Here is a 55909-nt window from a genome sequence, read left to right as displayed (position 1 = left end):
CTCGACGGGCGGGACCTCATGATGATGTTCAAGCTCGAAGGAATGGCGTTCGAAACCGCCGACCCTGTCCATCTCAACGACTGGCATGAGAAGCTCAACGGTACGCTGCGCAATATTGCCGACGACCGCCTCGCGATCTGGACCCATATCGTTCGCCGGCCGATCACGGACTATCCCGAAGGCGAGTTCCGCTCGGCCTTTGCGGCCGATCTCGATGCAAAATATCGTGCACGGGTCACTGCCAAACGGATGTTCGTCAACGAACTGTACCTCACCCTGATCATGCGCCCGTCCGTGGGATCGGCCGACCGCACCGGCGTGCTGCTTCGCCGTCTGGCGTCGGCGCGCAAGGAAGGGACCGAAGTCGACGAAGACGAGCTCGCACGCTTCGAGGACAAGGCGCGCGATATCGAGAAGCTCCTCGCACGCTGCCGACCCCAACGTCTGCACCTCTACGAGCATAATGGCCTGATGTTTTCCCAACCGCTCGAGGTTCTCGAGTTGGTGATGATGGGCCGCGCCGGCAGGGTGCCGCTGGTCCGCGGCCATCTTGGTTCCGCCATCTATGGGGAACGCGTTATCTTCGGCCGCGAGACGGTCGAGGTGCGCGCGCATGATACGAGCCGCTTCGTCGGCCTGTTCGGTATCCGCGAATATCCGGCCATGACGCGACCCGGCCAGATGAACGCGCTCCTCAGCCAGGATTTCGCGTTCGTCGTCACGCAGTCCTTTGCGTTCATGGGCAAGGCGCGGGCCTCCGAGCGCTTGCGGCGGCGTCAGAACCAGATGGCATCGACCGAGGATGCCGCTGCAAGCCAGGCGCTTGAGCTGGCCGACGCGGCCGACGATCTGCAGAGCAATCGCTTTGTCCTGGGCGAGCATCATTTCTCGCTCGCGGTCTTCGGTGAAAATCAGAAACGCCTGGCCGAGAATCTTTCGACGGCACGGGCCGCGCTCGCCGATGCCGGTCTGGTCTCGGCGCGGGAAGGCCCGGCGCTGGAAGCCGCTTTCTGGTCGCAGCTGCCGGGCAACTTTGCGTGGCGTGCGCGGCCGGCGGCGATCACGTCACGCAATTTCGCCGCACTCTCCCCCTTTCACACCTTTCCTGCCGGCAAGGCGGAGGGCAACCATTGGGGTGCTGCCATCGCGTTGATGAAGACCGCGGCTCAGTCGCCCTTCTACTTCAATTTTCATGTGAACGATCTTGGCCACACGCTGATCATCGGTCCGTCGGGAGGCGGCAAGACTGTCGTCCAGAATTTTCTGATGGCGCAACTCGAGAAAACGGGCGCGCAGCAGATCTTCATCGACAAGGACCGAGGCGCCGAGATCTATGTGCGGTCATCCGGTGGTACGTATCTGGCGCTGCGCAACGGCGTGCCGACCGGCTTCGCGCCGCTCCGCGCGCTCGAGCAGAACCCGGGCAACATCGTCTTCCTCGGCAGGCTGATCCGGCATCTGGTGACCCCCTCGGGCACCCAGCTCGGCGTCACGCAGGAGCGGATGATTGACGAGGGCATCCTCTCGATCGGACGCCTTCCCCCGGAGGAGCGGTCCATCCTCGCGCTGCGACAGTTGCTCGGGCAGCGCGATCCGGAAGGTATCGGCGCGCGGCTTGAGAAATGGTCGCGCGGCGGAGCGCTTGGCTGGGTGTTCGATAATGACCGCGATGAGTTGACGCTCGAAGCCCGGTTCATCGGTTTCGACATGACGGATTTCCTCGACAATCCCGAGATCCGCACCCCGCTGATGATGTACATGTTCCACCGGGTCGATGCGCTGCTCGATGGCCGTCGCCTCGTAATCGACATCGACGAGTTCTGGAAGGCGCTGGGCGACGACGCGTTCCGCGCCTTCGCGCAGGATGGCCTCAAGACCTACCGGAAGCAAAATGCCTTTCTGGTCTTCGGCACGCAAAGCCCGGCCGACGCGCTGCGCTCGGACATCTCGCATAGCATCATGGAGCAGGTCGCCACCAAGATCCTCTTGCCCAACCCCCACGGCCGGGAGGTCGACTATATCGATGGGCTTGGCCTCACCCGCGCCGAGTTCAAACTCATCAGAAACGATCTGATCCCCGAAAGCCGGCGGTTTCTGGTCAAGCAGGGGCACGATTCCATAGTCGTGGAACTCGATCTCGGCGGCCTGTCCGACGAACTGGCCGTCCTCTCGGGCACCACCGAAACCGTTGGAATCCTCGATCAGGTTCGCCGCGAACATGGCGACGATCCCAGCGACTGGCTGCCCGTCTTTCACGAGCGCCGTCGGGTCACCACCAGAAGGAAAGGATAAGGTCATGATAGCAATTCGAGCGCTCGCGATTGTCGGCGGACTGGCAATGTCCATGCCGGCGTTCGCGCAAGGCATTCCGGTCTATGACTCCAGTACCTTCCTGCAGACGCTCTCGACGGTGAAGAACACGCTGTCGATGATCGAGCAGGGCAAACAGCAGATTTCGCAGGCAACCGAGCTCTACAACAGCGTCAACAAGCTGACGAACGTCAATCAGATTGCCTCGTCCCTGAACACCGATGCTGTTCGCCACCTCTTGCCGAGCGAAGCACGGGATATTCAGCGCCTCATGTCATCCGACACCACAGGCCTCGGTAGCCTTGGGACCGCCGCAGATCGGATCCGTAGAAGCAACCGTGTCGAGCTTCCCGAGCTGCGCCCGGATGCGACGGCTTTCGAGCGCTCGAACCGCGATTCCATCTCCCGAAATGGTGACATGGCGGCGCGCGACGCGGCCATTGCCGAGGCAGCGTATGGCGTCACCGCCCAGCGGACGGCGGGCCTGGAGGAACTGCGCTCGTCGCTCGACACCGCGTCAGACGCGAAGGACGTGATGGATATCCAAGCCCGTGTCGGCGTGGAAAATGCTCATATCCAGAACGACGCTGTCCAGCTTCAGGCGCTTCAGATGCGGCAGGCCGCCGAGGCGAGGCTGCGTTCGCAGCGAGATGACGAAACCGGACTCGCCAAGCTTCAGCAGAGCCTGAGTAGTCGGCCGTGAAGGGGATCGCAGCGATCATCGCCGTTCTGACAGCCATGCTCCTCAATGGTTGCGGGCAGCCAGTCGGCAAGGCGGACCTAAAGTCCGATCCCAAGCTGCGCGCTGAAATCCTCGCCGCGTGCGCCGACGGCACCCACACCAATGCTCAGGAGTGCAGCAACGCGAAAGACGTCGAGAACGCTGACAAGCTCGAGCGTTCGCTGGGTCATAAATAAGCGGGGAATTGGCCATGGCGTCCACACTCTTCGCGGATATCTACACCAACATTGACGGTAAGCTCGATCTTTTCCTGAACGAGCGTCTCACCAACGTCATTGATGTCGTGCGGGGACCGCTGGCGCTTGGCCTAGTCATCTACATTGCCCTGTTCGGCTACATGGTGATGCGCGGAATCGTCAGCGAGCCCTGGGGCGAGCTCGTCTACCGGATGGTGAAGCTGTGCCTGCTTTATGTTGCGGCTACCACGGTCGCTTATTCCGAGTGGATCACGGACCCCCTTTTCCACGGGATGCCGGATGCCATCTCCCAAGCGCTTGCGGGCAAGACCATCACCAGCGTCGGTGCGGTTTTCGACGATTATTTCGGCCAGGTCGATTCCATCGTTCTCATCATCAGGACCGAGGCCGCGACCTATCTGGACATCAACCCTTGGAAGCTCGTCCTGCTTACGCTGGCAGTAGCGATTTACGGATTGGCAGGACTCTCCGCGGCGATCGGATTTGCGATAACCGTGTTTGCGAAAGTGGCGCTTGCTGTCGTGATCGCGCTCGGGCCGATTTTCATCGCACTGTCGCTGTTTGAAAGCACGCGGCGCTTTTTCTACGGGTGGCTCGGACAGGTTTTCAACTACATCGTCCTGATGGCGGTGATCATCGCCATCACAGCGCTCATCACCGATCTCGGCGCCACCGCGCTTACGGCAGCCCAGGGAACGCCGGACGTTACGATCGGCGCCGTCTTGTTCGCAGTCTACATCTTCCTGGGCACAATCTTCTTTTTCCAGGCGCCCTCGATCGCAACCGGCATCGCCGGGGGCGCGTCTGCCGGCATCGGCGCCTTCGCCGGCTCTGCGTGGGGGTCCGTAGCGGCACCGTTCCAGCAACGCCGTATCGCTCGCAACAGTCGCAATCTCGAACGGGCCGCTCAGCGCGGCGGTTCGGTGAGCCGCGCATGAGGAAGGAACACCCAATGACGAGGCCATCCACGATAATCCGTGCGCTCCGACGATCGGCCGTCGTCATCGCCCTTCTCCCGGCGCTCGCCCAAGGGGCCTCCGGGCCGAAGAAGCTGCCCGTCTGCAATGGCAAGCACCTGCGCGACGTGAACATCTATGGGAGCGTTCTGCCGGGCTCGCCAATCCCTGCCGTGGTGGCGCCCCCTGCCCCACCACCCGTGCCGCAGATCAAGCAACCCGCTGATCGCGGCACACCGCCCCCGCCAGTTCCCCTGTCCGAGAAGACATCGGCGCGAACGGCTCCCAGCACCTATGGAAGTTGCTGATCATGCGGAATCAGACCGAAGGCGTGCCGTCCAAGGACGCCGAACTCTATTTCGGCCACGCTCGATCCTGGGATCAGGACCGTCAGCGCAAATCCTTACGGTCCGAACGCATCGCCTGGATTGTGGCCGGCCTGGGCCTGCTTGCCGCGACCGCAGAGGGCTTCGCACTTGCGGGCCTTGCACCGCTGAAGACGGTCATGCCGTACATCATTCGGGTCAACCAGACGACGGGCGCCGTCGACGTGCAGACCACCGTCACCCAGAAGCCGATGCGCTATGACGAGGCGGTCACGAAATTCTTCCTCGCGCAATATGTTCGGACCCGGGAGAGCTGGTTGCCGGCGGCGGCCGAGGAGAATTTCCGGGCCGTCACTATCCTGTCAGAACCAGGCGAGCAGCAACGCTGGGGCCGGTTTTTCAGCTCGAACAACGCCGCGAGTCCACAGGTCGTGTGGGGCAAGGGTGCGGTCGTCCAGGCCCGCGTGCGCAATATTGCCTTCATCAACGATCGTGTTGCCAACGTCCGCTTCACGCGGACAGTGCAGACCGACACCGATACGCAAAGCAGCGACTGGATCGCGACGGTCACCTTCCGGTACACGAATGCGCCGATGGCGGAGGGCGACCGCTATCGCAACCCATTGGGGTTCCAGGTCGTGAATTACCGCGCGGACCCCGAGGTGGTTCGATGAACCGCCTCCTTCCCATAGCGAGCCTGCTCGCCATCATCGCGACACCCGCGCTCGCGGAGGACACGCCGCGCGGTGGGCCGGCGGATTCGCGCGTGAAGTTCGTCGAGTATCAGGAGACACAGGTCTACCGGATCGTTGGCACATTCCGGACGGCGACCCAGGTCGTGCTGGGCGACGACGAGACGATCGAACATGTCGCGCTCGGCGACACCGTCTCTTGGGAAGTGGCGGTTGCCGGTCACATCCTGTTCCTGAAACCCCGTGAGCGGGCGGGGCCGACGAACCTTATAGTCACGACCAACCGCGGGGGTGAACTGCGCAACTACGCCTTCGAACTGACAGCACGCCGGGGACCGATCGGCAGCGGAAGCCGCGATACATTCTTCCAGGTTCGGTTTCGCTACCCGCGCGATGAAGCTGATCGTGCCGCTCGCATGCGCGCGACCCAAGAAGCACTGCGCGTCGCAGCATTGCAGGCGAGCGCCGTTCGGGGAGCCCTTGACCACGGCGTCATCGATGGACCGCGCAATCTGAACTACAAGGTCCAGGGTGCGAGCGATCTTCAGCCGTCGGAGATCTCCGACAACGGCCAGTTCACGGTCCTGCGTTTCCCCGGCAATCATGAAATCCCCGCGATTTATCTCGTGCGCCCGGACGGTTCGGAGACATTGGTCCCATTCGATGTCCGGGACGAGTTCGTCGTCGTCCACGCCGTGGCGGCTCAACTGCGCCTACGCCGGAACCGGGAGGTGCTGTGCATCTATAATCTCGCGCCGACACCCTACGGCGTCGATCACGGCACCAACACAGCGTCGCCGCATGTCGAGCGCACCATACAAGACCCGAAGGAGTGAGCGCGATGGACGAGTCTGCGGCCGAGGCCCCTCGTCGCCCGCAAGGCGATCCAACACCTGAACGCGACGAAATCATCCGCGAGCGCGGCATCGATCCGATAGGCGGGATAACACCGGCGAAGCGGAATACCGCGCTGATTTTCGCGGGGACGGCGATGGTTCTCGGCATCTTGTGGGTCAACTCGGGGCCAAGCGCCAACAATGCCGGCAGCCTGATGGGCAAACCGGAGTCGATGGCCAAACGCCCCGATCTGGCCGCGCGCGAGACCGTCGCGTATGATGCGGTCGCGGCGAAACCCAAGCCGCTTGGCGCGCTCGCCGCAGATCCCAACGCACCCGTCATCAATCCTCCGCCTGACGCGCAGGTGGTTGGCCCTGACGGACAGATCGTTCCTGCCATGCAACCGGGTGCAGCGCCGGCGGGCGCAACGCAGAATACGCGCCAAAACTTGGCCGATCAGGCACGGCGATCGACATTGATCGCCTATGGAGGCCGCGATGCGCTACAGCCGTCGCCGGGTGGAAGTGCTACAGCCAGTCCGGACGGTGGTGCCGACGGTTCGGCCGATCCGGCCCCCCGCGGCACACCTAACGCGCTCGACGCGCTTCGACAGAGTTCGGCGGTAGGCGAGGCACGGGCCTCGATGCTGCCCAACCGCAATTATCTCGTCACCGCCGGTACGCTGATTCCTTGCATCCTCCAGACAGCGATGAATTCGGCGCAGCCAGGCTACACGTCGTGCCTGATCCCGCGCGACGTCTATTCGGAGAATGGCCGTGTCGTGCTCATGGAGAAGGGCACCAAAGTCCTCGGCGAATATCATGGCGGCATCCAGCAAGGGCAGAACCGCCTGTTCGTCTTGTGGACGCGGGCCGTCACGCCGCAGGGCGTGCGCATTGACCTGGCTTCGCCGGGGTCGGACGCCCTTGGCCGCGCCGGCATCGCCGGGTCCGTGGACACCTTCTTCTGGGCGCGCTTCGGCAGCGCGTTGCTGCTCTCGCTGGTCGACGACGCCGCCTATATCGCCGGTCAGTCCGTTTCGGGTGGCAGCAACAACTTCAATAACACGACCCGGACCCCGAGCGAGGGGGCGAGCATCGCGCTCCAGAACAGCATCAATATCCGACCGGTGCTGAAGAAGAACCAGGGCGAGGAGGTCGGGATCTTCGTGGCCAAGGACTTCAACTTCGCCGACGTCTACAATCTCGAGCTTCGGCGCTGAGGATGAGCGATACCGCCGTCCTGCGCCATTATCTCGCGCCGATCCTGCCGCTGCTGGAGCCGGTCGAGGTCACCGAACTGGTGATCAACAAGCCCGGCGAAGTCGGTATCGAGGATCATCGCGGTTGGCACTGGCATAGCGTCGCCGAACTCGACAGCGACTGGCTGGCGACGCTGGCCGTCGCGGCCGCAAGTTTTACGCGGCAGGACGTCAATGCCGAGACCCCGATCTGCTCGACCATTTTGCCAGGCGGGGAGCGCTGCCAGATCGTCATTCCGTCGGTGACGCCGACTGGTGCTCCATCTTTCACGGTGCGCAAGCCCTCGCGCGTCAATCTCGCGATCGATCAACTCGCCCAGACAGGTTTGTTCACCGCCACACGCTCGGCCGCCCGCGGTCTCGGCGAAGTCGACGCGCAATTGGTCGCGCAGCGCGAGGCCGGCGACTGGCCGGCTTTCTTCAGGACCGCCGTCGCCGCCCGCAAGAACATCCTGGTGAGCGGCGCGACCGGCTCGGGCAAGACCACTTTCGCCAAGGCGCTGATCCAGTTGATCCCGCCCGACGAGCGGTTGCTCACGATCGAGGATACGCGCGAGCTCGTCGTCGAGCATCGCAATGTCGTGCATATGGTCTATTCGAGCGAGCGACAGGGCCTGGCGAAGGTCGGCCCCAAGCAGCTGCTCGAAAGTGCGCTGCGCATGCGGCCCGATCGCATCCTCCTGCAAGAGCTGCGCGACGGGACGGCCTTTTTCTATCTGCGCAACGTGAACTCGGGCCACCCTGGTTCGATCACGACCGTCCACGCCGGCTCGGCCATGGGCGCGTTCGAGCAGCTTACCCTGCTGGTGAAGGAGTCCGAGGGCGGACGCGATCTGGCCCGCGACGATATCCGTGGGCTGTTGCACATGCTCGTCGACGTCGTTGTCCAGACCCGCAAGCGCGCCGGAAAATTCGAAGTCGAGGAGGTGTATTTTGACCCGCCTGTCGGACGCGCGACCGCTCACTAAGGTCGCGATCGTCGCGGGGATGCTCGCGGCAACCTTTTTGGCATGTGCCTTGTGCGCGGTGCTGGTCGCGCTGGTCGGCCTCAACCAGATCGGCCCGCATATGCAGATCTCGGCGATACCCGCATGGCTCTGGTATTACCGCGGCGATCCGCTTCTGCATCTGTGGCTGGAGCGCGGTGCGTTGGTTGCCGGCGCCATCGCTTTCGTCATCCTGCTCATCATCCTGAAGCGGGGGCGCACGCTCCATGGCGAGGCGCGGTTCGCGCGTGAAAGCGAAATCCGGCGCGAACATCTGCGCAGCAACAGTGGGATCATCGTCGGGCAGAAAGGCGGGCGCTATCTGGTTTTCGGCGGCACCGAACATGTCTTGCTCGAGGCGCCGACGCGCGCCGGCAAGGGCGTCGGCGTCGTGATCCCCAATCTTCTGAGTTGGGCGGACTCGGTGGTGGTGCTCGATGTGAAGCGCGAGAACTGGGACATCACCGCTGGTTTTCGCGCACGGCATGGCCAAGCCGTCTATCTGTTCGATCCGCTAGATCCTGAAGGGCGAAGCGCCCGCTACAATCCCTTGAGCTTCATCGACCGGCTCGACGACACCGATGTGATCAATGAACTCCAGAAGATCGGCGGCATGCTCTTTCCGGCCCCTGAGAAGGCTGATCCGTTCTGGGCGGAAGCGGCGCGCGCCGCCTTTGTCGGCGTCGGCGCGCTTGTCGCGGCCAATCCCGCCCTCCCCTTCACGATCGGCGAAATCTATCGGCGACTGACGACGGGCGATCCAAAGGTCGAACTGCCGAAGGTCGTCGAAGAGGCCCAGCGCCGTGGCCAGCGGCTGAGCCAGGCGTGTGTGTCGGCGCTTTATGACTTCACCTCCGCGTCCGACAACACATTTTCGGGCATCAAGCAGACGATCACCTCGAAACTCAATCTCTGGCTCAATCCCTATGTCGATGCCGCGACGTCGGAGACCGATTTCGATCTGCGCCAGATCCGCCGCGAGCGGATATCGATCTATCTTGGCGTATCGCCCGATAACATCGACCGGATAGCGCCCGTCTATAACCTCTTCCTCCAGCAGCTGATCGATCTCAATACGCGAGAACTGCCTGAAAATGGTGGCCGCGTACCGGTGCTTATTTTGCTCGACGAATTCGCCCGCCTCGGCAAGGCGCCGGTCATCGCGTCGGCTTTTTCCTATGTTGCAGGCTACGGTCTTCGCCTGTTGCCAGTCATCCAGAGCCGGTCCCAGCCCCGCGGTATCTATGGCGTGGACGTCACCGACGAGATCATCGCCAACTGCGGTCTGGAGATCGTATTCACACCCAAAGAGTTGAAGGTCGCCAACGAACTCTCCGAGCGGCTCGGCTTTTTCACGATGAACGTCAAATCGAAAAGCCGGACGATCCATGGCCTGCTCGCCAACCGCAGCGTATCGGAATCGGACCAGCGGCGCGCGCTGATGATGCCCCAGGAACTGATGCAGATGCCCAAGGGCGACCTCCTGTTGATGCGCGGCGGCATTCCGCCCGTCAGGGGCCGCAAGATCGAGTATTTCCGGTCGAAGCGATTCACGAGCCGGATCAGTGACCCGCCCAAGGTCGCGCCCCGTCCGATCGCGATCAACGCCGTGTCGTATGCCGCAAAATTGGCGGGCGGGGCGAGCAGCAGTGATCCGTTAGCGCAGGCCCTTAGCGCGAAGCGGGCTGCTCTGTTGAACGACGGTCCAGAGACTGCGGCAACGGAGCAGGCGCAATCCAGCGCGCGCGCGTTGACCGATGACGAACTGTCGGGCTTTGCCGAAATCACCGATGACATGTTGGTTCTCGGCGACATGGTGGATTTACCCCCGCCCGGCGACGAACAGGCCGCTATCGCCTTTGTCACCGCGATGACAGCCCGGGCCGTTCTCGCGCCGGTGGATGCCGGCGCCCAATCTCGAGCATTTGTGACCGAGAGGCATGACCATGGCAGAGAATGATCGCAAGCAATCGGGCGCGGCGCGGACGATTGCCAACAGCGTTGGCATCGATGACGCCGAACGGCGCAAGGCGCAGGCGCCTGGGCCTGCTGCGCCGGAAAAGTCCAGGTCCGGAAGATCGAAAGACGGTCCGACTGAAGCGCCTGATCATGCCGGGGCTGTCGGTGCGCCGCGACGCGCGCCCAAGGTGCATTCCCTCGAGGCGGGCGATGTGCCGGACAGCGTGCGGAAGCGCTATTATGCCGACAAGGCGAAATGGTCGGGGGAACCCGCCTTTTTCACGACGGCGCAAGCAAAGGATCCCGCGTTTCGCGATCAGGGCCGGCGCCTGGTCACGGCGACCGAGAGCCAGGAGGTCGTCAAGGATCTGGTGGCGATTGCCCAACACCGCAATTGGGATCGGATTCACGTCACGGGATCGGAAGAATTTCGGCGATCGATCTGGATCGAGGCCAGTCAGAAGGGGCTGGAGGTACGTGGCTACAAGCCCAATGATCGCGATCTCCAGGAGCTCGACCGGCTCCGCGGAGAGACGAGCCGTAATACGATTGCGCCCATGGCAGCAGTCCGTGATCTCGATGCTGTCCGCGGGTCATCCGGAATGAGTCGGCGGAGCGATGGCAATGGTTTGGAACGGTCGGATGCCCGGCGCGGCGATCGTGGCACCACGCCGAATGATCGTGCGGCCGATAGTCAGATGCGCGTGATGGAAGCGGTGATCCGACGGACGTTGTTCGACAACCCCGAGGCGGTTGCGCGTGTGATGACCGTCGCCCGCACGCAGCTCGATGCGCATATCGCGGCGGGACGGAACATCCGCCCGGCAATGGTCAAGGACGCCTCCCCGATCGTCAGGCAGGATGTCGTCCGCGGCCGTGACCCAGCCACGCCCCCCATCCCTCGTCCAGGGCGCGAGCCCAAGCCCCAAGAACGCAGCCGGTCTCGGTGACCGAGAAGCGATCGGCTACTGCTCTAAGAACCGCCACGTTTGTTCGCGTGGGCCGAGAATTTATCATGATTGATAAACCGCGAGCGGCCTAACCCCAAGCCTGCCGGATGTATACTGTTTGCGCGCAGCGTCCTGCAAGGCACAACAATCTTGCCAGAGAATATAATTGTCGTTATATCGAATGCGCCATACATCGCACTTAGAGGCTCAAATTGCGCGAAGGATATAATCTCAAGACGCTTGGACCTCGTGCCGCCCAGCTGATCGTCGAATTGAACGAGCGCCGTCGGCCGATCTTTTCGCTCGCGGACGTCACCGAGATCACAGGTCTGAGCCCGTCATCGGCACGCAGCCTCGTCGCAAACACGGAAGCGCGCGGCATCGTCACGCGTCTCAAGCCTGGCCTCTACAATCTGGTGCCATTCGAGCGGGGCCGTGACACCGAGCATGTGAGCGATCCTTACCTCATTGCAAGAACACTGGTTGGCGATGCGGACTACTTCATCTCCCACGGCAGCGCCCTCGAGCTGCACCGCATGGTCACCCAACCGCAGTTGGCCATCATCGTCTCCTGCACCAAACGGCTGCGCCCGCAGCACATCCACGGATATGAGTTCCGCTTCGTCGACGTCAAACCGCAGAATTTCTTCGGTCTGACCGAGATCTGGATCACATCCGAGGAGCAGGTCAGGGTCAGCGATCCCGAGCGTACCATCATCGATGGTCTCTACCATCCGCAATATGTCGGTGGTGTCACGGAGGTCGCCAAGGGCCTCTGGATGAGGCGCGATACACTGCGGGTCGAACTGATGATCGAATACGCGCTTCGCCTCGGCGTTGGCGCGGTGATCCGCCGCCTGGGCTATCTTCTGGAATTTTACGGACTGGCCGACGCAGCCGCATTGGAGCGGCTGCGCGCGCGGCTGACGCCGACCTATCAGCGTCTTGATGCCCTGTTTCCCAATGAGGGCAGGATGCTGGCCCGATGGCGCATCCGACTCAACGTCGAGCCCGATGAACTCGATATAATCCGGAGCCGTTGATGATTCCCCAGCGCGATCTCTCCCGTATGCGCGTTTTGCGCGAAGCCGACCTGCCGGAGTTGAGTGCGCCGTTCATCGCCCGACGATGGGCGTAAATTAATAGATTTGCTTGCCGATTCTGCCAAAGGTTATGGTGGTCAAGTTCGGGGGATGAGTTGGACGACACGCAACGCTTTGCCTATGGGCTCAAGTTCGAGAACGCCTTTCTGCGCGAGCGCGGCAAGGCGTTCGAGACCCTGTTCGCCCGTATCATGGCGCATGCCTTTCCAGGCGATTTCCAACCCGTCCGTCCTTACGGTCCGAAAGGCGACCTGAAATGCGATGGCTTCCGGGCCAGCGATGGCACCGTGTTCCAATGCTATGCGCCCGATGCAATGAAACTCGAACCCATCCTTGCCAAGGTCGATGAAGATTTCGCAGGCGCGCTCGTCCATTGGACGACAAAAATGCTGCGGTGGGAGTTTGTCCATAACGACAGTCGCGGCCTCCCGGCCGAGGCCGTCAAGAAACTTGCCGCGCTCAACGCCGCGAATCCGAACGTCGCCTTAGCCGTTTGCGGCGAAGCGGAATTGCGGCTGATCGCCATGTCGCTCGCGCTCCACCAGCTCGAAGATCTCTTTGGCGCCGTTCCATCGGGCCGTGTGCTGGAGAAGCTCGATTTCGAGGCGTTGCGGCCGGTGCTGCTGGCAATTCAACGGCAGGAACCGGACGCGGAACCATCGCTGGTGGCGCCATCGGCCGCAAAGCTCGAACGCAATGCCCTCTCCCAGGACGCAGCCGGGCTGCTGCGGCAGGGCCGCCGCCGGGAGCAGTTGGTCGAAGCCTTTTTTGCCGGCTGGCCTGATCCCGACCTCGGCGAAGAGATCGCACAAGCGTTCCGGGTGCGCTATCAGGCCCTGAAGGCGGTCGGGCTATCACCGGACGATATCTTCGGCGAGCTTCAGGCTTTCGCGGGGGGTATGACGGGAGAACCAGCGCGCCAGGGCGCGGTGCTGGCTGTGCTTTCCTACTTTTTTGAACGTTGTGACATCTTTGAGGACGCGATTCGAATCGACGCGATATGATTCTACCGACCAAACATATCCGGCCCGATCGGGCGCTCCTGGCGGTTGGTGCCGACGTGCTCGGCTGCCTGCGCGAGCCGATGACCGTCTCCCGTCTCTGGGATGAGATACGCATTTCTCGCAGCGATCGGGCGGTGTCGGCACCGATCAATTATGACTGGTTCGTGCTGGCGCTCGACCTGCTGTTTATCGTGAAGGCCGTGCAGTTCGATCGTGGTCTGGTCCAGAAGACCGTTTCATGATCCACGGCCTTTCCAGCGACCTTCCGAGCTTCAAGAGCTTGGCCTTCCGGCCCGGTCTGAACATCCTGCTCGCTGACAAGAGCGATGGGGCGACCGATCGGCAGTCCCGCAACGGCGCCGGCAAAACCAGCCTTGTCGAGCTGATCCACTTCCTGTTCGGCGCCAATGCCGACAAGGACAGCATTTTCCGCTCCGATGAACTGGCAGGCTTCAGTTTCGAGGCCCGTGTCGATATCGGACCGACGCTCGTCGATGTCACGCGATCCGGCACCAAGCCATCCCGCATCCGATTGCAGGGCGACACATCCGATTGGCCGATCGCCCCGTCTCTCGAAGCCAAGACCGGCGATCTGATCATCAGCAACGAAAATTGGCGCGCTGCATTGGGCGCGCTGCTTTTCCGCCTGAACCCGGATGTGGACGACGAAGCAAACGGCCGCTTTCGGCCGAGCTTTCGATCTCTATTCTCCTATTTCGTGCGGCGGCAGAATAGCGGCGGGTTCGTGTCGCCCACACAGCAATCCTCGATGCAGCAGGCTTGGGATCAGCAGGTAGCGATCAGTTATCTCCTGGGCCTCGACGCGAGCGTGCCGCAACAGTTTCAGGAGGTCCGCACACGAGAGCGCGCGATGGCGGAGTTGCGCAAGGCGGCGAAGGACGGCAGTCTCGGCCGTTATTTCGGCACGGCGGCTGATCTCCGGACCCGCATGACGATCGCCGAAGCCCGTGCCAGAAGGATGCGCGAGCAACTCGACACCTTCAATGTCGTTCCAGAATATTCGGGGATGGAGCAGGAGGCTTCGCAGATCACGCGCGAGATTTCGACACTCAGCGACGACAATACCGCTGATCGGGAACTGATCCTGCAGTTGCGCGCGGCGATCGACAGCGAGCTTCCGCCGGCGACGACCAGCCTGGACCGCCTCTATCGCGAAGCCGGTGTCGTACTGCCGGGCTCGGTCGGTCGCCGCTTCGAGGAAGTGGAAGAGTTTCACCAGGCTATCGTGCAAAATCGGCGATCGCATCTGACGTCCGAGGTCCAGGCCGCGGAAGATCGTATCCGCACGCGCGATCGTGCACGCGAAACCCTCGATGGCCGGCGTCGGCAGCTGATGGGCATCCTCCAATCCGGCGGCGCGTTGGAACATTACGCAGCGCTCCAGCAGGAAGCCGGCCGCGCGGAGGCGGACGCCGAGGGACTGAGACAACGCCTCACGACGGCGGAGCAGATCGAAAGCACGAAAGCCGAACTCGACATTGAGCGCGCCCGGCTCCTGAAGACGCTTCAGGACGATCATCACGAACGTCAGAGTATCATCGAGGAAGCGATCCTCGTGTTCGAGGATCTGTCCAACGCGCTTTACGAAAAAGCCGGGAGCCTGACGGTCAGCGCCACGCCCAACGGTCCCCAGGTCGATATTCGTATCGATGCCCAGCGCAGCAAGGGCATCACCAACATGCAGATATTCTGCTTCGATCTCATGCTGGCCGAACTGACCGCCCGCCGGGGCATGGGGCCGGGTTTCCTGGTTCACGACAGTCATCTGTTTGACGGGGTCGACGAACGGCAGGTGGCCAAAGCGTTGCAGCTCGGCGCCGATCATGCTGCCGCGGTCGGATTCCAATACATCGTCACGATGAATTCGGATGCTTTGCCGAAAGACGGCTTTCGTGACGGCTTTGATGTTAGTGCCTATGTGCTCGACACCAAGCTGACCGACGCAACCGAAACCGGCGGGCTATTCGGACTGCGCTTTAACTGAAATACGCCCCTACCCCAACTTATCCACATCTTTAGCGCTCGCGATCAGGGGGCTCGCGTTTAACTTTGTCCGACTCAGCCGACGGCAAAGCATCCGATTTACGGCTGCGGCTGTCCGCTGCCGCCGAACTCCGATCGGCGATCATGATCTCCCGCGCCCGCTGCAACCGCCGAGACACCGCCGCTGGCATATCGGCCACGAACCCTGCGATATCCTCGGCCAACGCGCGGTCCTCGTCCTTTCCGGTTGCCGCCAGCGCTGCCGCGGCCTCTGCATAAGCCCCCCGGATCTGCTTCTGGCGGCCGAGCGCAAGCACATCCTCCACCCGCCGCTCTGGGTTCTGTGACCGTGCGAACGCCTGCGCGCGCTCTTCGATCAGCCGGTTGAGATCCAAATCCCTCCCCTGCCCCGCTGCCCGTGCCTCCAGATGGTGGGCCGGCGAGCGCACCCGCTTCTGGACATGGCCGCGCGCGCGGCGCGGCGTCGCTTCGGCGGTGATACCGCGCTGGCGCAATTCATGGGCGAAGCTTTCGCGCCAATGATGAAGGTCGGCCTTGCGCGGATTGAACCGCGCCCCGTCCGCACCCTGGGTCGCGACGGTCAGATGGACATGGGGGTTAGCGGTGTCGGTGTGGAGCGCCACCATATAGCTGAACTGCCCTTCGAACTCGACGCGCGCGAACGCCTGGACGGCATCATGGATGGTCGCGGCATCGGTCGTACCGCCGGGCATAGACAACACCATCGACATCGAGGTCGGTCGCTCCTTGCCATATGGGTTCATCGCCTGATCGAGCATGTCCCAATCGGCCGCGATCGCCTTCAGGCGCTTTTCGTCGGTGATGATCTCGCCTTCGCTGCTGCGAACCTCGAGCTTCCCGTGGCGCGATATATAGCCAAAATGTTCGGCGAGGTGCCTGGCCCCACGCTGCTTGCCCGAGATCTTGACCATGACCTCGGGCGCCTTGCGCACGATGCGCTCAAGCTTGGCGCGCGCCTCGGCCGGCGACAACATCGGCGCAGCGGCGCTCCCGCCTATCCCCTTGCCACCACCCGAACGGATCCGCAGCGTCCCTCCGCGCAGGCTACGCTTGCCCCCGGCCGGCGGTCGCCAGGCTTCCATCAGACTGGGGAGCGGCAGGACGCCGTCATCGTCCTCAGTCATCGGGCGTATCCCAATAGCTCAGATCACCTTTCAGCGCGCGGCCAAGCGCGCGCAGCTGGTCGGCCACCTCGTCACGGAAGGAGGCGACCCGCGCGGCCTCGCGCGCCAGGTCGAGCCGCGAATCCACCATGGTTGCGGCATGAAGGGCATGGACCGCCTGGTTGAGATTGATGCCGATCCGGTTGAGCTCGCGCCAGGACTGCGCGATCTCTACCCGGTCGGCGCGCGGCGGAAGCGGATGTGCATGAAGCCGCCGACGCAACAGCATCACGAGCCATTCGGTCCGTTTTAGCCCGCGCGCATCGGCGGCCGCATCGAGCCTCTCAATATCCTCGCGCATGAGCCGAAGTTGGAGCCGGTCAGTCGTGCGGGTCCGAGGCGAAGCCGTCTCGCTCGACCTGTCCCCGGCGTTCTCAAGCGCATCGTCGATCAGCTTGCGCAGGAGCGCTGAGCGACCGCCGGCGGCAGTCGCCCTGGCATCGAAGCGCGCCGCGAGATCATCGGGCAGACGGAGGCCAAAAAACGCCACACCCCATTGCTATTGTTTAACAATGACGGCGCCAAGCCTATCCGGCCCTCACCTAAAACCACTCGTCTTATAGTCTGCTCAAGCAGACTCCGCCCGCCCTCTAGCCAGGGATCTCACCCGACCTGACATCTGCAAAAGAGCACAATATTTCCGAGTGATTCAATAAGCACGATCCGAGAAAATGAAGACAGCCGCGCCCCTGAAGAAGGGGGCGCGGCTGTCAAAATTGTCTGAAAAGCCCGATAGTTTCTACGCGGAGTGAGGGTTGAATGTGTGAGCGCCCCGCCCGGACGATGGCTTACCCCATAACGATGCCGGCAACGGGCGCTTCGATCTCCTCGCCGTCGTCGAACACCACCCGGACCAGCTCGGGCAGGATCAAACGTCCGGTCCGCCCGTCCAGGGTCACACGAACCGCATCAAGAGGCTGGGGCTCCAAAGACTTCTCCGTGCCGAACATCGATCGCAGGCCAGCACCAGCACGAACCGGCCTGCTTGGCGCAGCGCGCTCGGAGCCCTGCCCATTCGACAGGGCAGGCACGTCAAGCAACCCGGTATCAGGCAGAGCCTCGGATGCCTTGAGCCCCGCGATAAACCGGCCGCCCTCGGCCAGGGTCACGCTCTCATCGCCGAGCCGCTCGACATAGGCGCGCACCGCGTCGCCATGCGTGCGGGCAGCCCGGTGGAGGTCGTAGAGCAAGCGGATCGGCATCTGATCGATCGCTGCCCGCAGCCAGGGCGCCATGTCGGCACAAGCGGCATAGAGCGATACGAACTGCTTCGACCGGCCAAGCGCGCGGGCGATCTCCGCCTGGGTTACGCCGGCGGCCAGCATCCGTTCGATCCCGGTTGCCAGATCATGCGGGGTGAGGCCCGCGCGCTGATCATTCTCGACGATCTGATCGGCGAGCGTGTCGGCCCGGTTCACCACCGCCATCACGATGGCAGGAATAGTCTCGCGCCCGGCAAGGCGCGATGCCCGAAAGCGCCGCTCGCCGACGCGGATGACATGAAGTCCTTCGCCATTTTTCGGGGCGACGATGATCGGCTGCAGGACGCCGCGCGCGGCGATCGACGCGGCAAGATCCTTGAGCTCCGTCTCGTCGAACACGCGCCGAGGGTTTTCGGGGTCGGCGATGATCCAGTCGAGCGGCAGATCCTCGACGCGCCGCGCGCTGTCGTGGAGACCGACAAGCAGTCCGAACTCTTCGGCGCGCTGATCGAACTTGCCCATCACGCCGCACTCAGGCGACGGTCATCCATCCGGCGGACGATTTCGGCCAGGATCGGTCGGATTTCGTCAGCGGCCGCTTTCGCGCCGCTGCCGGTTTCGCGCCAGACCGGATGATGCTGTTCGGCCGAATGCTTGTAAGTCGGTCGCGCCTTGATGAAGGCGGGAAACATCAGTTTCTGGCCCACGGCGCGGGCGAGCTTGACCGCATTGTCCATTTCGCGCCGGTCGAACGGATTGACCATCGAGGGCAACAGCCCGAGAAAATCGACCTTGCGCCCGCCTCTCGCCCCTTCCGCTTTTTTGAGCGCGGTGAGCAGCATCTTGGCGCACTCGATCGAATCCTCGGCGACCTGGACCGGGGCGATCACCGCGTCGGCCACCGCCATCGCGCTCAAGGTCAGCTCATCCCATTTGGGACCGGTGTCGATGACGATATGATCGAAATGGGCGCCAAGCGCGGGAAACCGGCCCAGGAAGTCGCGGACATCCGCGGCCGCCTTGACCATCTGCAGGCGCGGATCGGCGGCGAAAACAGTGATGCCTGGCGCATCGGTCAGGTCGAGCCGCGCCTCGGGATCGAACAGATCCGCTGCAAACCACCCGGCCCGCTCGCCGGCGAGCCGACGGGTGGAACTACCCTGCGGATCGAGGTCGAGAAACGCGACCCGGTTGCCATCTCGCTCGGCAAGATACCAAGCGAGATGCGTCGCAAGAAATGTCTTGCCGACCCCGCCCTTGAGCAGGCTGACGACGATCGTTCGCATCGGCGCCGCGCCGTCAGGATTCATAGTCGTGCGGACCATCGCGCAGGTTGCGCTCATAATGCTCGCGCGACGACCAGTCGCCACCGCCGCCGATGCCGGGTCCGACATAACGGAACAGGTAAACGGTGATGACGAAGCAGACGAATGCGAACAGCAACGCATGGTCTGGATGACGCGAAAAATAGTCGGCCACGGCGGGTCTCCTTGGCATGTTCCAGGGAAACCGGTCGGTCCCCTCACCGCGCAGCGAAACGCGGCCGCTCTCGCCGCGCAGCCTCTCCTCTCGTGCCGGGGAGCAAGACCCGGTGGGCGTCAGACGGCACCGGCGATAGTCTGCTCAAGCAGACTTTTCGGCCATCCCCCCGGTCAGGGGGATAGCCGGCGTCACCATCGCTCGGTGAGACATTGTGCGCAGCCCGGCGGCAACGTCAGCGGGCTCGGTTGGCGCGACGCGATCAGCGCTCGCGGCTGACGCCTTGGTCAGTCGGCAGGCTCACGCAACCGCCACTGGTGGACCAGGGCGACGATCTTGTCCTCATAGCCGAGCTGGTCGGGATAGATCGCGCCGTGATGACCGCCCAGATAGACGAACACTACTGCCATGTCGGCCGCAACGGCGTGGTCGACGCCGAACAGGTCGGCGAGATCGAACCCGCCATTGTCTTGCGCATTCCACCAGGCGAGCAGGAAGTTTGCGGCGCGACGCGCTTGCCCCGTGTCCGAGGCGGCCAGATCGAAAAGCCGGTCGAGGGCTTGTATGACAGGCTCGCTCATCTGCGAATCCCTTTCGGTAAAAGGTGGCCCCGACAGGGTCGGGGCCATGATAGCTCAATATTCGTGGGTGAGAAGCAGCGTCAGCACGCGGGTGGTGACTTCGGGATCGGTCGGATCGGGCGATCCATAGGTCAGCGCCCGATCATAATAGTCGATCTTCCAATACAGGGCTTCGCCGGCAAGTTCGAAGCGCCCGAAATCACGCTCGCCATGGGGATCGACGTCGGGACCAAAGGCGTCATAGTCGCGCACGGTGCGCAACAGTTCGGCGCGGCGCTGGAACCCGCGGAACAAGCTAGTATCGCCGATCAGCTCGGCGACCCCGGCGGTCATGACCACCTGGTTGACGCCCGGGCTATGGATGGACTGGCGCAGGGCATCATTGAGCCGCGCGATAGTCGCGATGCGCTGGTCTGCGGATAGGACTTTGTCATTCTGGGGGTCGGCCATGACGTTCGACTTCCTGATCTGTGTCAGACCCCGCCGATCGGGGCCTTTCGACAGGCGACCGGACCGCCGGGGCATAGCGCGCCCGCGCACCCGCAGGGTCGCAACGGATGTGGAGAAGCCCGGCACGGGCTTGCGCTGGCAAGTGCCGCGGCGAGGACGCCAAGCCAGGAAGGGACGATCGGTGCAGCGGTGAGAGGGAAAATGGAACGGCATGGCCGACTTTTCGGACGTGCTGCTGGACGCGCAACCGAGGGCTTCGCTATCTATCGCCTCGATCATGACAGACACCGCCCGGATCATTGCCCTCTGGCCACGCTGGACATTGAGCGTGGGCGTGATGCAGCGGCTGCTGATCCAGGTTCGCACGCAGTGCCGCCGCTGCGGCGCCCTGATGCGCGCCGATCTGGACGATCTGGTCGCCCGCTATGGCGCAAGTGCGTCGCTGATCGATCGCCAGGAACGATGCCGCATGGTCGCGTGCGATGGCGCGACCTTCTACGTTGCCGCCCGGCGGCATGGCGAACCGTGGCGGATCCTGCTCGACGACGGGGCGCTGCGCGACGGCCTGAGCCTGTGCCCGCCAGCGCATCTCGCCCATGGGCGACCAGCCCCTTTCGCGAATGCCGCAGACCTGCTCGTTCCAGGGCGCCGTTGACGGCCTGCCCCACGGCAGGGATCGTGACCCGCATGGGCCGAGACCCGGCACGGGGCTCGGGGCGTTTCGCCTAGAGCCCGGTCCGGCGCAGCCGGAGCCGCCCTCCCCGCTCAAGCCCCCTTTGCATCACCCAGATCACCGAACAAGCGAAGCAATATCTCGTCCAAACTGGCGACCTTCTCGAATCTGGTTATCCGGACCTTGCGATGGTTCGGCCGCGCATTCTTCTGGCCGTCCGCAGTCCCCTTGCTATGTTTGGCGACGGCAAACGAAGTGATGTCCGGCAAAGGCTCGCCTGGCCCCGCGCCGAACCACAGATAATGGTCGAAGAGGAGATCCGGCGTCACCACGATCCAGATGACGCACCCGCTCGGCTTCTCCATCAGCTTGAGGCTGATCTTGACCTCATCGGTCTTGCCGCCGACGATTTTGGTCTTGAACTGGATATGGCGGGTCACGCGGCCGCGGGCCATGACCAGATCAAAGCCACCCGCGTCGAATTCGGAGCGCAGCACCTCGACATCGGTCACGCCCCGTTGCCACAGGCGGCGCAGCGCGTCCCCGACAAAGACATGCTCCACGATGCGCTCACGCAGGGTCGAGTGGATGAAATGCGGGCTCGCTTCCTCGGTAAGATCGTCCAATCAGCGCTCGCACAATAACGGCGGGGGCGAATGCCCCCGCCTGAAGGTTTCAACTGAACGGATCATATTCATTGATGACCGCGACGTCGCCATCGAACTCATCGGCGGTGATGACCGCGAACTGCGTGCCGATGCCGATAACCATGGTTGCGATCATGAGGGTTCTGGAGAGGCCGAGCGCGTGGAGGCGGGCGATCTTGATGTCGGTGAACATATCGAGGCTCCTTGCAAGCCGGCGGGTTCATCCCCGCTCGACTGGCGCCCGATGTGTTCGGCCGGTGGCCGCGATCACTTTTTGCCGCAGGCCAAAAAGCCGTAGCGCAAGCGACCGGACCCTTTACGGGTTGATTGCATGAGGCTGCCGGCCGGACCAAGGATTGCGCCTCAAAGAGCGGGGTGGACCCGCCTGACGCCAGGATTTGGGCTTCGCGCCGACCCTTCTAGTATGTCTCCAAGGTCGGCCCTTGCGCAGATCGCGCGGTCTTGCGCAGGATGCTGGAGAGTTCATCCATCAAATAGGGTTTGTTGAGCAGCGCGAACCCGCAGGCGCCTTCGTCGGCCCGGACATGGCTACAGGCGCTTGAAGATGATCCGCAGGCCGGGATAGAGGGCGACCTCTTGCTGTTTGTTCTTTTTTTGTTCTATGCTTCGCTTATGCTCCGAGTCGATGAAGATAGCCTGACCCTCCATCTTGAGGTGTCGCTCGCAACCGCCGAACCGGCACTGGTAACGGATATTCGCTGCGGTGACGCAGCCGTACGGCGGCGTGCGGTGGCGCAGCTTGCCCGGCATCTGGCAGTGCGTTTGCGCTGCTATGATATTCTCGCCGACGAGCCCGCCGCAAGGACGGGTACATTGCCGCTGTTCCCCGACGCATGACGAACGCCCCGTCCCGATCCCATCGCTGATGCTCACGGCCCTGCTTCTCGCTGTCGCGACCGTACCCGCCGGGCAGACTTTCATCTGTACGCCCACCAGGGTGTGGGACGGCGATGGACCGGTGTGGTGCCGGGAGGGACCACGGATTCGACTTGGCGGAATAGCGGCACGCGAGATCGGCGGCTCCTGCCGACGCGGTCAACCCTGCCCGCGCGCCAGCGGCGTCGCCGCGCGGGACGCGCTGGTCCGATTGCTTGGCGGCGCCAAAGGCAGAACCGGCACCGGCCATATCCTTGTCGCCGGCCCTAGGCTCCAATGTCGGTCAACCGGCAACGCGAAAGGAGATCGCACCGGTGCCTGGTGCTCTGCGCCGGGGATCGGCGACCTGAGTTGCGCCATGATCGCGACTGGCACGGTGCTGCGGTGGCGACGCTATGCGGCGGGCCATTGCCGCTGAGCGGACGCGGAGGGCGATAGCGGAATAAAGCTGTCCGAAATCTGTCTACAAGCTTCGGACAGGTCTAATTTACATTTGTCCGAAATTCGTATAGGGATTTCGGACATGGCCGATGATACTCCCGACCTCAAAGCCGCCATTCTTCAGCGGATCGACGCGCGTGCACCCAAAGCGGTGTGGACGCCGGGGGACTTTCTCGACCTTGGCAGCCGCGATGCCGTCGACAAGACGCTCCAACGCCTGGTCGCCGCTGACATGCTCCGCCGTATCGACCGCGGCCTTTACGACAAGCCCGGGCGCAATAGCCTGACCCAGCAAAGTAGCCCACCAGATCCCCGCGAGGTCATCGACGCGATCGCCCGACGCGATCAGATCCGGGTGCTGGTCGACGGCATGACCGCCGCCAATGATCTGGGCCTCACCAACGCGGTCCCGGCCAGGATCGTCGTCCATACCGATGCGCGGCTGAAGACGATCCATCTCGGCCATCTCACGATCAGCTTCCGCCTGACCGCCGCCAGCAAGCTCTTCTGGGCGGGGCGGCCCGCGATGCGGATCGTCCAGGCCCTTCACTGGCTGCGCGATACGATGGGAAGCGACCCACAAGACGATGCCACGGTCCACCGACGGATCATGGCGCTGCTGCAGGACGCCCGACAGAGCAAATCCGTGCGCGACGATCTGGCCGATGGCCTGTCGACACTGCCGGCATGGATGCAGGCATATTTGAAGCCGATGCTGGCCAGTCGGGCGTCGGCCGCATGATGAACCCTGACTATGACCGCATCATCAGCGCTGACGACGACACCCGTCTCGGCCTGTTCACGACGACCGCGCAGCGCATCGGCACCACGCCCCAGAATGTCGAAAAGGATTTCTGGGTTTGCTGGACGCTCGACGCCCTGTTCAACGGATTGCCGCATGGTCCCCGCCTGCTGTTCAAGGGTGGCACCTCGCTGTCGAAGGGCTTCGGGCTCATCCGGCGCTTCTCCGAGGATATCGACGTCACCGTCTTTCGCGACGATCTGGGGCAGACCGCCTCGATCACCGAACTGGAGGCGATGAGCGGAAAGAAGCGGCAAGCCGCGCTCGACGCGATCCGCGAGGCCTGCGAGGCGCATATCCAGGGACCGCTGCACGACCAGCTCGCCACGCTCGTTGGCGAAGCCGCAGACCGCCTGGGCATAGCCGCCGAGCAATGGCGCGTCGAACCGGACCCCGAGGATGCGCAGGCGCTCTATCTACGCTATCCCTCGGTCACGCCTGTCGACGCCTACGTCGGCAAGGCCGTGAAGATCGAGTCCGGCGCGAAGTCTGCGCTCGACCCCCACGCAGTACATACGGTCCGGCCCTATCTCGAAAGCGACGTGCCGGGGATCGATCTTGCCATCACCAATATCACGATCGTCGATGCGGAGCGGACCTTCTGGGACAAGGTGGTCATCCTCCACGGCCTGCGGCGCTGGTTCGAGATCCGCGGCGTCCTGCGCGGCAACGGGCAGCGTGTGTCGCGCCATTATTATGACCTCCATGAGCTGCTGCAATCCGATGCGGGCAAACGCGCGCTGGCTGATCCGGCGCTTGGACGCGATTGCGTGGCGCATGCCAGGCTGTTCTTCAACCGGCCCGCCTTCGACCTCGCGACTGCCGTGCCAGGAAGTTTCGCGCTGTGCCCCGAGGGCGACATGGTCGATGATTTGCGCGGTGACTATCGCGCGATGACGGGCATGATCTTCGGCGCGGCGCCCGCATTCGACGATGTTGTCGAAAGCATTGCTGCGCTGCAGAACGCCCTGAACGCATCGGCATCCTGACCGAATTCCATACGAGCGCCAAGCCGCCGACAGCTATGACCAGGCCAACGCCCGTGATCAGCGCCGCACGCCAATAGACAGCTTCGATATGAGCGCAGAAGCCAAAGAAAGTGCCGCCCACAATCGCTGCAGCGGCGACAAGCCGTGCAGCGAGATCGGCCCCAGTCAGAAAAGCACTGCCAGGTGTGGCCCACAGCAATAGGACCGCCCCCATTCCCACAAATAGAATGCCGATGATGCCCAAAAGCACTTGGCTGACCAGTCGTAGGACAGGGGCTGAAGGTCTGCCGCATGCCAACGGCTCATCCCCGTACGGTTTGGGGCGCGATTGCGATCGACGAGAGATCGTTCGATGGGTCTACAGGAATGCCCGCTTCGCTCCGTTCGGAATAGCGATCGACGAGTTGATCGGCATGCGGCCGCAGCAGGACGGTAAAGCGTACAAGCTCCTCGACCACATCGACGATGCGATCATAATAGCTCGACGGCTTCATGCGGCCGTCATCGTCAAATTCGGCGAACGCCTTAGCCACGCTCGACTGGTTGGGGATCGTGAACATCCTCATCCACCGGCCAAGGATGCGCAGTGTGTTGACGCTGTTGAAGGATTGCGAACCCGCGCTGACCTGCATCACAGCCAGGGTCCGCCCCTGCGTCGGGCGCATGCCCTTATACGCCAGAGGCAGATGGTCGATCTGGGCCTTCATGATACCGGTGATCTGCCCGTGCCGTTCCGGGCTGCACCAGATCTGCCCTTCCGACCACAAGGAATGCGCCCGTAGTTCGGCAACGGCCGGGTGGTCGTCCCCTTCGACCTGGTCGGGAAGCGGCAGATCAGAAGGATCGAATATCCGCGTTTCACATCCGAAAAACTGGAGAAGCCGCGCAGATTCCTCCACCACAAGCCGAGAGTAGGATCGCTTCCGCAAGCTGCCATAGAGGAGAAGAATGCGTGGCGGCGGATCGTTCGGGCCGAGACCAAGCGCGGGCCTCCGGCGGGCAAAGGCCATCTTCAGAGCCGGCAGATAATCCGGCTCGGATAGCTGGCGCAGGCGCTCAAAGGCCATGATGTCCTCGCTCATCGGCCTTGCTCGGGCACGGTATCGGGAAACCAGCGGCGACCGAACCAGAAGGCGACATTCACCAGCAGGATCAGCACTGGCACTTCCACCAGTGGGCCGATGACGGCTGCGAAAGCGACCGGGGACGCCAGCCCGAAAGCGGCGATCGCGACGGCAATGGCCAGTTCGAAATTATTGCCGGCAGCCGTGAAAGCCACCGCCGTCGTGCGTGGATAATCGCTGGCGATCAGCTTGCCCATGAAGAAGCTGATCGAGAACTGGACAACGAAATAGATCGTCAGCGGGATGGCGATGCGGACGGCATCCCCCGGGAGCGTGACGATCTCGCTGCCCTTCAGGCTGAACATGGCAACGATCGTGAACAGGAGGGCGATGAGCGTGACCGGACCGATCTTCGGGAGGAATACGCCCTCGTACCAGTCGCGCCCTTTGGCCGCGACGAGACCCTTCCGGGTCAGATATCCCGCGAGGAAAGGGATACCGAGGTAGACCGCGACCGCTTGCGCGATGATCAAGAAACTGACGTTGATGACGCTGCCCTGCAGCCCGAACAAGGGCGGCAGGAAGGCGAGGAAGAACCAGGCATAGAGACTGAAGAACAGGATCTGGAAGATCGAATTGAACGCCACCAGCGCCGCGACATATTGATTGTCGCCCTTGGCAAGCTGGTTCCAGACGATGACCATCGCGATGCATCGGGCCAGCCCGATCAAGATGAGACCCGTCATATAAGCTGGCTCGGCGCGCAGGAAGATGACGGCCAGAAGGAACATCAGCACCGGGCCGATGATCCAGTTCTGGACAAGCGATATTGCCAGCACCCGCTTGTCCTCGAAGACGCGCGGCAGCTCCTCGTAGCGAACCTTGGCCAGCGGTGGATACATCATCAGGATGAGGCCGATCGCGATCGGTATATTCGTGGTGCCCCAGGACAGGCCGTTGATCGCGGCAGGTAGACCCTCGATGCTCGTGCCAAGGCCTACGCCCAGGGCCATCGCCAGAAAAATCCACAAGGTGAGATAGCGATCGAGAAAGGATAGCCGTGGTTGACGGGTCTGGGTCATTGCGGTTCCTTGAGCGGTGGAGCGGCGTCACCGACGCCCAGCGCGATTTGCATGTAGACAGTGTCGAGCCAGCGTCCGAACTTGCGTCCCACCGACCGCATCGTGCCGGCATGTTCGAAGCCGAGCTTGGCATGGAGGGCGACCGATGCCGCTTCACCTCCGCCGATGACGGCAATCATCTGGCGAAATCCTGCCACCTCGGCCTGTGCCAGCAGAGCAGCAAGCAGCGCCTTTCCGACACCTCGGCGCTGATGCCCAGGATCGATATAAATCGAGTTCTCACAGCTCGATGCATAGGCAGGCCGATCGCGAAACTGCGTGGCATAGGCATAGCCGACAACATGGCCGCCCTGCTGGGCGGCGAGGAACGGCCAGCCTTTCGCCAAGCATGCATCAATCTTTGCTTCGGTCTCCATCACCGAGCGCGGGCTGGTATCGAAGCTGGCGGTGCCCTCCCGGACATGATGGGCGTAGATGGCGGCGATCGCCGGCGCGTCGGCGAGGACCGCCGGCCGGACCGTGAACGCTGCCATCGTTCAGCCTGCCGTGACGCGGTTGCCGGCAGCGTCGACGACCTGCTCGCCGTCTTCCTTGGCGAAAGCACCGCGTTGGGCCGCGGGGATGAGTTCCAGCACCGCTTCGGAAGGGCGGCAGAGCTTGACGCCGAGCGGCGAGACCACGAGCGGACGGTTGATGAGGATGGGATGGGCCATCATTGCGTCGATCAGCGCCGCATCGGAAAGACCTTCATCGCCCAGGCCGAGGTCCGCAAAGGGCGTGCCCTTCTCGCGCAACAAGGCGCGCGCGCCGATCCCGGCGCGTGCGATCAGGCTTTCCAACTGACTGCGTGAAGGCGGCGTCTTAAGATATTCGACCACATGCGGTTCGATCCCGGCGTTGCGGATCATCGCGAGCGCATTGCGCGACGTCCCGCATTCGGGATTGTGGTAGATGATGATGTCCACGGTCATTCACTCGCCTCCGCCTTGGCGCTCGCGCCTTCGCCCTGTCCGATGTCCTTGAGCTTGCGCCGCATCGCCATGTCATCGAGGCTCGAGATCGGGAGCGCCAGAAACAGCGCAATGCGATTCTGCAAATAGCGCAGGGCCTGCAGGAAGGCCTCGCGTTGCCCCTCGCCCTCGATCGCGGCAGGGTCTTCAATGCCCCAATGCGCTGTCATGGGATGGCCGATCCATACCGGACAGGTCTCTCCGGCTGCATTGTCGCAGACCGTGAAGATGAAATCGAACTGCGGCGCACCGGAACCGGCAAATTCATCCCAGCTCTTGGACCGCATATCGGTGGTATCGAAGCCGAGCCCCTGAAGCACCGACAATGCCATTGGGTGGACCTGCCCCTTTGGCTGGCTGCCGGCGCTATAGGCTCTGAAACGCCCCTCGCCGAGCTTGTTCATGACCGCTTCGCCAAGGATGGAACGCGCCGAGTTTCCGGTACACAGGAACAGGACATTATAAATACGGTCGGGCATACAGGGCTCCATCAGCAGCAGGGAACAAGCTCGGCGATCAGCGGCTCGCACAGTTCCGCCCTGCCCCCGCAGCAATCCTTGACCAGGAACAGGGTCAGCGCCTTGAGCTGATCGAGGTCGGCGCGGTAGATGATCTGGCGACTGTGGCGCTCGGCACGGATCAGGCCCGCACGCGCAAGCCCGGCCAGATGCGACGACATCGTATTCTGGGGGATATTGAGCTGGCGGGCGACTTCGCCCGCGGCCAGGCCATCGGGCTCGTGACGGACCAGCAAGCGAAACGCATCTAGGCGAGTGCCTTGGGCAAGCGCCGCCAGTGCGCTGATAGCAGAATCATTGTCCATATATCGATAATATTGGATATATGGATTTCTGACAAGCCCCGCAGAAGAATGCCGACACAGCAAAAGGCCCGGTGGTTGCTGCCACCGGGCCTTCGCGGGTTTCAGAAGGGAATTTCGTCGTCATCGACCGAGCTGTCATTGCCGCCCTGGTCGCCACTGCCGGGCTTGGCGCGGGTGAGGAAGGTCACCTCGTCGGCGATGATCTCGACGCCGTACCGCTCGATATTCTCGTTGTCGGTCCAGCGGGTGTAGTGGATGCGGCCGCGCACCATCACCTTCATCCCCTTGTCGACATATTGTTCGACGGTCTTGCCGACGCCGTTGAAGCAGGTGATCCGGTGCCATTCGGTATCTTCGATCCGCCGGCCATTGTCGTCCTTGACGATCTTGCCGTTGCTGTCGCGCTTGGGCCGCGAGGTCGCGAGGCTGAAGTGGGTGATCTTGGTGCCGCCCTGGGTGGTGCGGGCTTCCGGCGTGGCGCCGACATTGCCGGCGAGGATGACGAGGTTCTGCATGTCGAGGTTCCTTTTTTGGGTGCCGAAGGGACCGTCCCTTCGACTGACCCCCGAAAAAGGCGGGCATGGGCGGTGCTTCCACCGGAGCGCGTAAGCCGCGCAGGGGAACCCCGACACAAGGGGTGGTGCGGGCAGCCGTGGCACACGGCAACTCGGCCCGAAGGGGAGCGGGTTGGAAGGACCGAACGACCGACTTAGGGATCAGGTCAAAAAGAAGGGATGGTGGCTTTGGTTCTATGAACCCAGGAACCGATGCAGAAACCTTGCCCTATCGCCGCGGCATGTCCCCGCCAGGCAGAGACCCCACAACCGGCCGTCAGCGCTTTTCTCACCTTGGACTGTCGTCCGCAGCGAAGCGTCGGCAACTCTCACGGCAACAGACATAATGGCCGTCTGACGCACGGTAAACCGCAGGCCCACCCATCCCGGCTTCATAGGATTGGCGAGCGCCCTTTCGATCCCCGCACAGGATGAGGCAGTGGTGCGCCGTCACGCGATCTGCACCCTGATCACGGCAAGGAGACGGTCGACGCAGTTAGAGGCGTCGGCCACATCGAAGGGTGACGCTCCGGCCCGGAACAAGGCGTCGATCTGGTGGCGGCGATAGGCCGGCGAAAGGATCGCTGCGAGTTCCGGCAATTCCGGAGGCAGGCCCGACAGGCCCGCCTCCATCGCAAGCGCCAGGGCCTTTTCGAGGTCATGCCGAATATGGACACGGTTCCAGTCGTCGGCATAGCCGGCCTTCATCAGAAAGGCTTTGAGGCCGAGTTCGATCGCGATCGCCAGCGAATGTGCGGCACTCGCGGGGGCGATCTTCACGCTACCTTCCGCACCGTGGGCAAATCCCACAGCATTCGCCATAAAAGTGGCAACCAGCGCCGGATCGGCGATCCCGGCGAAACGGCGCGCGGCATCGTCGAGCGTTGCGGCAGGAAGCCCGATCAACCAGCGCGGTCCTGCGATATTGCGCAGATGGCGCAGATGGGCCGAACCCGGTTCATCGGTGTCGGTGCCGGCCGACCAGCGTAGCAGCAGCGCGGCCTTCCAGCAGCGCCCATGACGCTGCCGGAACGCCAGCAGAGCGCGCAGTTCCTCATCATGCAAATCGCGCATCATCATCTCTCTCTAGTTCGTGGTAAGGCGACAGCCGGCGCAGCGTCGGCAACGCGGATGGCTGATGGGCTCTGAACCGCGTCCCGGCCGCCAACACGGCCGACCGGTTCCAGTGCTGCTCAGCGACACCAAAAGCGGCCTCGGCGCCCTCCCCTCTCGCCTGCGGAAATTTCCAGGGGACGACGGTAAGCGCAGCGAAAAAAAGGCCGCCGGAAAACCGGCGGCCCGCGGCTTCAGCCCGCAGCGCGACGGGCAGCTGAAGGAGGGCTTCCTAATGGGCCGCGGCGATCAACGACACGCAGTCCCCGAGCCTTGGCTTCGATGACAAGCCGCTCCGTCACGCCGTTGCCCTGGAAGGCGACCACGAACCGCGGCTTGAGCGAGAGCATCTGCTCGTTGCGACGGAAGCCCGCGCGATCCCCGAGTTTCCGGTCGAGACCGAACCGCACCTGCTGGATGCCATTCTGCTCGGCCCAGGACGCTGCAAGACGCTCGATACCTTTCATATCGCCGCCGTGTACGAGATACATGTCGCCGACATGGGCGCGAACCTTGTTGAGGGTGGCCAGCAGGTTATCGGCGAACGTCTTCATATCTTCGTCGTTGGCGAAGGTGAGGCGGCCACCGGCGAACACAACGGGCGTACCCTGCGCGGTGTTGGCGTTCAGAGCCCGCTCGCGGCGCGCTCGCAGGAAGGCATGGCCATCGACGATCCCGGCGGTGACCCCGAGCGAGATGCGGTTGCCGGACGATGGCACCCACGATCTCCCGGTCTCCCGGATATAGTGCGCGGCCGCGACATCGCGCATGATCTCGAAGGCACCAGCGGATTCCTCGACCTTCTTGGCGAGATCGATCTTCTCCTCAAGATTGGCCGTGCCGATTTCGGAGCCGTCCTGTTCGGCGAGGAGAAGGCGGATGTCGTCGGTCAATCGATCGACCAGTCCGTGTTTCTTGGCGGCGGCGCGGTGGAAGAGGTTCACCAGGCCCCAGCCCAGGTCTTCGATGTCACGCTCCAGCGCGGTGTTTCCCATCGTCGTGAAGAGATCGCTCCAGATTGCGGTGACGGTCTGCTCCAGCGCCTCGGTTGGTGGCGGCGCCATACCACTGAGGTCTTCAGCGCGGGGTTCGAGGTGCCCTAGCTCCAGTGCCGCGAGTGCGGCTGCAAGCGATGTGGACATGATAGCGAGCCTTTCTGTCTGTGCCGGCGGCCTCTCCGCCGGATGCGCATCCTCCGGGCGCTCGCAAAAGAGGGGCTGGCACCGAGGCACAGCCGAGGGAAACTCGCGAACAAGGGGTGGTGCGGGCAGCCGTGGCACACGGCAACTCGGCCCGCCGTTCGCGGGTTGCCAGCGCCTCGCGGGCGCCCATATGCGGCATCCTCTGGCGGGGAGGTGTCGACACCGACCGGTTTCGCTTTGCCCTCAGCTTCTGCCGTCGATTCGGAACGGGGTACCTCCAATTCCGCCGCTGCGAGATGCGACAGCACCGCCGCGTAGCTGCCGAGACCGCGCACCGTTTCCGCCGAGATCAGGATTTCGTCATCGTCCGAGGCGCTGAAACGCCGAACGGTCGTGCCGTCAAAAACCACCCGCTCCGGGCCGAACGCCCCGGGAGCGCCGCCAGCCCAGCGCGCGAATACAAGGGCATGATCGACACAGAAAGTCTCGATCGCCTCGAACCGGCCCAAGGCAACATCATGGACGGCCAGGGTAAGCGTCCGGATCCCCTGGACAGGCAAAATCTGGGACAAAGCCGTCGTTAGCAGGTCAGACGGCGTCCGTCGGCTTTCGGTAAACGCGGACGTTCGATGAGCTTCCCTTCAGAGACGTGGGAGCCAAAGAGCAAGAAACGCCGCTGCGTTCAATTCGTAGCCAGCAGCGCGCGGGCTTCAATGGGCTTGTTTCTGCACTACCGCGCCCTGCGAATCCGGATCACCTGTACGAATGACCAAATAACGACGCTCGGCCGGGGCAGCATCCGCGACAATCTGGCGGATCGGCCCGACGGCGTTGACGATGGCGGCGCCGGCCGGATTGGTCATGAATTTGGCAAGAGGTTGAATCGCACCCGTCCCGTCTGCTTTGGTCGCCAGTCCAAGCGTGAACGGTTGCTTTGACGGCAGGCCCGCGACGGCGGCCTGCAGGATCTGGACCTGCCCCTGATCGAACAAAGTGACCTGGCTCTGGCCCTGGCCTGACAGGGTCAACTGGACCTTGCCGCTGGCCATATCGAGCGGGACCAGATTGGCCATGCCGTCGCCCGAAGGCACCGCGCCCGGCACATAGGCGACGCCCTGCGGCCCCTGACCGATAGGGATGGTCGTGAGCAGGCGGTTGGTCGCAGTATCGATGACCGCAACGCCGTCGCCATTCTCCAGCCCAACATAGATGCGGGTGCCGTCGCCCGAAGGCCATAACCCGTGCGGCAGCGCGCCGACCGGGACGGCGGCGACCTGCTCGAAAGTATCGGTCCGGAACACCTTGACGATATTCTGCGTGCCGACCGTCACATAGGCGAACTGTCCGCGCGACGTGCGGGCGATGTTGACGTGATTGGTGATGGCGCCGGTGTCGATCGTCTTAAGGACAGCGAACGGCGGCTTGGCATCGAACACCATCACCTTGCCGACATCTTTGAGCGTCAGCCAGACCTGCCTGCCATCGGGGGTCGCGGCGATGTCGGGGCAGAAGGGGCTAGCTTGGGCGACACGTCCGACAATCTTCTTGGCTTTGGTGTCGATTACGACCGTCTCGGGCGAGAAGCTCGAGCAAACGTACCCGTATTTGCCGTCGGGCGAGAAGATCGTCATGCCCGGGCCGTTCGGGACGGTGATGCGCGTGGCAGGTTCGAACGTCTTGCCATCGAGCACCTGGATATAGTCCTCGCCGCGAACGCTGACCCAGACCTCGCGCCCGTCGGGACGGAAGAACGCCTCGTGCGGCGAGCGGCCGACATAGGCGGTGTGCTTGACCGCGTTGGTGGCCGTATCGATGAAGGTCACCGAGTTCGACCCGATCGAGATCACCGCCAGCGTCCTGCCATCGGGTGAGAAGCCCATGCCGTGGACCAGAAGCTGACCCTTGTAGAGTGGGCTCAGATTGGCGGGCGTCAGATCGCCGAGCTTGATGACGCCGAGCAGCCGGTTGGTTGACGGGTCGATGACCGATACCGTGTTGGAAAACTGGTCCGAAGTATAGAAGCGGTCCTGCGAACTGATCGGCCGGTCGGGCGTCGCATTGGGCACCTGCTGCGCGGATGCGGTGTTTGCAAGCAGGCCGAGGGCGGACATGGCGAACGCCGTCTTGAGGTGATTCATAATCATTTTCCGTCTCCCTGATGCTGGTGAGGCACACTCGGCGGTGCGCCCTTCTCGGCAAGGATCGCCTGCATGACCTCGATCTCCTGACGCTGTTCAACGATGATGCCCTGCGCGAGACGGCGCAGGCGTTCGTCCTTGCCGTAGCGCAGCTGCGCCTGTGCCATCTCGATCGCGCCCTGGTGATGCGGGATCATCATCGCCGCGAAGTCGCGGTCCGGATCGCCGGACGGCGCGACCATCATCTCATGGTGCATCTGCTCCATCGCGGCGGCCATGTCGGTGGCGAAGTCCTGCGGCGCCGCTGCGAGCGCGCCTGCAGATGCCGCGAGGCCGAGGCCGGCAAGACCCAGTATCAGTTTCAAGCGCATGCCCCTTCTCATGATAGTCTCGCGATAACGCCTATGATGGCAGCCAGTGTCATCATCGCCGCCGGCAGCAGGAATATTTGCATCGTCGCCTCGCGGCCGCTGATCGTCCCGGCGAGGATTTCGACCGTACCGTTCAAGAATTCGCCGAAGCTACGCTGCCGCTCGCCCGGCACCGGACTGTCGGCAAGCAGGATGCCGCCCACGATCAGCGAGAAGTAGATGACCATGAACAGGGTCACCATCACCAGTACGCTGGCGGCATAGGCATCGCGTGCAAAGAAGGTCCAGAAGGACGCCACCATCATCGCGTAGAAGCCGACCAACGCGACCAGCACATGCGGATGCACGCCGCGATTGGCGACGCCGGGCGCCGGACGCTCCAGCTCCGCATAGGGATCGTCGGGCCGGACCAGCCGTAATGCTGGCTTGGCCGCCGGCTCGACCTGTGCCTCGGCCTGAAACTCGGTCTGCTTGATGCGCGTTGCCATGTCGGATCTCCGGATCGACAGCGCTGCGAAATGAAGCGTCGCTGTTCCTGTGATCAAGATGACGGCTCACCAGTCATCGATCCAACCGATGATATTTGTCGTTCCGATCACGAATGGAGATGAATGGCCTGGCTCGACGAACCCGACCTGATCAAGCGACGGCGGCAGTCCTTGGCGGATACACATGTCGCACAGCTCGAATGCTGGCGCGAAGGGCTGTTGGCCGACGGCAGACCTGTGCCGCATTTCGACCCGGCGGACGGCGGGATCGACGCCCGGCTGCTGTTGCTTCTCGAAACCCCGGGTCCCGGGCCTGAGCGCACGCGCTTCGTGTCGCGCGACAATCCGTCCGGGACCGCCCGCAATCTGCGGCGCTATCTCGACGAGGCCGGCATCGACCGGTCCGATTGTGTGCTCTGGAACACCGTGCCTTGGATCATGCATCCACCCGGCGCCCGCAATCGCACCGTGCGCAAAGCCGAGATCGATGCCGGGCTGGCCACGCTTCCCGGGCTTCTCGCGCTGCTGCCCAAGCTGAAAGTCTGCTTGCTGGCCGGCCGGGTGGCGACCAAGGCCGGACAACTCGTGTCGGCGTATGATGCTTCGATCAAGATCATCCCGATGCCGCACCCCAGCCCGGCCAACGTCTGTACAAGTCCGCAGGTTGGGGATCGCCTTCGCGCGGCATTCAGCGAAACAGCGGCCCTGCTCGACCAATCGTAAATGACGATTGGAACGATCCAATCAACAAGTTGGAACGATTGATCGCGCCGGTCTATTGATCCCTGCAGGAGATCGATATGACCCTCGAACAACTTCGTATTTTCGTTGGCGTCGCCGAGCGCGAGCATATGACCCGCGCCGCCGAGGCACTCAACGTCACCCAGTCGGCGGCGAGTGCCGCCATCGCCGCGCTCGAAGCGCGCCACGACGTGCCGCTCTTTCACCGGGTCGGGCGCGGCATTGAGCTCACCGAGGCCGGCCGCATGTTTCTGGACGAGGCGCGCGCCGTCCTTGGCCGGGCCGCGAGCGCCGAACTGGCGCTGTCGGAGTTCGGTGGTCTCAAGCGCGGTACGCTGCGGATCGTCGCGAGTCAGACCATCGCCAGCTACTGGCTGCCTGCGCGCCTCGCTGAATTTCATCGCCGCCATCCGCTGATCGGCATCGAACTGGTGATCGAAAACACCGACGGTGCTGCTGCGCAGGTGCTCGACGGCACGGCCGAACTGGGCTTTGTCGAAGGTTCGGTCGACCAGCCGGCACTTGCGCACTGGAAGGTCGCCGAGGACCGGATGCTACTGGTCGGCGCAGAGCGAACCAGGAATGTTGATGAAAACTGGATCCGCGAGGCCAACTGGATCGTGCGCGAACAGGGATCGGGCACGCGCTCGACCTTCGAGGAAGTGCTGCGCCATCGCGGCATCGATCCCGCTGACCTGCGCATCGGCATGACCCTGCCGTCCAACGAAGCGGTTCGTTCGGCGGTCGAGGCCGGCGCCGGGGTGGCGGTGCTGTCCGAGCTGGTCGTCCGCCGTGCGCTCTTGGCCGGGCATCTCCAAGATCTTGGCCTCGGACTGCCGGCGCGTCCGTTCGAAGCGCTGCGGCACAAGGAGCGCTTTCGCACCAGGGCAGCCGATGCGCTGACCGATCTCGTGAAGGAGCTTGGATGATGACCGGCGATCTCAAGCCCGTGCTCGACGGCCTGCGACCGCTCTCGCGGCTCGATCATCCCCGCGAGATGATCCGCCAGTTCACGCCCAACTGGTTCGCCGCGACCATGGGCACCGGCATCCTCGCACTGGCGCTTCCGCAGGTGCCGGGCATCGGCCCGACGCTGAAGCCGGTCGGCGAGGTGCTTTGGTTCTTCAATATCGCGCTCTTCGCGCTCTTCACCGGTATCTATTCTGCGCGCTGGATCCTGTTCGGCCATGAGGCGCGGCGGATCTTCGGCCATAACACGGTGTCGATGTTCATCGGCACCATCCCGATGGGCCTCGCCACGATCATCAACGGCTGCCTCGCCTTTGGGATCGCCCGGTTCGGCGACGGCATCGTCGGTGTAGCGCATGTCTTGTGGTGGATCGACGTTGCGATGGCGGTGACCTGCGGTGTCGTCATTCCCTATTTCATGTTCACTCGCCACGAGCACAGCCTAGATGGCATGACTGCAGTCTGGCTACTTCCAGTCGTCGCGGCCGAGGTCGCGGCGGCGAGCGGCGGCCTGCTCGCGCCGCATCTCGCCGATCCGCATGCTCAGTTCGTGACGCTGCTCACTTCCTATGTGCTCTGGGCCTATTCGGTGCCGGTCGCCTTCAGTATCCTCGCGCTGCTCATCCTGCGCATGGCACTGCACAAGCTGCCGCACGAGGGCATGGCCGCGTCGAGCTGGCTCGCGCTCGGCCCGATCGGCACCGGTGCGCTGGGCATGCTGGTGCTGGGCGGCGACGCGCCCGCCATCCTTTCCGCACACGGCCTCGCGTCGATCGCCGGCGTGGCACAGGGCCTCGGCAGCATCGCCGGGCTGCTGCTCTGGGGCTTTGGGCTGTGGTGGCTGGCGCTCGCGATGCTGATCACCTGGCGCTACTGGCGCGCTGGCATCCCGTTCAACCTCGGCTGGTGGGGCTATACCTTCCCGCTCGGCGTCTACACGGTCGCAACCTTCCGCCTCGGTACGACCTTCGACCTCGCCTTCTTCGGGATCGTCGGGACGGTGCTCACCCTTGCCCTCGCCATGATGTGGGTGGTGGTCGCCGCCAAGACGCTGACCGGCGCATGGAAGGGGCATCTCTTCGTATCGCCCTGCATCGCCACACCCAACTGATCGCCTGAGGCGATCAAAATCGAAAATCCGATCGCTTGGCTCGACGAGCCGGGTCGGCCACGTTCGCCCGAAGAAGGGAATGCTATCATGGACAAGCTCGACACCTGGCTCGCCGCGCAAAGCAGTCGTCGCCGTTTCCTCGGCCAGGCCGCACTGGGCGGTGCCGCGCTCGCCGCAGGCCCAGCGCTCGCACAGAGCCTTGTCGATCTCCATCTGCCAGGTGGCAATGCCGGACGGCCGATGACCAGCGCCTTTCCCGGCAAAGGCAGCATGATCCTCCAGCGCATGCACCCGCCGCTGCTCGAGACCCCGATGGAGGTGTTTGACCGCGACGTGTTCACTCCCAACGACCAGTTTTTCGTGCGCTGGCACTGGGCCGATATCCCGACGTCGATCGATGTCGATACCTTTCGGCTCACCGTTCGAGGCCACGTCAACCGGCCGCTATCGATCAGCCTTGCGCAGCTGCTCCGCCTGCCGCGCGTCGAGATGGCCGCGGTCAATCAGTGCTCGGGCAACAGCCGCGGCCTGTTCCAGCCGCGTGTGCCCGGCGCACAATGGGGCAATGGTGCGATGGGCAATGCCAAATGGCTCGGCGTGCGGCTGCGCGACATCCTCGATTTTGCCGGCGTGAAGCCGGGCGCGGTGCAGGTGCGTTTCGGCGCGCTCGACCAGCCCGTCGTCGCCGGCGCGCCGGATTTCGAGAAGGCGCTCGACATCGATCACGCCCACGACGGCGAGGTGATGATCGCCTTCGGCATGAACGGTGAGCAGTTGCCCTTGCTCAACGGCTTTCCCTGCCGGCTGATCGTGCCGGGCTGGTATTCGACCTACTGGGTCAAGATGCTCAACGACATCGAGGTGCTGCCCGGCCCCGACGACGAATATTGGATGGCCAAGGCTTACAAAATCCCGGCGACGCCTGGCGCCAATGTGAAGCCCGGTGCCAAGGACTTCCCGACCGTCCCGATCAACCGGATGATCCCGCGCTCCTGGGTAACGAGCCTCGGCGAAGGACAGGCCATTGCCTTTGACCAGACGATACCACTCGGTGGCATCGCGATGGGCGGCGATTGCGGGGTCGCCAAGGTGGATGTCTCCACCGACGGCGGGCGTACCTGGTATCACACCCGCCTCGGTCCCGATCACGGCAAATACAGCTTCCGCCGCTGGGACACGCAGGTGCCGCTGCCGGCGCGCGGAAATGTGCGGCTGATGTCGCGCTGCTGGAACACGGCCGGGGTCGCGCAGCCGATGGCGCCGATCTGGAACCCGGGCGGGTTCATGCGCGGCAATATCGAAACCACCAACATCACTGCGTCCTGAGGAGAGCCGAGATGAAAGTCCCTTCGATCGGCACGCTCTCGTTCGGCGCAGTCGGCCTTGCTGCCCTCGTACTAATCGCGATCGGCCCGCCCGGCAGCCGTGTAGCCCCGCCACCTCCGGCTCCCAGCGGGCCGGCGCCATCGAGTGTCGCGTTTGGAGGCTTCACACTCACATCGGACGCGGTCGACCTGCCGCTCGACGACCAGCAATATCCTGACGGACCGCACGCCGACGTGATCAATGCGAACTGCACCTCGTGCCATTCGGCCAGCATGGCGCTGACCCAGCCCGCGCTCACGGCCGACCAGTGGAAGGCGACGGTCACCAAGATGAAGGAGGTCTATAAGGCACCGGTCTCGGAAAAGGATATCCCGGCGATCGTCGACTATCTGACGGCGCTGAGCGCGAAGCAGGGCAGCGCGGCGCCGGCCGGCAAGGAATCCGGAAGTCAGGGCGCTCCCGACGCGTCGGGCGGGACTGGCTGAGTGACTTATCGCCGCGCGCCGCGTTGCTTGAATGAAGGAGGCGCCCGATGCGTATCGAGAAATTTGTGCATAGCTGCCTGCGGCTGACGCTCGACGGCAAGCGGCTGCTGTTCGACCCGGGCAAATTCTCGTTCGTCGATGGGCGCGTCGATCCTCGCGACCTCAGCGACGTGGATTTCATCCTATTTACGCACGGCCATCCCGATCATTTCGACTGCGAGGCGCTACGCACCATCGTCGGCGATGGCGAACCGCGGATATTCGGAGGCAACAAGGTCGCAGCCACGTTACGCAGCCAGGGCTTCACCGTCAGCGAGGTCGGAGAGGAAGGGCTCGACCTTGGACCATTCACGGTCCGTGCCCTGCCGGTGCGCCATGAGCCGATCCTCGCCGAAGAAATCCCGGCCGTTCTGGCATTCGTCGTCAATGATCGCCTTCTCAATCCCGGCGATAGCTTTGATGAACGGCTCCACCAATTTGCTGGAATTGAGGCGCTGGCGCTGCCGGTGATGGCGCCGTTCCTGACCGAGATCGGCGCCTACGAGTTCGCCAGCTCCATGCGTCCAAGCCATGTGCTCCCGGTCCACGATGGCTATGCCCGCGACTGGTTCCTGACGCAGCGCTACGATACCTATGAGCCCTATTTCGAGAAGGCTGGCATAACCTTCCACCGGCTCCAGCAGCCCGGTGACGGGTTCGACCTGTGACCGACGACACCCCGCCGGACCCGGCAAAGCCCGCCCACGCGGCCAAGCAGTTGGTCAAGAGCGCCGACAAGCTCGCGACCAGCGCCGAGCAGCAGACCAACAGCGCCGATCGCCGCACAGTACTTGCTGCGGATCGGACCGTCCTCGCGGCCGAACGGACCTATGCCGCCTGGGTGCGAACCGGGCTCGCTGCTTTGGCAGCCGGCATCGGTGCTCGCGCCTTGCTCGACAAGCTGGTGCCCGACTGGATGATCGCGGGCACCGGCTCGGTTCTGGTCCTATTCAGCGCCCTGTGCTTTATCGCCGCGATCTGGCGCGAGTTCGCACCGGGTGTGCCGCCGCCCAAGCCCGACACGGCGAAGCTACCCGGCTGGCTATTGATCCTCGTCAACGGATTCCTGGTCATGGTGTCGATCGCAGCGCTGATCGGGCTCTGGCTCGCCTGATCGCGGCGTCGTCAGCTGTAGTACCGGATGCGCGCTCGGCGCAGGATCTTGTCTTCGAGTGAGTAATAGAGCCAGATACCGTGTGCGACGAAGGTGCACTACTGGATTGCGGCAAATATTACTGCAACTGTCTCGTCAGGCTGGTCCAACATTGGAAAATGCCCGCTTGCCTTGAACCAGTGCAGCTCGGCGGAAGGAAAGGCGGCCTTTGCACGCGCCGCTTGTCTTGGCAGGCATAAGCGATCGCGGCGACCCCAACCGATTACGATCCGCCGAGACGGATCGGCTGCTGGACCAATTTGCTCAGGCCCGCTGGCGAGATCATTCACCAGAGCATCGAATGTTGACGTGGCGCTTAAGCTTTCAAGCTCGGTCGCGACAACCGTCGGGTCGAGCGCCCAAGGGCGAGCCGACAGCTGCGCTAACAGCGCCGTGCGTGACGCTGCGTTCTTGCTTAGCGTTGGCAGCATAGGCCGGATTGCCCGAACCAACCGCCCCGAGACTCCGATGGTAACTTTGAAGAATGTGCGCTCCCAGCCGCGCCAGAAGCCGCCAGGATCGAGGGCCACGACGTTGCCGACCCGGCCACGCCGCGCAAGCTCCAGCGCAATCCGCGCACCCATTGAGCTACCGACGACATCGATTCCTTCAAGTCTGCGTTCCGCGATGTAACGCTCGACGCTGCCAACGAGGCCATCGAAGGTCCCGCTATCCTGGCCAGCTGGACTTGCGCCGTGTCCGGGAAGGTCAACCACGATAAGCGACCGCTCGGCACTGAGGGCGTCCATGACGGTGCTCCACGACTTCCAGCTTCCGCCGAGACCGTGAATTAGTAGCAGCTGGCGGCCAGAACCGCGTCGAATCTCATGCATTCAGCAAAACTCCGATTGGTTACCCTGAACCATCGGCATCGGGCTTTGGGGCCGGCGACCGCGCCATCGAATTGATTATACGAATAAGTCAGTTGGGTCATCGCGCGACCGACCGCTTCTGGGTTAGGTGATCGCGGCGTCGAATGACCGCTATTGAGGCGCGTTGCCGCCCGGCAGCTTGATGTCCGCCGAACGGCGGGTCTTGGCACAATCCGACGTTTCCGCACCTCCCGACGAACGGCGTATGGGTGAGCCGCCGGCAAAGTAGGCTCGGCGCTCTGTCGCCTATCGTTCGAATCGAGACTGATCGCGTCGGCGAGGCGAATGAGTGTTACTGCCGCTTCGCGAATTGCGCTCGACGAAGTCACCAGATTGCGAATCAGGAGAAGGACGGACGGTAGCCACCGGGGTCGGGGCAGGCGATCGCCGCGATCATGCTGCTTCACGGATTTGTTCCTTGGCGTCGTCCGACGTGGCGAGGCCAGTTGCGCGGAGCAGAAAGGCGGCGGCCGCTTCGGCTTTTGCCGCAGCCGTCATGATGGCGCGGGAATCCTTGCGCAGCACCGCGAGCCACGAGCCGATATACGCTGCATGATCGTCGATATGGGCGGTCGGGAGGCCAAGATCCGCGCCGAGCAGGGCAGATGTCATCTCGGCGCAAAGCTCTTCGAAAGCATAGGCGTTGTCGCCTAATTTCCTGCCGAACTCACGGTTGAGCCGGTCAGGATGGCCGGTCCAATGCCCTGCCTCATGCGCTAACGTCGAAGCGAAATAGGCACGGGTGGAAAACAACGCCACGGGCGGCATCGTGATGCTGTCGGCAACACGGTCGTAGAAGGCCCGATCGCCGCACTGGTGAACCCTCGCCGGAAGGGCATCGAGGAAGCGCTCTGCGCGATCCGGCAGTTCGTCGTCAGGCGCGACCACGCTGAGGGGGCTTAGATAAAACTTCTCCGGCAGCCCGTCGATCTGATCGGCATTGAAGACGGCGTAGGATCGCAGCACGCGTCGCATTTCGTCCGTGGTGTCGCCGGTGACGGGCGACTCCACGGTTTTGCTGTACGATTTGTAGAAGATCGCGATTTGCGACCGCTCGCCTTCGCGGACCTGGCCGCCCAGTGCCTGTGACTGTTTATACGTCATCCAGGTACGAGAATGGTAGCCGGCGCATTCGGCGCAGAGCCACAGCCAGAAGCAATTGATGCCCTTATACGCGTCGCCGGTCGCGCGAAGGGGACGCCCGCCGAGGCCAGGTCGCCACGGTTTCACCCAAGGGCGTACGCCCGCTTCGAGTTTGTCGATGATCGCGTTGGTGATGGTGTCGGCAGGCGACGGTTTATCGGTGGTCTTGGCCACGGTCATTCTCCTGATCTGGTAGAGGCGAGCCCGGACCAGCACCCTCCCCTCACAGAGCCTGCCGCCGGGGCACAAAAGGAGGGGCGACACTCCGCGAAGAGTGCCGCCCCCAGTCGCCTCGAACCGTTCAAACGGGCGTCAGGCCGCCTCGCTCAAATCGTCCTGACCGTCGTGCGACGCGTCCTCCAGGTCCGACTCGTCATCGACATCGTCACCATCATCGCCGGGATCGACATCATCGGCCTCGTCGATGAACGTCGAGCGCAGCGCTATGGTCTCGGGCTGCTCGATGGCGTCGAAGCGCATGGCATCAGGCAGCCAGGCCGTCGCCTTTTCGCGGATTTCGGCCTCGACGATCCCCTGTCCGTTGCACAGCGCGGCGCAGGTTGCGGCAAGGTCGCTCTTCTTTGCGTCCTTGTAGCGCCCGCGCAGGATCGGCCCGCCAATGTCCTCGAGCGCGGCAAGCATGACCTCCTTTTTGACACGGCCGAAGAAGTTCTCGGCCGTGGGGCGCCACCAATGCTCGACCTGAATGTCGAGCGCGCGACCAAGATGGTCATGGAACCCGTTCGACCGTCCGCCCTCGGCAATGTTCAGGCTCGGTTCCAGCGTGCGCGCGATCGAGAAGGCCACCCAACTGCCGCGGGCCTCGTCGTCGAGCGCGCGAAAGGCGTCGAAACGTTCGGTCATGGTCTTGTGACCGGCCCAGCTCGTATCGAGACGCTGGCGCTGATCCTCGATGGTCTGCGACGCCATCGATCCTTCGTCGCGGAAGCCGAAGATCGGGAATTGCGCGCCGCTCGACTTGAGCGTCGAGTGGTTGCGGACGTAGTTTTGCTCGAAGACGACATTCTGCGCCATCAGGAAGATGGTGAGGTCCAACGCCATCGCCGGATCGCTGGCGATATGGGCGACGAGGATCTGCCGGCGCTGGGTCGCCAGTTCGTCGATCAGCGTAGCACTGAGCTTGGGTCCATGATCGATGTCGCCGGCGCCGTCGTCACCATTGGCACCGCCCGTCACCTTGGGCGCAGCATTCGGATCGACAACGGGCTTCTCGCTGAACATGCGGGTGTGAACGCGGGCTTCGCCATCACCACCGATATAGACGAACGTCCCGATCTGTGCCCGGACCGCCGGATCGATCTCGCGACGGGACTCCTCGATGTCTTCAAGCTCCCGTTCGATCTCCTCGAGGCGATCGTTCGCCGCCTCGGCTTCCGGCGTCCCGTCGGTCAGTTCACACTCAAGCCGCTCGACGAGTTGGTCATTTTCGGCCGAAAGGGCTTCGACACGTGCGCTTTCCTCCTCGCTCAGCGGCCGCGCGGGCGCGTGAAATTCATGAAGCTGACGCTCGAGATCATAGGGAACGTGAGTAGCCGCGATCGGCGTCACGAACGCGAGGCCCTCCGCCTGCGCGAGTGCGGCAGCGGCCGCCTCGAGCTTTTTGCCGGCAAGATCTTCGAGAAGATCGACGTCGATCCAGTTCTCGTCCCCCTCGGCGGCAAAGAGATCACCCTCGATGCGGCCGCCTGCCGCGACATAGGCATCGCGACCGATGAACCGCGCCTTGGCATCGTTCGCCTTGATCGTGCCGTTGAGGATCGCACGCCGGATGTTGTCGGGCTGATCGCCGTAATAGGAGGTGCTCATCTGCGCGAAGACGCGCGCCTGACGATCGATGTCGCTCGTCACGGCATAGGCCTGGGCGACACCCAGGGTGATTTCACCGGCGGCGAGAGCCTGGAACACGCTCGGCGCGAGCTCCGCAAGCCGCACCCGCTGCTCGACGAAGCGGGTGGTGACGCCCTGGCGCTTGGCAACGTCCTCGGCGGTCATCCCCTTCTGGATGAGGAAGTTGAACGCGGTGCTTTCATCCGCCGGGTTCATCGGAACGCGCTGGAAGTTCTCGGTCAGGCTGGCCTCGACCGAGTTGTCGTCGTCGGTAAGGACGAGGACAGGCACGACATGGTCGGCGGGCAACGTGCCCTGTTCGATCAGGCTCTGGAGTGCGCGCAGCCGGCGCCCGCCCGCCTTGACGGTGAAATGGCCCGCCTTCTTGAGCGGGGTAACGATGAGGTTCTGCAACAAGCCTTGCGTTGCAATGCTGGCTGCGAGGGCGTCGATACTGGCCTCACGGCTGGATTTGCGGACATTGTCCTTGGACAGCGAGAGGTTCTTGACCTTTACGGACTGGATCATCGGTTGTCTCCATCTGGAACTGGCGCGCCGCCTCGGCGGTCACGCGAGCCTGCTCATCAGGCCCACAAAGCCGAAGGCTCCCTCCCCTCTCCTGCGCTGACCGCGGAGAGAGGAGCTGGATCGTCAGGCGGTGATGCGCTCGATGACGGCGGCGGCATGCGCGACGGGGACGAACATCCGCGTCCTGTGCTGGATGATGTCGGTAAAACAGCCCGCCGCCTTGAGTTCGGCAAGCCGCGTGTGCGGCCAATCGAGCAATTCGAGGCGCTGCTGGCCGGCGACCAGGCTGCGCTTGAGCCGGTAGGCTCCGACGGACGATATCTCGCCGGTCGTCATCACATGCTTTGCGGTATCGTCGACCGACACGGTGATGGCGGCATTGATCCCGAAGGCGTCCGCGAGCTTCGACACCAGCGGTGCAGGGACGATCCGGCCGAGGAAGGACTGGCCGTCATCGGTGTTCAGCCGCCAGACCTGAACATGATCGTCGGGCAGGCGATCCCAGACCGGCAGGAGCAGGCCCGCGACCAAATAGAGCGTGCTGGTGCGGGTCTTGTCCCGCATCTCCTCTACCTCGGCCTGCCACAGCGCCGAAAATTCCTCCTCGCTGGTCTCTTCCCACATCGTTTCGAGCAGCAAGTCTTGCCGCATCCGCTCAGAACGGGTCGGTCGAACCAACTCGTAGCGGCGAACGATCTCGCCATCGTCGTCGGTGAGCGAATAGGTGCTGCACCGGATCGCGGCCCTGCCGGACTTGCGATTGACGATCGGGCGCGCGTCGTCGCCCAGGATCCGCAACGCGCGGTCCAGGGGGAGCGGCTTGTAGCGCTCCTCCGTTTCGAGGCGCAGGATCTCGGTTTCCGCGCCGCTCGTCTCGTCGCGCCGGATCACCGTGCGATCGAGGATCGTGATGCGTTCGGCATTGATGCTCTCGACCCCAAGATCGAGCGTGCCGGCTTCGCGCGCCGCCTCGATCCGGGCCTCGATCAGACCGAGATATTCATCGAAGATCGCATTCTGCAGCGTGATGCGCAGCGCGAGAATGCGATTGAGCCAGCGCTGAATGGGCGGCAGCTCCTCCTTAAGCCCGCCGCCTTCGCCCTCCAGCTCAAGTCCGGTGAGGGTCTGGAATTCGTCGAGTGTGGTCGAGCGCAGCTTGCCGTCGGCCAACAGGCGAAACCATGTCTCGAGCGATTCCTTGGCATAGTCGCTTTCAAGATTGTCCCGCGGGTCGAACAGACCCTGGCCGCCCGTCTGGCGCTGGCCCCGTGTCAGGGCGCCAAGGCTGTCGAGGCGGCGGGCGATCGTCGAGATGAAGCGCCGCTCGCCGCGGCAGTCGGTCGATACCGGACGGAACAGCGGCGCGGTTGCCTGATGCGTGCGGTGGGTACGGCCAAGGCCCTGGATGGCCGCGTCAGCGCGCCAACCGGGCTCAAGCAGATAATGGTTGCGGCGCGACTGGTTCTCGGCGGTGAGGCTGGCGTGATAGCTGCGCCCAGTGCCGCCTGCATCCGAGAAGATCAGGATCTTCTTCTCGTTCCGCATGAAGGCGTCGGTCTCGGCAAGGTTTGTTCGCGGCGAACGGCTCTCGATACGCTGGCGACCGTGCGCATCGACGACGATACGCCGGCTGCGTCCCGTAACCTCGGCGACCGCATCGCTCCCGAAATGCCCGATAATATGATCAAGGGCGGACCCCACGATCGGCAGGGAGCAGAACCGCTCGACGAGATTGTCGCGCATCTCGATCGCTTCCTGGCTGAAGATGGGACGGCCTTCCTCGTCGGACATCGGCTCGGAGCGGATCTTGCCAGTGTCATCGACGAAGGTCTTCATCTGTCGGACGGGAAAGGCCGCCGTGAGGTAGGACATGACGAACTCCTTGGGCGAAAGCTCGATGTCCAGATTCGCCCGGTCCTCGGCATTCAGCGCGGCCAGTGCCCGGTTGAGCATCGCCTCGGACGTCGAGACCAGCTGGATCACGACGCTCTCGCCCCGGGCCAGATCGGCACGGATCGCCGGTATCAGCGATGGCAGCTTCATGCCGATCAGGATCTGGCCGAAGAAACGCTGCTTGGTGGATTCGAAGATCGACAGTGCAGCGGCCTTCGCGCCGCTGTTGTAGGTGTCGTTTGAGAAGCTGTCCGTCACCCGGGTGGCATCGAGCGCGGTGCGCAAATTGGCGTGGATAATCGCCCACGCATCGGCATAGGCGTCATAGACCTCGATCTGGTCGGGCGTAAGGCGATGTTCGAGGATGTCATATTCGACACCGGCGAAACTGAGCGCCCTGGCGACGTAGAGGCCCTGCATCTTCAGGTCGCGGGCGATCAATTCCATGGCCGCGATCCCGCCACGACGCAAACTGTCGACGAAGGCGCGGCGATCGGCGAAGGCGGTGGTCGGACCCCACAGGCCAAGCCGGGTGGCATAAGCGAGATTGTTGACGTCCGACGCGCCGGTTGCGGACACGTAGAGGACGCGGGCGCGAGGCAGCAGATTTTGCAGGCGCACGCCAGCGATGCCTTGATCGGAGCCGTCCTTGGTGCCGAAACGGCCTTCTCCGCCGGCGACACCCGCCATTTCGTGCGCCTCGTCGAACACCATCATGCCGTCGAAATCGTCACCGACCCAGTCGAGAATCTGCTGAAGACGGGTGCCCTTGTCGCCGCGGTTGGAGCGCAGCGTCGCATAAGTGAGAAATAGCACGCCCTCGGCCGCGCCGATCGGCGTGCCGAGTTTCCACTGATTGAGATGCTGGATGTCGAGCGCGAGACCGCCAACCGCGGTCCAGTCGCGACGTGCATCCTCGAGCAGCGTCTCGGTCTTGGATATCCAGATATGCTTGCGGCGCCCACGCAGCCATTGGTCGAGGATGATGGCGGCAACCTGACGGCCCTTGCCGGCACCCGTGCCGTCGCCAAGAAAGAACCCGGTCCGATAAGGTCGGCCGTCCTGGTCGGGCGCGAGCGACAATCCTTCCTCGGCCGCCTTGAACAGGCCTGAGATGTCTCGCTCGAAGGCGTCACCGGCGTAGATCAGCGTTTCGAGCTGAGCGTCGGACAGCACCCGGTCTGCGACAACACGGGTGGGCAGCTTGGGAACGTAAGAGGGCCGCGGTGCCGTAATCGAGCCCATGGCGATCGATTCCACCAGAGCGGTCGGATGCGCGGATGCACGGGGAATGGCGATGCGGCTCGGCCGGTACGGCAAGTAGACACCGACCGCCTCGCCGGTTGGTACGGGTTCGGCAAAGACATGGTAGCCGATATCGAGCGCGCCGAGAGAGGGGGCGGCCTTGGCGATCGGGGCCGAAAGCCGAGGCCTGCTCGAAAGACCGCCGAGCAGGGATCCGTGCGCACGGGTTGGTGCAAGGCGCACTGGCGAGCATCGCGGGGTCGCCGTGAGGCTGGTGGCCGATGTGCTGATCGTCGCGAGCACCTCGGCGAGCGAGCTGCACCGGATGAGGTCGACGTCGTCCTGGGAGCCTTTTTCCAGAACGATCAGCTTCACGATCTGGCTGGTGCCATGTTTGGCGTAGGCATTCGCGGGCAGTTCGACGTGAAGCGTGATCGCGTAACCCTCGGTCGCCTTCGTCCAGGCGCGGCTTGATGTGTCCACGCGATCGGGAAGGATAGCGGCGCAGCGCCCCCCGGCACCAAGCCGCTTCAAAGCAGCGCGCAGATGACGGAACGCGGCAAGCGGGTCGGCATGCCTTCCCATGCTGCGGGAAAAGGGCGGGTTGATGAGCACGGCCGTCGGGCGGATCGACAGCGGCAGCAGATCGTGGATGAGTTCGCCATCGTGGCGACTGACCGGTGCGGTGGGAAATGCTGCCTCGAGCATAGCGGCACGCGCGGGATCGATCTCGTTGAGGACGAGCTTGGCGCCAACGCGAGCGGCGAATACCGCGAGGAGCCCGGTGCCGGCGGAGGGTTCCAGGACGGTATCCGCGGCGGTAATGCGAGCGGCGAGCGCGGCAAGATAGCCAATCGCGGCCGGTGTCGAAAATTGCTGGAGCGCGATCTGTTCTTCGCTGCGCACGGTATGCGTCGGCAGGGATGCGGTGAGCGCGGTCAGGGCCGCAAGGCACTCGGCCGGCTCTTGCGGCAGGTCAAGCGTGGCGAGGTGCAGGACCTGGCCCAGCTCCAGCACATCATAGGCGTCGCGGAGTGACCAATGCCCATCGGCTGCGGTTGAACCATAGGCAGTTTCCATCGTCCGGAGCAGGCCATGCCGGTCCAGGCCACCGCCCTGGTGCAGCACGGCATGGATCGCCTTCGCCGCGGTGATGGATGGTTCAGTGAAATCGAGTTCGAGAGCAGCAGCTGAGGTGCGCATTGTAAGCCTCCATTGCATCGCCCGGTGCCCATCACCGGATCAACAAGCCGGAGGCCTCCTCTCCTCTCTTCAGTGGAAGTGCGTCTGAACCACGGGGCGGGGAACGGCGTTGCAGGCAAGCCGATCGCGCAGAGCATCGTTCCAATCGTCATGCTCGGATGGGAGCCATTCCTCGACCCTTCGCCCGTTGGCGCTGAGGTGCTCCCCCGCCCTCTTCAGGCAGACTTTCGCCGCCTTGTTCCGCTGGCCGAACACGATGACGCGCTTTACATGCGACGGTATGCCGACATGGACGTAGCGCTCGGCACCAAGCACGGCCCAGACCGGCAATTGGAACCAGTCGATGGCGGACAAGGCATCTTCGATCCCCTCGGCAATGCCCAGAACGTCATCCGGCTCACCAAAGCGCACGCTGCCCGAGCCGAGCAGACCCAGAGCCAGCTTGGGTTTGCGGAAGGGGCGCCGCAAAATGTCCGTGGGATCGAGGAAGGTCCGGTGGACCGCGACCAGGCCCAGCTCGTTTCTCACCGCAGCGATCATTGCGGGAAGACAGCGCCGATCCTTCCCCTTCCCTATGATCGTCTGTGGGTTGAAGCGAAGGTCGGACGTTGGCGCGTAAAGGCCCCGAGCATGAAGATAGGCTTCAGCCGGTGTGCCGGCGATCGGGATGCTGTGCTGCCACAATGACCTGGCCAAGCCGCTCAGATCGCGCGCCGGAGCGCTTGGTTCGACGTGAACCGGAACCCGATCGTGCAAACCCTGACGATCCAGAGCCTTGAGGATATCGGTCGACGTGCATCCCGCGAAGCATTTGAACAGGATCGCCTTGGTGCCCAGGCGGACCGAAAGGCTGGGGGAGTGATCGTCATGGGCAGGGCAGCGGCACTCTCCACGCGATCCAGACCAGCGTCCGCCCAGGCTCTCGACGATTTGTTTGGCGCGGACTGCTGCATCGATGGTGGCGGGCATGGGCGAAACTCCAATCGAAATCCAAGGTCGCTCCGCGCATGCCCCCTCTCCTCTTGCCGATCGGCGCTGCCTCCTGCGATCTAGGCTGCCTTTGCTGCGAGCACACCGAACTCTTCGACGATCCGGTCGGTCGTGTAGTGGGTGGTGCCGTCGCGCTCGTAGGAGGTGTCACGGAGCCGGCCGGCAATCCGCACGAGATCGCCAACCTGGGCCTTCTCATCGATATATTTCCGCTGGCCGTCGCTGAAAATGACGACCCGGTTCCAGTAGCTATCCTCGATCCACTGATCGCCTTCTCCGCGGCGGCGATAGTTCGCGCATACCGAGATGTTCGTGACCTTGGGCTTGGCGTCGATTTCACCGATCCGTCCGATGATCTCGAATTTGGCAAAATTGATCATGCGACCTCCTCACTGCGTCTGCCCAGCGGCGACGAGCGGTGATGCAGCTACGATCGGTTCGCTGAGGATCTCGTCGCAGGGCGGAGCTGCCGAGGATCGAGACCGTGATGCTATCGTGGAACACCGATGTTGAGGTATCCCCCCAGCCAGGGGGGTCGATTACGCTGTCCGACCGGAGATGTTCAGCGAATCGCCTGCTTGGTCTTTTAGAATCATTCTAAAACAACGCCGCTGCTCGCAGCGGAAGGATTCATGATTCTAAGTGATTCAGATTCGGTGCCGAAAAGATGTGCAATTTCAACGATCTGTCGGCTTTATCCTGACCGCGCGGGGGATTTTGCCTGACCCGGCGGGGGCGTTATCCTGACCGGTCGGGGGGAGATAGCTGACCTATTGGGGCTATCCTGACCGATTGGGGGCGATGGCATCTGGCGATCCCGCGCTTTGGAATGTTGGCATTCTGGCGCGTTTATCGCGCGTGAGCTAGCCGAAAACGGGCAGAACCCGAATCGCATTGCGACTCGGTGGAATCTCACGGCTTTTGCGGAAGCGCCGCTTGATTCCAACCTGACCGGATGGGGGTGACAAAAGTGTTTCAGCCTGCCCTGACTTGACGAGCGAGGACAGGTCAGGCAGCAATTAGGCGAATCTGCCCATATGCGCTCGGCCTATATGACATGGAACATGCGGAAAATCTAAGCGCCGAAGCAGCGCAAGAGGCGCAAGCCGATTCGGCGCCGGGCCGTGCCATGCGCGTTGCAGCGGCCTTGCAGGCGAAGGGTGGCGAGGAATTCGCCAAACCCGGCAGCATCGTTGAGATCAAGTTCGTGAAAGGCCAATCGCTCAGCCTGACGGCGTCCCGGTTGCTCGCGTTGATGATCCTGACCGCAGGCGGGGATGCCTGGGAGGACCGGCCGCATCGCATGCGCAAGGCGGATATTCGCCGCGGTCACAAGGGTAACGAACGTATCTCTGACATGCTGGAGGAACTTCACCGCACCCTGTTCGCGATCGACGATCGATCCTGGCGCGGCAAGAAGGCTACGCTGCGCTTTTCCCTAATCTCGTCGTCTCGCGAAGAGGCTGAAGATACAGACGGTGCGGATGCAGGGTGGATTGAATGGGAGTTTACGCCCGACGCGCGCAAGCTCATTCAGGAGTCCGAGAGCTATGCCGTCCTCAATCGACAGGCGGTGCTCGGCTTTCGATCGAGCTATGCCCTCAAGCTTTATGAGATCGGATCGCTGCGGCTCCATCGTCGCCAGTCGACCTGGAAGGGCGATATGGCGGCGCTGCGCGCAGCGCTGGGCATATCGCCGGACGTGTATAAGGATTTCGCGCAGCTCCGCCGCAAGGTGCTCGAGAAGGCGAAGGCCGAGATCGATCAGCTGGCCCACTTCCGTGTGGAGTGGAAGGAGATACGACAGGGCCGGACGGTAACCGAGATCGAGTTTCGTTTCGAACCGAAGGATGCGCCGGCGCAGATCGCGACCGTCGATGAGATTGAACGGCACTCGACGGGGCGCAAGGCGCGCCGGGAGGGCGCTGTTGAGACGGTCGCCGAAGCGGTGGAAGTGGGATCGGTCGTGAAGGCCGCCATAAGCGCGCTTGTCGCGCCGGAGAAGAGTTCGGAGATCGTCTTCCCGCAAGGAACGATTCGGTTCAACGCGGAAGGCTTGGCAACCATTGCCCGGTCGCATGGCGGTGGATGGGATATCGATCTTATCGCTGAGGCTTATCGCCAGCAGATGGGCGACCGTCTGGCGAAGCTCAAGGGCGCGAAGCTGACCAGTTCGTGGACGGGTTTTTGCGAGAGCTTCGTTGCCCGAAGGGGGCGTCCATAAGCGAAATTGCACCGGTGCAATTTCGTCGTGCCCCCACCGAGTCAGGATGGGCCGCCCGATAGGGCGTTTGGTCACCGCTTTCGCCGCTATAGTCGTCCATAGCGGTGGCCCACTTTCGAAATAGCGCTTCTGTTTGACGAAAAAGCGCAAGTAGCGCTACTATGCCCGCAGTTTCGCAAAGGGGCGCCCAGTGGCAGCATCACTAGACATCGACGACACTCATGACCTTCTCTCGGTCGCGACGCTTGCCCAGCGCACCTCCTCGGTGCTGGAGCGCCTTCGCGACTCTGCGCGCAGCGCACGGGCGGATGAACGCCGCGAGCCCACCTTCCCGATCGGAAAGGCCGCTGATCTGGTCGGGCGGACGCCTGCTGCAATCCGCGACGCGGAAAAGGATGGGCGTCTTCCGCCACCCCCGCGAACCGAGAATAATCGCAGGGTTGGCTACACCCTCGCCCAACTCAACGATATGCGAGGTCTGTTCGGAACTCGGCCGTGGCGAGCGGCCGACGATCCATGCTGTGTCATCGCCGTCCAGAACTTCAAGGGAGGCGTCGGCAAATCGACCTTGTCGGTCCACCTTGCCCAATATCTCGCGATCCAGGGCTACCGCGTTGCCCTCATCGACTGCGACAGTCAGGCTTCGGCGACGACATTGTTCGGCTATGTGCCTGATCTCGACCTGAGCGAGGAGGACACGCTGTACCCGTTTCTACGAGAGGAGGAGATGACCTCGCTCGATTATGCGCTGCGCAAAACGCATTTCGACGGTCTCGAACTGATCCCGGCAAATTTGCGACTGTTTCAATCGGAATATGAGATCGCGGCCCGAATGGCGCGAGGGCAGGGGGGGCTTATCGATCGTCTCTCCGAGGGTATCGCCAGCATCTCCGATCGCTTTGATGTCATCGTCCTCGATCCGCCACCAGCCCTCGGAGCCATCTCATTGTCGGTGTTACGCGCCGCCAACGCACTCGTCGTGCCGGTGCCCCCAACCGTCATGGACTTTTCCTCGACCGCGGCGTTTTTGGCGATGCTTGATGAGACCATCGAGACGCTGGCCGAACGCGGTTTCGCGCCGACCCTCAGATTCCTGCGCTTTGTTGCTTCCAAGGTCGATGAAAACAAGTCGATGCAGAAGGAACTGCTCAATCTGATGCGGACGCTGTTTGGTCAGGCGATGGTGCGTACCCCGCTCAAGGACTCAGCGGAAATAGACAACGCGACCGCCCGTTTGATGACGGTCTATGAGCTTGACGGTCCGGTGACGAGCAGCGCCGTCCGCAACCGATGCCTTACCTATCTCGATGGGGTGAATGCCGAACTCGAGTTGGATATCCGGGCCATGTGGCCCAGCCATTTGAGCCGTTTGCGCAAGGAAGGTCTGGCGTGAAACGGCAAAATTGCACCGGTGCAATTCCGGGTGAAGGAACGGCTTCATGAGCAGAAAAAATGCGAGTTTCGCAGCAGAACTGGCCGCTGGAATCAATCCGCCCGAAGAGGGAGCGCCCGCGCCGCGCCGGCCTGGGCTGGGCGCCAATGTCCTAACAGGCCGGGAGAATCGATTGGCCGAACTGGCGGCGGGGACGGTCGTCAGCCGCACCCACGAATTGGTTGATCCCGCGCGCTGCCGGATGTGGGCTGGGCATAATCGCGAATATGCCTTGCTCAACGAAGAGCGGTGCGCCGATCTTATCGAGAGCATGAAAGCGCAAGGGCGCCAGGAGATGCCAGCAATCGTCCGCCGCGTGCGGGGTGAACCCGATTATGATTTCGAGGTGATCTGCGGGGCGCGGCGCCATTGGTCGATCAGCTGGCTGCGCAGCCACAACTATCCCGACTTCCGCTTTCTCGTCGATATTCGCGAACTGTCGGACGAGGAAGCGTTCCGCATAGCGGACATTGAGAACAGGGCGCGCGAAGACCTCAGCGATCTCGAGCGCGCACGTGATTATCTGCGCGCGCTGGAAGCCTATTATGAGGGCAGACAGAAGGTCATGGCCGAGCGGATCAATGTCACCGAAAGCTGGTTGAGCCGCTATCTCGACCTCGCGCGTCTGCCGGCCGAATTGATGATCGCCTTTCCCAATCCGCAAGATTTGCGGATCAAGCACGTCACAACGATCAAGCCATTGCTGAAACCCGACGATCGTCGCCAGCGGGTATTTGCCGAAGCGGCGGCCCTGAGCGCGCGATCGGGAGGGGAGGGCGCTCCGGTCGCCGTGCCGGAGATTGTTCGTGCGCTTGCATTGGCGGCTGATCCCCCCAAGAAGTCAGGATCCCCCAAGAGGTCAGGATCGAGCGAAACCGTGGCCTCGCAGAACGGAAAACCGCTGCTTCGGTTTGAAGGCAAGGATCGCAAGGGGGTTCGGATCACCTTGCTCCCGCATGGCGGCGGTTCGCGGGACGAAGCGGAGGCAGCTATCAAGACCTTGCTCGACACATATTGGCAGTAGCGCTGCGTTACCCGAGTTTGGCCACCAGTTTGCGTGCCCCCTGTGGAGTAACGTCGAGAAGCCGCGCCACGGCAGACGGACGAAGCCCGGGATAGGCGAGCGCAAGCCGGGCAAGGAGTGGTGCCCGGCTGCGACGCGTTGCGGACACCGCCAACGCCTTTGACCCTTGGCGCTCGATCCAGTCGAGATCCCTCAGGCTGGATTGGCAGGCAACGAGCAGTGACCGCGTAATGACATCGGTCAACTCACCTGCCCCGTGTGGCGGGAATTTAGGCAACAGAATGAGAGACGGCAGGATGCCGAGAGTGAGTCCGGCATGATGGAGCATCGCGGGGACATGGCTGGCCACCAACCAGGCGCGATCGCGTGACCGCGGCTCGAGAGTGAGCGTCCGACCGTCGATCGCCGTCACGTCCACCGCAGACTGCTCGGCGACGACGACCGTCTTGAGCATAGCGGTAATCCGATCGGCAACGGAGGGCAGCGAAGGAGAAGGGTAGGGGGCTTGTGCTTCGATGCGAGCCTGCCGCCACGCGGGACCGAAATAGGCCAGGTCGCTGCCTGCCCAGACTTCGGCTTCGGATCGATCATCCAGCACAGTGCGCAAGACGTTGAGCGTCGCGCGCGCCAGCGGCCCGTTGTCGCCAACGCTGGCCTCGATTGCGAGATGAAACACCGCCGCCACCGAGACGGGATCGTTCAACCCTTCAGAGGCGCGAGGAGGAGATGTGCGTCCGCAAATCCAGTCCTGCAGATGACGGACGTCGATAGGCACGCCGGCGAGGCCGGCCAGCTGGGCTGCGCCCTGCAACCGCGCACGGGCTAGCCAAATATCAGCCCATGGGCTGTTCTGCAGTAGTCCATCCAGTCGGCCGAGCAGGAGCATTGCCAGCTCGCTGGAGGCATGGGAAGGGGAGGAGGAAGCCATCAATCCAGATTCTATCGCACCCTCGGGGGAAACCAAAGCGGGCAGTTTGTTTCCATGTCCTGTCTTATCGAAATATGGACCTTTGATAATTGCAGTTATCACATAAGCAGATTTGACCGTTCTTTATAAGGCCCAGTCGGCCCGAAGCTGCGATTTTGGTCATCTTGGAGAACACGTCGGGAACGGGCTGGTTGTTGTTGACGATCGCCCATGCGAGGAACGACGTTCCGCTCCGATAAGGGAGCGGCGTTATGAGCCTTGGCGTTTCGAGTGGGGA

Annotated in this window: 57 protein-coding genes (1 of these 57 cut by a window edge); 29 read left to right on the top strand and 28 right to left on the bottom strand. The window is 63.2% G+C overall.

What is annotated here, in order from left to right; all coding sequences use genetic code 11:
• From F4U95_RS19595 to F4U95_RS19525, 14 genes are all read left to right on the top strand, one after another.
• Positions 1-2292, top strand: partial view of a VirB4 family type IV secretion/conjugal transfer ATPase gene (locus F4U95_RS19595; protein WP_150426755.1) — the 3' portion only. It extends 126 nt beyond the left edge of the window; only the last 2292 of its 2418 coding nucleotides appear in the window; the start codon falls outside the window, past its left edge; it ends in the stop codon at positions 2290-2292.
• 4 nt (positions 2293-2296) lie between these two features.
• Positions 2297-3013, top strand: coding sequence for a TrbJ/VirB5 family protein (locus F4U95_RS19590; protein WP_150426754.1), 717 nt, complete (start codon positions 2297-2299; stop codon positions 3011-3013).
• Positions 3010-3228 carry an EexN family lipoprotein gene (locus F4U95_RS19585; RefSeq protein ID WP_150426753.1) on the top strand — a complete coding sequence of 73 codons (219 nt, stop codon included), beginning with the start codon at positions 3010-3012 and terminating at the stop codon, positions 3226-3228. Before F4U95_RS19590 ends, F4U95_RS19585 begins: the two co-directional genes overlap by 4 nt.
• Before the next feature lie 14 nt (positions 3229-3242).
• Complete coding sequence (locus F4U95_RS19580; RefSeq protein ID WP_150426752.1) at positions 3243-4187, top strand: TrbL/VirB6 family protein; 945 nt, start codon at positions 3243-3245, stop codon at positions 4185-4187.
• Between the two features lie 328 nt (positions 4188-4515).
• Entirely contained in the window at positions 4516-5205 is a 690-nt protein-coding gene (locus F4U95_RS19570) for a VirB8 family type IV secretion system protein (RefSeq protein ID WP_150426789.1), read from the top strand.
• On the top strand, positions 5202-6059 hold the full coding sequence (gene virB9, locus F4U95_RS19565) for a P-type conjugative transfer protein VirB9 (RefSeq protein WP_150426750.1): 858 nt from the start codon (positions 5202-5204) through the stop codon (positions 6057-6059). The genes F4U95_RS19570 and virB9 overlap by 4 nt, the downstream gene beginning before the upstream one ends.
• A 5-nt stretch (positions 6060-6064) precedes the next feature.
• Positions 6065-7282 carry a type IV secretion system protein VirB10 gene (gene virB10, locus F4U95_RS19560; protein ID WP_150426749.1) on the top strand — a complete coding sequence of 406 codons (1218 nt, stop codon included), beginning with the start codon at positions 6065-6067 and terminating at the stop codon, positions 7280-7282.
• A 2-nt stretch (positions 7283-7284) separates the two neighbouring features.
• Positions 7285-8289, top strand: a complete 1005-nt coding sequence (gene virB11, locus F4U95_RS19555) for a P-type DNA transfer ATPase VirB11 (protein WP_150426748.1) — start codon at positions 7285-7287, stop codon at positions 8287-8289.
• Between the two features lie 19 nt (positions 8290-8308).
• Positions 8309-10267, top strand: coding sequence for a type IV secretory system conjugative DNA transfer family protein (locus F4U95_RS19550; RefSeq protein ID WP_150426788.1), 1959 nt, complete (start codon positions 8309-8311; stop codon positions 10265-10267).
• Between the two features lie 211 nt (positions 10268-10478).
• Complete coding sequence (locus F4U95_RS19545) at positions 10479-11216, top strand: LPD7 domain-containing protein (RefSeq protein WP_246171654.1); 738 nt, start codon at positions 10479-10481, stop codon at positions 11214-11216.
• Positions 11217-11428: 212 nt separating this feature from the next.
• Positions 11429-12259 carry a type IV toxin-antitoxin system AbiEi family antitoxin domain-containing protein gene (locus F4U95_RS19540; RefSeq protein WP_021243505.1) on the top strand — a complete coding sequence of 277 codons (831 nt, stop codon included), beginning with the start codon at positions 11429-11431 and terminating at the stop codon, positions 12257-12259.
• A gap of 155 nt (positions 12260-12414) precedes the next feature.
• Positions 12415-13323, top strand: coding sequence for an ABC-three component system protein (locus F4U95_RS19535; RefSeq protein WP_021243504.1), 909 nt, complete (start codon positions 12415-12417; stop codon positions 13321-13323).
• The gene (locus tag F4U95_RS19530; RefSeq protein ID WP_021243503.1) at positions 13320-13565 is read left to right on the top strand and encodes an ABC-three component system middle component 6; all 246 of its coding nucleotides are present in this window, start codon (positions 13320-13322) and stop codon (positions 13563-13565) included. Before F4U95_RS19535 ends, F4U95_RS19530 begins: the two co-directional genes overlap by 4 nt.
• A complete protein-coding gene (locus tag F4U95_RS19525; RefSeq protein WP_021243502.1) occupies positions 13562-15328 on the top strand; it encodes an ABC-three component system protein in 1767 nt (588 codons plus the stop codon). Before F4U95_RS19530 ends, F4U95_RS19525 begins: the two co-directional genes overlap by 4 nt.
• Positions 15329-15359: 31 nt before the next feature.
• Here F4U95_RS19525 and F4U95_RS19520 read toward each other — a convergent pair whose 3' ends face one another.
• From F4U95_RS19520 to F4U95_RS19490, 7 genes are all read right to left on the bottom strand, one after another.
• Positions 15360-16493, bottom strand: a complete 1134-nt coding sequence (locus F4U95_RS19520; RefSeq protein ID WP_021243501.1) for a relaxase/mobilization nuclease domain-containing protein — start codon at positions 16491-16493, stop codon at positions 15360-15362.
• Positions 16486-17022: a hypothetical protein gene (locus tag F4U95_RS19515; RefSeq protein ID WP_021243500.1), complete on the bottom strand. Its 537-nt coding sequence runs from the start codon at positions 17020-17022 to the stop codon at positions 16486-16488. The genes F4U95_RS19520 and F4U95_RS19515 overlap by 8 nt, the downstream gene beginning before the upstream one ends.
• Positions 17023-17320: 298 nt before the next feature.
• On the bottom strand, positions 17321-18256 hold the full coding sequence (locus tag F4U95_RS19510) for a ParB/RepB/Spo0J family partition protein (protein WP_021243499.1): 936 nt from the start codon (positions 18254-18256) through the stop codon (positions 17321-17323).
• Positions 18256-19020: a ParA family protein gene (locus F4U95_RS19505; RefSeq protein WP_031290484.1), complete on the bottom strand. Its 765-nt coding sequence runs from the start codon at positions 19018-19020 to the stop codon at positions 18256-18258. The genes F4U95_RS19510 and F4U95_RS19505 overlap by 1 nt, the downstream gene beginning before the upstream one ends.
• 13 nt (positions 19021-19033) lie before the next feature.
• Positions 19034-19213, bottom strand: a complete 180-nt coding sequence (locus F4U95_RS19500) for a hypothetical protein (RefSeq protein WP_021243497.1) — start codon at positions 19211-19213, stop codon at positions 19034-19036.
• 287 nt (positions 19214-19500) lie between these two features.
• Entirely contained in the window at positions 19501-19794 is a 294-nt protein-coding gene (locus F4U95_RS19495; protein WP_021243496.1) for a DUF7673 family protein, read from the bottom strand.
• Between the two features lie 54 nt (positions 19795-19848).
• Positions 19849-20244, bottom strand: coding sequence for a DUF3768 domain-containing protein (locus tag F4U95_RS19490; protein ID WP_021243495.1), 396 nt, complete (start codon positions 20242-20244; stop codon positions 19849-19851).
• A gap of 211 nt (positions 20245-20455) precedes the next feature.
• Between F4U95_RS19490 and F4U95_RS24640 the strand changes: the two genes are divergently transcribed.
• Positions 20456-20899 carry a hypothetical protein gene (locus tag F4U95_RS24640; protein ID WP_021243494.1) on the top strand — a complete coding sequence of 148 codons (444 nt, stop codon included), beginning with the start codon at positions 20456-20458 and terminating at the stop codon, positions 20897-20899.
• A gap of 110 nt (positions 20900-21009) precedes the next feature.
• On the opposite strand, the gene F4U95_RS19480 is transcribed toward F4U95_RS24640, so the two are convergent.
• Together F4U95_RS19480 and F4U95_RS24840 are read right to left on the bottom strand one after the other, a co-directional pair.
• Positions 21010-21543, bottom strand: coding sequence for a hypothetical protein (locus tag F4U95_RS19480; RefSeq protein ID WP_150426747.1), 534 nt, complete (start codon positions 21541-21543; stop codon positions 21010-21012).
• Positions 21544-21592: 49 nt separating this feature from the next.
• Positions 21593-21757, bottom strand: coding sequence for a hypothetical protein (locus tag F4U95_RS24840; RefSeq protein WP_021243491.1), 165 nt, complete (start codon positions 21755-21757; stop codon positions 21593-21595).
• A gap of 311 nt (positions 21758-22068) precedes the next feature.
• Between F4U95_RS24840 and F4U95_RS19475 the strand changes: the two genes are divergently transcribed.
• The 4 genes from F4U95_RS19475 to F4U95_RS19460 all read left to right on the top strand — a co-directional run bounded on the left by F4U95_RS19475 (position 22069) and on the right by F4U95_RS19460 (position 24693).
• Positions 22069-22422 carry a hypothetical protein gene (locus F4U95_RS19475; protein WP_021243490.1) on the top strand — a complete coding sequence of 118 codons (354 nt, stop codon included), beginning with the start codon at positions 22069-22071 and terminating at the stop codon, positions 22420-22422.
• Between the two features lie 28 nt (positions 22423-22450).
• Positions 22451-22879, top strand: a complete 429-nt coding sequence (locus F4U95_RS19470; protein ID WP_081659626.1) for a thermonuclease family protein — start codon at positions 22451-22453, stop codon at positions 22877-22879.
• Between the two features lie 105 nt (positions 22880-22984).
• Positions 22985-23644, top strand: a complete 660-nt coding sequence (locus F4U95_RS19465) for a DUF6088 family protein (RefSeq protein ID WP_150426746.1) — start codon at positions 22985-22987, stop codon at positions 23642-23644.
• Positions 23641-24693: a nucleotidyl transferase AbiEii/AbiGii toxin family protein gene (locus F4U95_RS19460; protein WP_246171653.1), complete on the top strand. Its 1053-nt coding sequence runs from the start codon at positions 23641-23643 to the stop codon at positions 24691-24693. Before F4U95_RS19465 ends, F4U95_RS19460 begins: the two co-directional genes overlap by 4 nt.
• A 302-nt stretch (positions 24694-24995) precedes the next feature.
• On the opposite strand, the gene arsH is transcribed toward F4U95_RS19460, so the two are convergent.
• From arsH to F4U95_RS19400, 12 genes are all read right to left on the bottom strand, one after another.
• Complete coding sequence (gene arsH / locus F4U95_RS19455) at positions 24996-25775, bottom strand: arsenical resistance protein ArsH (RefSeq protein ID WP_021243487.1); 780 nt, start codon at positions 25773-25775, stop codon at positions 24996-24998.
• Positions 25772-26839, bottom strand: a complete 1068-nt coding sequence (arsB, locus tag F4U95_RS19450) for an ACR3 family arsenite efflux transporter (protein ID WP_150426745.1) — start codon at positions 26837-26839, stop codon at positions 25772-25774. Before arsB ends, arsH begins: the two co-directional genes overlap by 4 nt.
• Complete coding sequence (locus F4U95_RS19445) at positions 26836-27372, bottom strand: GNAT family N-acetyltransferase (protein WP_150426744.1); 537 nt, start codon at positions 27370-27372, stop codon at positions 26836-26838. The genes arsB and F4U95_RS19445 overlap by 4 nt, the downstream gene beginning before the upstream one ends.
• A gap of 3 nt (positions 27373-27375) precedes the next feature.
• On the bottom strand, positions 27376-27810 hold the full coding sequence (arsC, locus tag F4U95_RS19440; RefSeq protein WP_149523984.1) for an arsenate reductase (glutaredoxin): 435 nt from the start codon (positions 27808-27810) through the stop codon (positions 27376-27378).
• Positions 27807-28328 carry an arsenate reductase ArsC gene (locus F4U95_RS19435; protein ID WP_150426743.1) on the bottom strand — a complete coding sequence of 174 codons (522 nt, stop codon included), beginning with the start codon at positions 28326-28328 and terminating at the stop codon, positions 27807-27809. Before F4U95_RS19435 ends, arsC begins: the two co-directional genes overlap by 4 nt.
• Before the next feature lie 11 nt (positions 28329-28339).
• Entirely contained in the window at positions 28340-28672 is a 333-nt protein-coding gene (locus tag F4U95_RS19430) for an ArsR/SmtB family transcription factor (RefSeq protein WP_021243482.1), read from the bottom strand.
• Between the two features lie 101 nt (positions 28673-28773).
• Entirely contained in the window at positions 28774-29187 is a 414-nt protein-coding gene (locus F4U95_RS19425) for a single-stranded DNA-binding protein (protein ID WP_150426742.1), read from the bottom strand.
• Positions 29188-29676: 489 nt separating this feature from the next.
• Complete coding sequence (locus tag F4U95_RS19420; RefSeq protein ID WP_246171652.1) at positions 29677-30303, bottom strand: hypothetical protein; 627 nt, start codon at positions 30301-30303, stop codon at positions 29677-29679.
• 230 nt (positions 30304-30533) lie between these two features.
• Entirely contained in the window at positions 30534-31481 is a 948-nt protein-coding gene (locus F4U95_RS19415; RefSeq protein ID WP_150426741.1) for a DUF2493 domain-containing protein, read from the bottom strand.
• 710 nt (positions 31482-32191) lie between these two features.
• Positions 32192-33625 (bottom strand): YncE family protein, encoded by a 1434-nt coding sequence (locus tag F4U95_RS19410; protein ID WP_120694179.1) that lies wholly within the window; start codon positions 33623-33625, stop codon positions 32192-32194.
• Positions 33622-33990, bottom strand: coding sequence for a CopM family metallochaperone (gene copM / locus F4U95_RS19405; RefSeq protein WP_120694178.1), 369 nt, complete (start codon positions 33988-33990; stop codon positions 33622-33624). Before copM ends, F4U95_RS19410 begins: the two co-directional genes overlap by 4 nt.
• Before the next feature lie 8 nt (positions 33991-33998).
• Complete coding sequence (locus tag F4U95_RS19400) at positions 33999-34478, bottom strand: hypothetical protein (protein ID WP_150426740.1); 480 nt, start codon at positions 34476-34478, stop codon at positions 33999-34001.
• 123 nt (positions 34479-34601) lie between these two features.
• Between F4U95_RS19400 and F4U95_RS19395 the strand changes: the two genes are divergently transcribed.
• The 7 genes from F4U95_RS19395 to F4U95_RS25410 all read left to right on the top strand — a co-directional run bounded on the left by F4U95_RS19395 (position 34602) and on the right by F4U95_RS25410 (position 40263).
• The gene (locus tag F4U95_RS19395; RefSeq protein WP_150426739.1) at positions 34602-35201 is read left to right on the top strand and encodes a uracil-DNA glycosylase; all 600 of its coding nucleotides are present in this window, start codon (positions 34602-34604) and stop codon (positions 35199-35201) included.
• Between the two features lie 77 nt (positions 35202-35278).
• Positions 35279-36148, top strand: a complete 870-nt coding sequence (locus F4U95_RS19390; protein ID WP_058455248.1) for a LysR family transcriptional regulator — start codon at positions 35279-35281, stop codon at positions 36146-36148.
• The gene (locus tag F4U95_RS19385; protein WP_246171651.1) at positions 36145-37299 is read left to right on the top strand and encodes a TDT family transporter; all 1155 of its coding nucleotides are present in this window, start codon (positions 36145-36147) and stop codon (positions 37297-37299) included. The genes F4U95_RS19390 and F4U95_RS19385 overlap by 4 nt, the downstream gene beginning before the upstream one ends.
• An 87-nt stretch (positions 37300-37386) precedes the next feature.
• Positions 37387-38625: a molybdopterin-dependent oxidoreductase gene (locus F4U95_RS19380; protein WP_058455249.1), complete on the top strand. Its 1239-nt coding sequence runs from the start codon at positions 37387-37389 to the stop codon at positions 38623-38625.
• 11 nt (positions 38626-38636) lie between these two features.
• Complete coding sequence (locus tag F4U95_RS19375; protein ID WP_058455250.1) at positions 38637-39110, top strand: c-type cytochrome; 474 nt, start codon at positions 38637-38639, stop codon at positions 39108-39110.
• Positions 39111-39157: 47 nt separating this feature from the next.
• A complete protein-coding gene (locus F4U95_RS19370) occupies positions 39158-39817 on the top strand; it encodes an MBL fold metallo-hydrolase (protein WP_058455251.1) in 660 nt (219 codons plus the stop codon).
• A complete protein-coding gene (locus tag F4U95_RS25410) occupies positions 39814-40263 on the top strand; it encodes a DUF202 domain-containing protein (RefSeq protein WP_058455252.1) in 450 nt (149 codons plus the stop codon). The genes F4U95_RS19370 and F4U95_RS25410 overlap by 4 nt, the downstream gene beginning before the upstream one ends.
• Positions 40264-40361: 98 nt before the next feature.
• On the opposite strand, the gene F4U95_RS19360 is transcribed toward F4U95_RS25410, so the two are convergent.
• From F4U95_RS19360 to F4U95_RS19335, 6 genes are all read right to left on the bottom strand, one after another.
• Complete coding sequence (locus F4U95_RS19360) at positions 40362-41135, bottom strand: alpha/beta fold hydrolase (RefSeq protein ID WP_150426738.1); 774 nt, start codon at positions 41133-41135, stop codon at positions 40362-40364.
• A 432-nt stretch (positions 41136-41567) separates the two neighbouring features.
• A complete protein-coding gene (locus tag F4U95_RS19355) occupies positions 41568-42497 on the bottom strand; it encodes an ArdC family protein (RefSeq protein ID WP_225207650.1) in 930 nt (309 codons plus the stop codon).
• Between the two features lie 132 nt (positions 42498-42629).
• Positions 42630-44693, bottom strand: coding sequence for a ParB/RepB/Spo0J family partition protein (locus F4U95_RS19350; protein ID WP_150426736.1), 2064 nt, complete (start codon positions 44691-44693; stop codon positions 42630-42632).
• 123 nt (positions 44694-44816) lie between these two features.
• On the bottom strand, positions 44817-49034 hold the full coding sequence (locus tag F4U95_RS19345) for a strawberry notch-like NTP hydrolase domain-containing protein (protein ID WP_150426735.1): 4218 nt from the start codon (positions 49032-49034) through the stop codon (positions 44817-44819).
• A gap of 69 nt (positions 49035-49103) precedes the next feature.
• Positions 49104-50003 (bottom strand): DUF7146 domain-containing protein, encoded by a 900-nt coding sequence (locus tag F4U95_RS19340; protein WP_150426734.1) that lies wholly within the window; start codon positions 50001-50003, stop codon positions 49104-49106.
• 80 nt (positions 50004-50083) lie between these two features.
• Entirely contained in the window at positions 50084-50404 is a 321-nt protein-coding gene (locus F4U95_RS19335; protein ID WP_021243468.1) for a single-stranded DNA-binding protein, read from the bottom strand.
• Positions 50405-51153: 749 nt separating this feature from the next.
• On the opposite strand from F4U95_RS19335, the gene F4U95_RS19330 reads away from it, so the two are divergent.
• The 3 genes from F4U95_RS19330 (at position 51154) to F4U95_RS19320 (ending at position 54704) form a co-directional block, all read left to right on the top strand.
• Complete coding sequence (locus tag F4U95_RS19330; protein WP_150426784.1) at positions 51154-52248, top strand: replication initiation protein; 1095 nt, start codon at positions 51154-51156, stop codon at positions 52246-52248.
• A gap of 190 nt (positions 52249-52438) precedes the next feature.
• Positions 52439-53641 (top strand): AAA family ATPase, encoded by a 1203-nt coding sequence (locus F4U95_RS19325; RefSeq protein WP_150426733.1) that lies wholly within the window; start codon positions 52439-52441, stop codon positions 53639-53641.
• A 46-nt stretch (positions 53642-53687) separates the two neighbouring features.
• Complete coding sequence (locus F4U95_RS19320; protein ID WP_150426732.1) at positions 53688-54704, top strand: ParB/RepB/Spo0J family partition protein; 1017 nt, start codon at positions 53688-53690, stop codon at positions 54702-54704.
• Positions 54705-54711: 7 nt separating this feature from the next.
• Here F4U95_RS19320 and F4U95_RS19315 read toward each other — a convergent pair whose 3' ends face one another.
• A complete protein-coding gene (locus F4U95_RS19315; RefSeq protein WP_246171649.1) occupies positions 54712-55590 on the bottom strand; it encodes a hypothetical protein in 879 nt (292 codons plus the stop codon).
• Positions 55591-55909: the final 319 nt, after the last annotated feature.

The organism is Sphingobium limneticum, assembly GCF_008710165.1.
In the GTDB taxonomy this organism is placed as follows: Bacteria; Pseudomonadota; Alphaproteobacteria; order Sphingomonadales; family Sphingomonadaceae; genus Sphingobium; species Sphingobium limneticum.
This window is presented reverse-complemented; position numbering and strand designations above follow the sequence as displayed.

Excerpts from the sequence above, each read along its gene's own strand:
- F4U95_RS19590 (WP_150426754.1), top strand. The coding sequence starts at position 2,297 with ATGATAGCAATTCGAGCGCTCGCGATTGTCGGCGGACTGGCAATGTCC.
- F4U95_RS19580 (WP_150426752.1), top strand. The coding sequence starts at position 3,243 with ATGGCGTCCACACTCTTCGCGGATATCTACACCAACATTGACGGTAAG.
- F4U95_RS19570 (WP_150426789.1), top strand. The coding sequence starts at position 4,516 with ATGCGGAATCAGACCGAAGGCGTGCCGTCCAAGGACGCCGAACTCTAT.
- virB9 (WP_150426750.1), top strand. The coding sequence starts at position 5,202 with ATGAACCGCCTCCTTCCCATAGCGAGCCTGCTCGCCATCATCGCGACA.
- virB10 (WP_150426749.1), top strand. The coding sequence starts at position 6,065 with ATGGACGAGTCTGCGGCCGAGGCCCCTCGTCGCCCGCAAGGCGATCCA.
- virB11 (WP_150426748.1), top strand. The coding sequence starts at position 7,285 with ATGAGCGATACCGCCGTCCTGCGCCATTATCTCGCGCCGATCCTGCCG.
- F4U95_RS19550 (WP_150426788.1), top strand. The coding sequence starts at position 8,309 with ATGCTCGCGGCAACCTTTTTGGCATGTGCCTTGTGCGCGGTGCTGGTC.
- F4U95_RS19530 (WP_021243503.1), top strand. The coding sequence starts at position 13,320 with ATGATTCTACCGACCAAACATATCCGGCCCGATCGGGCGCTCCTGGCG.
- F4U95_RS19525 (WP_021243502.1), top strand. The coding sequence starts at position 13,562 with ATGATCCACGGCCTTTCCAGCGACCTTCCGAGCTTCAAGAGCTTGGCC.
- F4U95_RS19520 (WP_021243501.1), bottom strand. The coding sequence starts at position 16,493 with ATGACTGAGGACGATGACGGCGTCCTGCCGCTCCCCAGTCTGATGGAA.
- F4U95_RS19510 (WP_021243499.1), bottom strand. The coding sequence starts at position 18,256 with ATGGGCAAGTTCGATCAGCGCGCCGAAGAGTTCGGACTGCTTGTCGGT.
- F4U95_RS19505 (WP_031290484.1), bottom strand. The coding sequence starts at position 19,020 with ATGCGAACGATCGTCGTCAGCCTGCTCAAGGGCGGGGTCGGCAAGACA.
- F4U95_RS19495 (WP_021243496.1), bottom strand. The coding sequence starts at position 19,794 with ATGAGCGAGCCTGTCATACAAGCCCTCGACCGGCTTTTCGATCTGGCC.
- F4U95_RS19490 (WP_021243495.1), bottom strand. The coding sequence starts at position 20,244 with ATGGCCGACCCCCAGAATGACAAAGTCCTATCCGCAGACCAGCGCATC.
- F4U95_RS24640 (WP_021243494.1), top strand. The coding sequence starts at position 20,456 with ATGGCCGACTTTTCGGACGTGCTGCTGGACGCGCAACCGAGGGCTTCG.
- F4U95_RS24840 (WP_021243491.1), bottom strand. The coding sequence starts at position 21,757 with ATGTTCACCGACATCAAGATCGCCCGCCTCCACGCGCTCGGCCTCTCC.
- F4U95_RS19470 (WP_081659626.1), top strand. The coding sequence starts at position 22,451 with ATGCTCACGGCCCTGCTTCTCGCTGTCGCGACCGTACCCGCCGGGCAG.
- F4U95_RS19465 (WP_150426746.1), top strand. The coding sequence starts at position 22,985 with ATGGCCGATGATACTCCCGACCTCAAAGCCGCCATTCTTCAGCGGATC.
- F4U95_RS19460 (WP_246171653.1), top strand. The coding sequence starts at position 23,641 with ATGATGAACCCTGACTATGACCGCATCATCAGCGCTGACGACGACACC.
- arsH (WP_021243487.1), bottom strand. The coding sequence starts at position 25,775 with ATGAGCGAGGACATCATGGCCTTTGAGCGCCTGCGCCAGCTATCCGAG.
- arsB (WP_150426745.1), bottom strand. The coding sequence starts at position 26,839 with ATGACCCAGACCCGTCAACCACGGCTATCCTTTCTCGATCGCTATCTC.
- F4U95_RS19445 (WP_150426744.1), bottom strand. The coding sequence starts at position 27,372 with ATGGCAGCGTTCACGGTCCGGCCGGCGGTCCTCGCCGACGCGCCGGCG.
- arsC (WP_149523984.1), bottom strand. The coding sequence starts at position 27,810 with ATGACCGTGGACATCATCATCTACCACAATCCCGAATGCGGGACGTCG.
- F4U95_RS19435 (WP_150426743.1), bottom strand. The coding sequence starts at position 28,328 with ATGCCCGACCGTATTTATAATGTCCTGTTCCTGTGTACCGGAAACTCG.
- F4U95_RS19430 (WP_021243482.1), bottom strand. The coding sequence starts at position 28,672 with ATGGACAATGATTCTGCTATCAGCGCACTGGCGGCGCTTGCCCAAGGC.
- F4U95_RS19425 (WP_150426742.1), bottom strand. The coding sequence starts at position 29,187 with ATGCAGAACCTCGTCATCCTCGCCGGCAATGTCGGCGCCACGCCGGAA.
- F4U95_RS19420 (WP_246171652.1), bottom strand. The coding sequence starts at position 30,303 with ATGATGCGCGATTTGCATGATGAGGAACTGCGCGCTCTGCTGGCGTTC.
- F4U95_RS19415 (WP_150426741.1), bottom strand. The coding sequence starts at position 31,481 with ATGTCCACATCGCTTGCAGCCGCACTCGCGGCACTGGAGCTAGGGCAC.
- F4U95_RS19410 (WP_120694179.1), bottom strand. The coding sequence starts at position 33,625 with ATGATTATGAATCACCTCAAGACGGCGTTCGCCATGTCCGCCCTCGGC.
- copM (WP_120694178.1), bottom strand. The coding sequence starts at position 33,990 with ATGCGCTTGAAACTGATACTGGGTCTTGCCGGCCTCGGCCTCGCGGCA.
- F4U95_RS19400 (WP_150426740.1), bottom strand. The coding sequence starts at position 34,478 with ATGGCAACGCGCATCAAGCAGACCGAGTTTCAGGCCGAGGCACAGGTC.
- F4U95_RS19395 (WP_150426739.1), top strand. The coding sequence starts at position 34,602 with ATGGCCTGGCTCGACGAACCCGACCTGATCAAGCGACGGCGGCAGTCC.
- F4U95_RS19390 (WP_058455248.1), top strand. The coding sequence starts at position 35,279 with ATGACCCTCGAACAACTTCGTATTTTCGTTGGCGTCGCCGAGCGCGAG.
- F4U95_RS19385 (WP_246171651.1), top strand. The coding sequence starts at position 36,145 with ATGATGACCGGCGATCTCAAGCCCGTGCTCGACGGCCTGCGACCGCTC.
- F4U95_RS19380 (WP_058455249.1), top strand. The coding sequence starts at position 37,387 with ATGGACAAGCTCGACACCTGGCTCGCCGCGCAAAGCAGTCGTCGCCGT.
- F4U95_RS19375 (WP_058455250.1), top strand. The coding sequence starts at position 38,637 with ATGAAAGTCCCTTCGATCGGCACGCTCTCGTTCGGCGCAGTCGGCCTT.
- F4U95_RS19370 (WP_058455251.1), top strand. The coding sequence starts at position 39,158 with ATGCGTATCGAGAAATTTGTGCATAGCTGCCTGCGGCTGACGCTCGAC.
- F4U95_RS19360 (WP_150426738.1), bottom strand. The coding sequence starts at position 41,135 with ATGCATGAGATTCGACGCGGTTCTGGCCGCCAGCTGCTACTAATTCAC.
- F4U95_RS19355 (WP_225207650.1), bottom strand. The coding sequence starts at position 42,497 with ATGACCGTGGCCAAGACCACCGATAAACCGTCGCCTGCCGACACCATC.
- F4U95_RS19350 (WP_150426736.1), bottom strand. The coding sequence starts at position 44,693 with ATGATCCAGTCCGTAAAGGTCAAGAACCTCTCGCTGTCCAAGGACAAT.
- F4U95_RS19345 (WP_150426735.1), bottom strand. The coding sequence starts at position 49,034 with ATGCGCACCTCAGCTGCTGCTCTCGAACTCGATTTCACTGAACCATCC.
- F4U95_RS19340 (WP_150426734.1), bottom strand. The coding sequence starts at position 50,003 with ATGCCCGCCACCATCGATGCAGCAGTCCGCGCCAAACAAATCGTCGAG.
- F4U95_RS19335 (WP_021243468.1), bottom strand. The coding sequence starts at position 50,404 with ATGATCAATTTTGCCAAATTCGAGATCATCGGACGGATCGGTGAAATC.
- F4U95_RS19330 (WP_150426784.1), top strand. The coding sequence starts at position 51,154 with ATGCGCGTTGCAGCGGCCTTGCAGGCGAAGGGTGGCGAGGAATTCGCC.
- F4U95_RS19320 (WP_150426732.1), top strand. The coding sequence starts at position 53,688 with ATGAGCAGAAAAAATGCGAGTTTCGCAGCAGAACTGGCCGCTGGAATC.
- F4U95_RS19315 (WP_246171649.1), bottom strand. The coding sequence starts at position 55,590 with ATGCTCCTGCTCGGCCGACTGGATGGACTACTGCAGAACAGCCCATGG.